Source organism: Curtobacterium sp. C2H10 (assembly GCF_025407985.1).
In the GTDB taxonomy this organism is placed as follows: domain Bacteria; phylum Actinomycetota; class Actinomycetes; order Actinomycetales; family Microbacteriaceae; genus Curtobacterium.
In genome coordinates this window covers 1-57,300 of the sequence record NZ_JABXGF010000018.1, presented here as the reverse complement: position 1 = coordinate 57,300, position 57,300 = coordinate 1, and the positions used below count along the sequence as shown (strand labels likewise).

At 70.9% G+C, this 57,300-nt stretch carries 51 protein-coding genes; 24 read left to right on the top strand and 27 right to left on the bottom strand.

Annotated features, from left to right (window positions below; genetic code table 11):
- Both HWD93_RS09045 and HWD93_RS09040 read right to left on the bottom strand, forming a co-directional pair.
- The coding region (locus HWD93_RS09045) for a hypothetical protein (RefSeq protein ID WP_261646626.1) at positions 1–2,351 on the bottom strand (2,351 nt) is incomplete at its 3' end.
- Positions 2,352–2,419: 68 nt separating this feature from the next.
- On the bottom strand, positions 2,420–3,622 hold the full coding sequence (locus HWD93_RS09040) for a class I SAM-dependent methyltransferase (protein WP_261646625.1): 1,203 nt from the start codon (positions 3,620–3,622) through the stop codon (positions 2,420–2,422).
- A gap of 163 nt (positions 3,623–3,785) precedes the next feature.
- Between HWD93_RS09040 and groES the strand changes: the two genes are divergently transcribed.
- A complete protein-coding gene (gene groES, locus HWD93_RS09035) occupies positions 3,786–4,082 on the top strand; it encodes a co-chaperone GroES (protein ID WP_017885484.1) in 297 nt (98 codons plus the stop codon).
- A gap of 132 nt (positions 4,083–4,214) precedes the next feature.
- Positions 4,215–5,177 carry an EamA family transporter RarD gene (gene rarD, locus HWD93_RS09030; RefSeq protein WP_261646624.1) on the top strand — a complete coding sequence of 321 codons (963 nt, stop codon included), beginning with the start codon at positions 4,215–4,217 and terminating at the stop codon, positions 5,175–5,177.
- Positions 5,178–5,402: 225 nt separating this feature from the next.
- On the opposite strand, the gene HWD93_RS09025 is transcribed toward rarD, so the two are convergent.
- The 3 genes from HWD93_RS09025 to guaB form a co-directional block, all read right to left on the bottom strand.
- On the bottom strand, positions 5,403–6,737 hold the full coding sequence (locus tag HWD93_RS09025; RefSeq protein ID WP_071294794.1) for an ABC transporter substrate-binding protein: 1,335 nt from the start codon (positions 6,735–6,737) through the stop codon (positions 5,403–5,405).
- A gap of 233 nt (positions 6,738–6,970) precedes the next feature.
- Positions 6,971–7,354: a VOC family protein gene (locus tag HWD93_RS09020; RefSeq protein ID WP_261646623.1), complete on the bottom strand. Its 384-nt coding sequence runs from the start codon at positions 7,352–7,354 to the stop codon at positions 6,971–6,973.
- Between the two features lie 78 nt (positions 7,355–7,432).
- Positions 7,433–8,935 (bottom strand): IMP dehydrogenase, encoded by a 1,503-nt coding sequence (gene guaB / locus HWD93_RS09015; RefSeq protein WP_070417711.1) that lies wholly within the window; start codon positions 8,933–8,935, stop codon positions 7,433–7,435.
- A gap of 355 nt (positions 8,936–9,290) precedes the next feature.
- Here guaB and HWD93_RS09010 point away from each other — a divergent pair, with 355 nt between their 5' ends.
- The 7 genes from HWD93_RS09010 to HWD93_RS08980 all read left to right on the top strand — a co-directional run bounded on the left by HWD93_RS09010 (position 9,291) and on the right by HWD93_RS08980 (position 16,850).
- The gene (locus tag HWD93_RS09010; protein ID WP_261646622.1) at positions 9,291–10,643 is read left to right on the top strand and encodes a branched-chain amino acid ABC transporter permease; all 1,353 of its coding nucleotides are present in this window, start codon (positions 9,291–9,293) and stop codon (positions 10,641–10,643) included.
- An 11-nt stretch (positions 10,644–10,654) separates the two neighbouring features.
- A complete protein-coding gene (locus HWD93_RS09005) occupies positions 10,655–11,641 on the top strand; it encodes a branched-chain amino acid ABC transporter permease (RefSeq protein ID WP_070417713.1) in 987 nt (328 codons plus the stop codon).
- Positions 11,634–12,521, top strand: coding sequence for an ABC transporter ATP-binding protein (locus tag HWD93_RS09000; protein WP_070417714.1), 888 nt, complete (start codon positions 11,634–11,636; stop codon positions 12,519–12,521). The genes HWD93_RS09005 and HWD93_RS09000 overlap by 8 nt, the downstream gene beginning before the upstream one ends.
- Positions 12,518–13,339: an ABC transporter ATP-binding protein gene (locus HWD93_RS08995; protein WP_070417715.1), complete on the top strand. Its 822-nt coding sequence runs from the start codon at positions 12,518–12,520 to the stop codon at positions 13,337–13,339. The genes HWD93_RS09000 and HWD93_RS08995 overlap by 4 nt, the downstream gene beginning before the upstream one ends.
- Positions 13,340–13,526: 187 nt before the next feature.
- Entirely contained in the window at positions 13,527–13,712 is a 186-nt protein-coding gene (locus HWD93_RS08990; protein WP_139199221.1) for a hypothetical protein, read from the top strand.
- A gap of 66 nt (positions 13,713–13,778) precedes the next feature.
- Positions 13,779–14,900 carry a GuaB3 family IMP dehydrogenase-related protein gene (locus HWD93_RS08985; RefSeq protein WP_071294790.1) on the top strand — a complete coding sequence of 374 codons (1,122 nt, stop codon included), beginning with the start codon at positions 13,779–13,781 and terminating at the stop codon, positions 14,898–14,900.
- A 60-nt stretch (positions 14,901–14,960) separates the two neighbouring features.
- Positions 14,961–16,850 (top strand): glycerol-3-phosphate dehydrogenase/oxidase, encoded by a 1,890-nt coding sequence (locus HWD93_RS08980; protein WP_261646621.1) that lies wholly within the window; start codon positions 14,961–14,963, stop codon positions 16,848–16,850.
- A 54-nt stretch (positions 16,851–16,904) separates the two neighbouring features.
- On the opposite strand, the gene HWD93_RS08975 is transcribed toward HWD93_RS08980, so the two are convergent.
- A complete protein-coding gene (locus HWD93_RS08975) occupies positions 16,905–17,417 on the bottom strand; it encodes a hypothetical protein (RefSeq protein WP_261646620.1) in 513 nt (170 codons plus the stop codon).
- Between the two features lie 99 nt (positions 17,418–17,516).
- Between HWD93_RS08975 and HWD93_RS08970 the strand changes: the two genes are divergently transcribed.
- From HWD93_RS08970 to guaA, 5 genes are read left to right on the top strand one after another with little or no spacing between them, the layout of a single operon-like run.
- Positions 17,517–18,047 carry a cation:proton antiporter regulatory subunit gene (locus HWD93_RS08970; RefSeq protein WP_022906983.1) on the top strand — a complete coding sequence of 177 codons (531 nt, stop codon included), beginning with the start codon at positions 17,517–17,519 and terminating at the stop codon, positions 18,045–18,047.
- Positions 18,048–18,050: 3 nt separating this feature from the next.
- Positions 18,051–19,493: a cation:proton antiporter gene (locus tag HWD93_RS08965; protein WP_071294787.1), complete on the top strand. Its 1,443-nt coding sequence runs from the start codon at positions 18,051–18,053 to the stop codon at positions 19,491–19,493.
- 5 nt (positions 19,494–19,498) lie between these two features.
- Positions 19,499–20,278 carry an SURF1 family cytochrome oxidase biogenesis protein gene (locus HWD93_RS08960; RefSeq protein WP_071294786.1) on the top strand — a complete coding sequence of 260 codons (780 nt, stop codon included), beginning with the start codon at positions 19,499–19,501 and terminating at the stop codon, positions 20,276–20,278.
- 10 nt (positions 20,279–20,288) lie between these two features.
- Complete coding sequence (locus HWD93_RS08955) at positions 20,289–20,735, top strand: DUF3817 domain-containing protein (RefSeq protein WP_070417720.1); 447 nt, start codon at positions 20,289–20,291, stop codon at positions 20,733–20,735.
- The gene (guaA, locus tag HWD93_RS08950) at positions 20,732–22,312 is read left to right on the top strand and encodes a glutamine-hydrolyzing GMP synthase (protein ID WP_071294785.1); all 1,581 of its coding nucleotides are present in this window, start codon (positions 20,732–20,734) and stop codon (positions 22,310–22,312) included. The genes HWD93_RS08955 and guaA overlap by 4 nt, the downstream gene beginning before the upstream one ends.
- 310 nt (positions 22,313–22,622) lie before the next feature.
- Here guaA and HWD93_RS08945 read toward each other — a convergent pair whose 3' ends face one another.
- Entirely contained in the window at positions 22,623–23,486 is an 864-nt protein-coding gene (locus HWD93_RS08945; RefSeq protein WP_261646619.1) for a Bax inhibitor-1/YccA family protein, read from the bottom strand.
- Between the two features lie 209 nt (positions 23,487–23,695).
- The gene (locus HWD93_RS08940) at positions 23,696–24,208 is read right to left on the bottom strand and encodes a hypothetical protein (RefSeq protein WP_071302131.1); all 513 of its coding nucleotides are present in this window, start codon (positions 24,206–24,208) and stop codon (positions 23,696–23,698) included.
- A gap of 59 nt (positions 24,209–24,267) precedes the next feature.
- On the opposite strand from HWD93_RS08940, the gene HWD93_RS08935 reads away from it, so the two are divergent.
- The 5 genes from HWD93_RS08935 (at position 24,268) to HWD93_RS08915 (ending at position 33,089) form a co-directional block, all read left to right on the top strand.
- Positions 24,268–25,278 (top strand): glycerophosphodiester phosphodiesterase family protein, encoded by a 1,011-nt coding sequence (locus HWD93_RS08935; protein WP_071294783.1) that lies wholly within the window; start codon positions 24,268–24,270, stop codon positions 25,276–25,278.
- Between the two features lie 12 nt (positions 25,279–25,290).
- The gene (locus HWD93_RS08930) at positions 25,291–27,756 is read left to right on the top strand and encodes an ATP-dependent helicase (protein ID WP_070417725.1); all 2,466 of its coding nucleotides are present in this window, start codon (positions 25,291–25,293) and stop codon (positions 27,754–27,756) included.
- Positions 27,757–27,850: 94 nt separating this feature from the next.
- Complete coding sequence (locus HWD93_RS08925; RefSeq protein ID WP_261646618.1) at positions 27,851–29,320, top strand: aspartate aminotransferase family protein; 1,470 nt, start codon at positions 27,851–27,853, stop codon at positions 29,318–29,320.
- Positions 29,317–30,735, top strand: coding sequence for a lysine N(6)-hydroxylase/L-ornithine N(5)-oxygenase family protein (locus tag HWD93_RS08920; RefSeq protein ID WP_261646617.1), 1,419 nt, complete (start codon positions 29,317–29,319; stop codon positions 30,733–30,735). Before HWD93_RS08925 ends, HWD93_RS08920 begins: the two co-directional genes overlap by 4 nt.
- Positions 30,732–33,089, top strand: coding sequence for a GNAT family N-acetyltransferase (locus HWD93_RS08915; protein ID WP_261646616.1), 2,358 nt, complete (start codon positions 30,732–30,734; stop codon positions 33,087–33,089). The genes HWD93_RS08920 and HWD93_RS08915 overlap by 4 nt, the downstream gene beginning before the upstream one ends.
- A 143-nt stretch (positions 33,090–33,232) precedes the next feature.
- On the opposite strand, the gene HWD93_RS08910 is transcribed toward HWD93_RS08915, so the two are convergent.
- The 8 genes from HWD93_RS08910 to HWD93_RS08875 form a co-directional block, all read right to left on the bottom strand.
- Positions 33,233–33,871, bottom strand: coding sequence for a pyridoxal 5'-phosphate synthase (locus tag HWD93_RS08910; RefSeq protein WP_071294778.1), 639 nt, complete (start codon positions 33,869–33,871; stop codon positions 33,233–33,235).
- Positions 33,872–33,889: 18 nt separating this feature from the next.
- Positions 33,890–34,591, bottom strand: coding sequence for an NUDIX domain-containing protein (locus HWD93_RS08905; protein WP_261646615.1), 702 nt, complete (start codon positions 34,589–34,591; stop codon positions 33,890–33,892).
- A complete protein-coding gene (locus tag HWD93_RS08900; protein ID WP_261646614.1) occupies positions 34,588–36,180 on the bottom strand; it encodes a nicotinate phosphoribosyltransferase in 1,593 nt (530 codons plus the stop codon). The genes HWD93_RS08905 and HWD93_RS08900 overlap by 4 nt, the downstream gene beginning before the upstream one ends.
- Positions 36,177–37,007, bottom strand: coding sequence for a phosphoribosyltransferase family protein (locus tag HWD93_RS08895; RefSeq protein WP_070417730.1), 831 nt, complete (start codon positions 37,005–37,007; stop codon positions 36,177–36,179). The genes HWD93_RS08900 and HWD93_RS08895 overlap by 4 nt, the downstream gene beginning before the upstream one ends.
- 50 nt (positions 37,008–37,057) lie before the next feature.
- Positions 37,058–41,428 carry an FtsK/SpoIIIE domain-containing protein gene (locus HWD93_RS08890; protein ID WP_261646613.1) on the bottom strand — a complete coding sequence of 1,457 codons (4,371 nt, stop codon included), beginning with the start codon at positions 41,426–41,428 and terminating at the stop codon, positions 37,058–37,060.
- 208 nt (positions 41,429–41,636) lie between these two features.
- Entirely contained in the window at positions 41,637–42,191 is a 555-nt protein-coding gene (locus HWD93_RS08885; protein WP_261646612.1) for a hypothetical protein, read from the bottom strand.
- On the bottom strand, positions 42,188–42,778 hold the full coding sequence (locus HWD93_RS08880) for a hypothetical protein (protein ID WP_092385219.1): 591 nt from the start codon (positions 42,776–42,778) through the stop codon (positions 42,188–42,190). Before HWD93_RS08880 ends, HWD93_RS08885 begins: the two co-directional genes overlap by 4 nt.
- Positions 42,775–43,743 (bottom strand): hypothetical protein, encoded by a 969-nt coding sequence (locus HWD93_RS08875; RefSeq protein WP_261646611.1) that lies wholly within the window; start codon positions 43,741–43,743, stop codon positions 42,775–42,777. Before HWD93_RS08875 ends, HWD93_RS08880 begins: the two co-directional genes overlap by 4 nt.
- A 193-nt stretch (positions 43,744–43,936) precedes the next feature.
- On the opposite strand from HWD93_RS08875, the gene HWD93_RS08870 reads away from it, so the two are divergent.
- The gene (locus HWD93_RS08870) at positions 43,937–44,176 is read left to right on the top strand and encodes a hypothetical protein (RefSeq protein WP_139199219.1); all 240 of its coding nucleotides are present in this window, start codon (positions 43,937–43,939) and stop codon (positions 44,174–44,176) included.
- A gap of 67 nt (positions 44,177–44,243) precedes the next feature.
- Here the strand turns inward: HWD93_RS08870 and HWD93_RS08865 are convergent, their stop codons facing one another.
- The 7 genes from HWD93_RS08865 to HWD93_RS08835 all read right to left on the bottom strand — a co-directional run bounded on the left by HWD93_RS08865 (position 44,244) and on the right by HWD93_RS08835 (position 49,365).
- A complete protein-coding gene (locus HWD93_RS08865; protein ID WP_092385215.1) occupies positions 44,244–44,819 on the bottom strand; it encodes a hypothetical protein in 576 nt (191 codons plus the stop codon).
- Complete coding sequence (locus HWD93_RS08860) at positions 44,816–46,297, bottom strand: hypothetical protein (protein ID WP_261646610.1); 1,482 nt, start codon at positions 46,295–46,297, stop codon at positions 44,816–44,818. Before HWD93_RS08860 ends, HWD93_RS08865 begins: the two co-directional genes overlap by 4 nt.
- Positions 46,290–46,763, bottom strand: a complete 474-nt coding sequence (locus tag HWD93_RS08855) for a hypothetical protein (RefSeq protein ID WP_261646609.1) — start codon at positions 46,761–46,763, stop codon at positions 46,290–46,292. Before HWD93_RS08855 ends, HWD93_RS08860 begins: the two co-directional genes overlap by 8 nt.
- Positions 46,760–47,371 (bottom strand): hypothetical protein, encoded by a 612-nt coding sequence (locus HWD93_RS08850; protein WP_261646608.1) that lies wholly within the window; start codon positions 47,369–47,371, stop codon positions 46,760–46,762. Before HWD93_RS08850 ends, HWD93_RS08855 begins: the two co-directional genes overlap by 4 nt.
- Before the next feature lie 17 nt (positions 47,372–47,388).
- Entirely contained in the window at positions 47,389–48,672 is a 1,284-nt protein-coding gene (locus tag HWD93_RS08845; RefSeq protein ID WP_261646607.1) for a WXG100 family type VII secretion target, read from the bottom strand.
- On the bottom strand, positions 48,672–48,965 hold the full coding sequence (locus HWD93_RS08840) for a hypothetical protein (RefSeq protein WP_071294767.1): 294 nt from the start codon (positions 48,963–48,965) through the stop codon (positions 48,672–48,674). Before HWD93_RS08840 ends, HWD93_RS08845 begins: the two co-directional genes overlap by 1 nt.
- 106 nt (positions 48,966–49,071) lie before the next feature.
- Entirely contained in the window at positions 49,072–49,365 is a 294-nt protein-coding gene (locus HWD93_RS08835; protein ID WP_070417742.1) for a WXG100 family type VII secretion target, read from the bottom strand.
- Positions 49,366–49,435: 70 nt separating this feature from the next.
- On the opposite strand from HWD93_RS08835, the gene HWD93_RS08830 reads away from it, so the two are divergent.
- Positions 49,436–49,993: an FHA domain-containing protein gene (locus HWD93_RS08830; protein WP_261646606.1), complete on the top strand. Its 558-nt coding sequence runs from the start codon at positions 49,436–49,438 to the stop codon at positions 49,991–49,993.
- Here HWD93_RS08830 and HWD93_RS08825 read toward each other — a convergent pair.
- The 4 genes from HWD93_RS08825 to HWD93_RS08810 form a co-directional block, all read right to left on the bottom strand.
- Entirely contained in the window at positions 49,966–50,757 is a 792-nt protein-coding gene (locus HWD93_RS08825; RefSeq protein WP_261646605.1) for an oxygenase MpaB family protein, read from the bottom strand. The genes HWD93_RS08830 and HWD93_RS08825 overlap by 28 nt on opposite strands.
- Before the next feature lie 56 nt (positions 50,758–50,813).
- The gene (locus tag HWD93_RS08820) at positions 50,814–51,221 is read right to left on the bottom strand and encodes a hypothetical protein (protein WP_261646604.1); all 408 of its coding nucleotides are present in this window, start codon (positions 51,219–51,221) and stop codon (positions 50,814–50,816) included.
- Between the two features lie 40 nt (positions 51,222–51,261).
- The gene (locus tag HWD93_RS08815) at positions 51,262–51,555 is read right to left on the bottom strand and encodes a hypothetical protein (RefSeq protein WP_070417745.1); all 294 of its coding nucleotides are present in this window, start codon (positions 51,553–51,555) and stop codon (positions 51,262–51,264) included.
- Between the two features lie 196 nt (positions 51,556–51,751).
- Positions 51,752–53,383 (bottom strand): RecQ family ATP-dependent DNA helicase, encoded by a 1,632-nt coding sequence (locus HWD93_RS08810; RefSeq protein WP_261646603.1) that lies wholly within the window; start codon positions 53,381–53,383, stop codon positions 51,752–51,754.
- A 252-nt stretch (positions 53,384–53,635) separates the two neighbouring features.
- Between HWD93_RS08810 and sucC the strand changes: the two genes are divergently transcribed.
- The 3 genes from sucC to HWD93_RS08795 all read left to right on the top strand — a co-directional run.
- Complete coding sequence (gene sucC / locus HWD93_RS08805) at positions 53,636–54,805, top strand: ADP-forming succinate--CoA ligase subunit beta (RefSeq protein WP_261646602.1); 1,170 nt, start codon at positions 53,636–53,638, stop codon at positions 54,803–54,805.
- 11 nt (positions 54,806–54,816) lie between these two features.
- Positions 54,817–55,704: a succinate--CoA ligase subunit alpha gene (gene sucD, locus HWD93_RS08800; protein ID WP_261646601.1), complete on the top strand. Its 888-nt coding sequence runs from the start codon at positions 54,817–54,819 to the stop codon at positions 55,702–55,704.
- A 136-nt stretch (positions 55,705–55,840) separates the two neighbouring features.
- Positions 55,841–57,300 (top strand): DUF6350 family protein (locus HWD93_RS08795; protein WP_261646600.1); only part of this gene is annotated, 1,460 nt, incomplete at its 3' end.

Sequence of the window (57,300 nt, the reverse complement as noted above, 5' to 3'; positions counted from 1 at the left end):
TGGACGGTCTTGCCGGGGGTGTTCTTGCCGGTGACGGTGATCTTCTGTCCCTTGGTGTACTCGGTGGGGGACGTGAGCCGGAGCGCGGGCTCGGTCGCACCGTCCCGCGCCGTGAACTCGTGGGTCGTCTTGTCCTCGTCACCGAACAGCTGGTGGATCGTGATCCGGTAGGACTCCCCGGGGAGCTTGCGCGTGGTGTGATCGAACGCTCCGTTGGCGTCGGCGCGGACGAACTCCTGGGCCCCGTCGTCCACTCGAACGCTCAACGACGTGTACGGGGACGCCGTGCCGACGAGGCGAGCGCCCTCGCCCTTGAAGAACGTCTTGTCGGAGGTCAGGCGCGTCGGAACGTACTCCACGCCTTCCTGCAGTGATCGGAACTCGTGCACGGTCGCTGCGTCGGCGTCCTGCTGCACGGTCACGGACAGCTTCGGGTCTCCGTCCGACAACGCCACCGATCGCTTCGAGGTGAACGAGAACTGTCCGGTCGGGGACGCGACGACCGCTCCGCCCAGCGGGATGTTGATCACCGCGTCCTGAGCCGAGATCCTCACCGTCGCGCCGGGGCGTGCGGTCCCCTCGACACGGAGCGGTGTGCCGCTCAGGTACTGCTTCGGCGACGTCACGCGCACGTCGGTCTCGGTGGCGTCGGTGAGCGTGCGCTCGACGGTGCGGGCGGTCGACCCGGAACCCGTGTGGACCCGGATCTGGAGCCCACCCGTGACGGTGACGCCCTTCGGGCTGGTGATCCTCCAGTCACCGTCGGCGTCCGCGCGTCCGTCCAAGAAGTTGCGGGGACCGAACTCCACGCCGACGAACGCGTGGGGTTCGGCGGTGCCGGAAACGGTCACAAGGTGACCCGGCGCGTAGTCGGTGGTGTCGACGGTGAGGTGACGTTCACTGGTGTCGACGGTGAGGGCGCGTTCGATGGTGCGTGTGCTGCTGCCGGTGCCGCTGCTGACGGTGAGGGTGATGCCCTCGGTTTCGGTGACGTTCTTCAGGCTCGTGATGCTCCACTTGCCGTCGTCGTCTGCGCGGCCGGTCTCCGAGTTGTTGACGCGTCCGAAGCTGACGGCGATGAACGCGCGCGGTTCGGCGGTGCCGGTGGCGGTGACGAGGTCCCCGACGCGGTACTTCGTGGTGTCGACCGTCAGGTGGCGTTCGCTGGTGTCGACGGTGAGGGCGCGTTCGATGGTGCGTGTGGAGTCGCCGGTACCGGTGCTGACGGTGAGGGTGATGCCGTCGGTCTCGGTGACGGACTTCGGGCTCGTGATGCTCCACTTGCCGTCGTCGTCGGCGCGTGCGGTGTCGGAGTTGTTGACGCGTCCGAAGCTGACGGCGATGAACGCTCGGGGTTCGGCCGTGCCGGTGGCGGTGACGAGGTCCCCGACGCGGTACTTCGTGGTGTCGACCGTGAGCGGCCGTTCGCTGGTGTCTCGGGCGAGGGTGTGCTCGATCGTACGCAGGCTGGCGCCGGCGCCGGTGCTGACCTGGAGGGTGAGCCCGTCGGTCGCCGTGGCCGCGTACATGCTGGTGATGCGCCAGTTGCCGTCGTCGTCGGCGCGGCTGTCGACCGTGTCGTTGGAGCGGAACCGGACGTGGACGAACGCTCCGGGTTCGGCGGTGCCGCTGACGGTGACAAGGTCATCGACGCGGTACTTGTCCGTGTCGACCGTCAGGTGGCGCTCACTGGTGTCGACGGTGAGCGTGCGCTCGATGGTGCGCGCGGTCTCGCCGATACCGGTGCTGACCTCGAGGGAGAGTCCATTGGTGGCGGTGGCCGGCCGCAGACTGGTGATGCTCCAGTTGCCACGGTCGTCGGCACGGCCGGTCTCGGAGTCCTTGCCGCCAAAGACGACCGCGATGAGCGCGCGCGGCGATGCGGTGCCCTTCACGGTGACGAGGTCGCCCACGCGGTAACTGGTGGTGTCGACCGTGAGCGGCCGTTCGCTGGTGTCGTGGGCAAGGGTACGGGTCACGGTCTCGGCGTCGTTCCCGGTCCCGGCGGTCACAGTGATCGAGAGACCGGCCGTGCTCAGCACGGCGCGCTCGCTGGTGATGGTCCAGCGGCCGTCGGCGGCGGCACTCTTCCGGACGAGGTCTCGATCGCCGAACAGGACACCGACGCGCGCACCCGGCGCTGCGGTACCCGTCACGGTGACGGTGTCGCCGGCACGGTAGGTGGTGGTGTCGACGGTGAGTGCGGCGCGGGGCGCATCCGAGACCGCCAGTACGGTGGCGGGTGCGACGGCGACTGCAGGGACCGACAGCGCGAGTGGCGCGAGGAGCGCCAGACCGGACGTGCCGACGACGAGGAGGCACCGGGACATGGGTGAGGGGGAGTGCTTCATGCTGAACCTTTCGGAGCGGACAGCATTCAGGATGTCACATATCGAAAAGTCGCTACTGAGTGCGATGCCTACCCGGCCACGTCTCCCAGCCGCTCGCACAGGATCGCGGCGTGCCGTCCCTCCAGACGGGTGAGCACGAGCGTGACGCGCCCCCGTCCGCGCAACCGCAACCGCTTCCGGAACTGCGCCGGGTCCACGTCGACCCCGCGCTTCTTGATCTCGACGGTCCCGATGTCGTCCGCCGCGAGTCGCGCGGCGAGCTGCTTCACGTCGAGCGGCATCGTGTCGAGCACCCGGAAGCCCTGCGCGAACGGTGTCGTGACGGCCCGGTCCGAGGTGACGTACGCGATGCCGTCGGACAGCATCCGGCCGTCGAACGACCGGGCGAGGTCGCCGATGAGCCGCGCACGGATGACCGCTCCGTCGGGCTCGTACAGGTACGCGCCGAGCGCGCCGACCTCGACGTCCGCGGCGTCGGCGTCGCCCGTGAGCTCGGCGATCCCGTGCGCCCCGATGACGGTCGCGGCACGGCGGACACCGGGACGGGCGAGGAGGCCGAACCAGAGGGCGAGCTCGACGACCTCGCGGTCCACGGAGGTCCACTGCGCCTCGGCGGGGTCCGGGATGAGGTCGCGGTCGACGCCCGGCCCGAGCTTCACACCCGTCGGGGTCGTCGTGGCGGCGGCGAACACGGTGTCGAGCGACGGGGACCAGTCGTCCGGGTCGGCGAGGCGCTTCGTGTTCGCGTGGCCGGAGGTCCGGCGCGCCGGGTCCATCCAGACCCCGTCGACGCGGGACAGGTCGAACGAAGCGGCGTCGCCGAGCTCCACCCGTGCGGAGTCCCAGAGCGACAGGTTGTGCGTCGCGACGGCCGCGGTGGCCTCGTCACGGTCGACGGCGGTGACCTCGAGGTCGAGCGCCGCCATCGCCATCGCGTCCCCGCCGATGCCGCACCCGAGGTCGGCGACCCGGGTGAGCCCAGCGGCGGCGAAGCGTCCGGCGTGCTGGGCGGCGACCTGCAGCCGGGTCGCCTGCTCGAGGCCGGCCTCGGTGAAGAGCATGCGGGAGGCGAAGTCCCCGAACTTCCCACGGGCCTTCTGCCGGAGCCTCGCCTGCGTCAGGACCGCCGCGACGAGGCCCGGATCGTGTCCTTCGGAGCGCAGTCGTGAGACGACCCGGACGATCTCACCACCGTCGGACACGGCCGGGGTACGGTCGAGCAGGGCTATCCCCTCGGGGGTCAGCAACTGGGCGAGATCGGCGGCTTCCACCCGACGATCCTCCCAGGTCGCCGAGAGCCCGGTCGGACGTTGGCACTCGGATTGACCGAGTGCCAACGACGCCCTAGAGTTGGGGCGGTTGGCACTCTCCTGTGCGTAGTGCCAACACGGTTTTCATCTGTACCGAGTCAGTACCGAGAAAGAAGAGGTCACCGTGGCCGTCAGCATCAAGCCGCTCGAGGATCGCATCGTCATCCGCCAGGTCGAGGCGGAGCAGACCACCGCTTCCGGTCTGGTCATCCCGGACACCGCGAAGGAGAAGCCCCAGGAGGGCGAGGTCGTCGCCGTGGGCCCGGGTCGTATCGACGACAACGGCAACCGCGTCCCGCTGGACGTCGCCGTGGGTGACAAGGTCATCTACTCGAAGTACGGCGGCACCGAGGTCAAGTACTCGGGCGAGGACCTCCTCGTCCTCTCGGCGCGCGATGTCCTCGCGGTCATCGTGCACTGAGTCCAGTACACATCGAGAACGCCCCGTTCGGCTCCAGCCGGGCGGGGCGTTCTCGCGTTCCGCGCCGGGTCGGCGGGTCCAGGAGGCGCGGCTCGACCCCGCACCGTCGGTGCCCGTTCCTAGGATGGTTCCGTGAGTGAACCGTCCCCGGCGCGCCCGGCCCGCAGCGAGGCATCCGTCGGCGTCGTGCAGGCGATCATCGCGTACGGGCTGTGGGGACTCATGCCGCTGCTCTTCGCGGCGATGGCCCCCGCCGACGCGTTCGAGATCGTCGCCTGGCGGATCGTCTTCGGGCTGGTGTTCTGCGCGATCGCGATCGCCGTCACTCGCTCCTGGCTCCGGACCCGCACCCTGATGGCCCAGCGTCGGGTGATGCTCGTGATGGGCCTCGCGGCCGTGCTCATCCTGGTGAACTGGACCGTGTACGTCGCGGCGACGACCACGGGCCACACGGTCGAGGCGGCGCTCGGGTACTTCATCAACCCGCTCGTGACGATCGCGCTCGGTGTCGTGGTGCTCCGCGAACGCCTGCGTCCGCTGCAGTGGACCGCCGTCGGCATCAGCATCGTGGCCGTCGTCGTGATCGCGGTGGGCTACGGACAGATGCCGTGGATCTCCCTCGTGCTGGCGTTCTCGTTCGGCCTGTACGGGCTCGTGAAGAAGCGGGTCGGTGGCACGGTGGACGCCCTGAGCGGCCTGACGATCGAGACCGTGTGGCTGCTGCCGATCGCCGTGGTCGCCCTCGTGGTGCTCGGCACGACCGGCCTCGGCGGCGGGGTGACGTTCACGAGCGAGGGCTGGGTGCACGTCCTCGTGACGGTGCTGACCGGGCCCGCGACGGCCGTGCCGCTGCTGCTGTTCGCGTCGTCCGCCCGTCGGGTGAGCCTGTCGACGCTCGGGCTGACGCAGTACCTCGCGCCGGTGATGCAGCTGCTCGTCGGGGTGGTCGTGCAGCACGAGCCGATGTCGGGTGCCCGGTGGTTCGGCTTCGGGATCGTGTGGCTCGCCCTGGTCATCCTGACGGCCGACTCGTTCCTGGCCGCTCGGGCATCGCGGCGCCGGGCGGTGGCGCCCACCGCGGCCGAGCCGGTCTGACGGGGCCGAGCCGCGCCTCCAGGGCCCGTGTCCTGTCCGCCTGCCGGCCTGCCTGCCGGCCCGCCCGTCGGGCCCCGAGTCTCGGCCCGGCGGACAGTTTCGCGCCGTGTCCGCCACGGAACTGTCCGCGCAGCCGAGTCTCGGCCGGCCGGCGGCGGCGCCACCACCGCACGCGACAGCGCCTCGCGGCCGGGCCGCGAGGCGCTGTCGATCCGGTGCTGCCGACTACTTCTTGACCGAGCCCTGGATCGCGCTCTGGTAGACGGGCTTGTTGTCGCCGTCGAACTTGTAGATGCCGATGTAGGCGCTCGACGGGTCGTTGTTGTCGTCGAACGGACCGATGCCCGACGGACCCGTGTAGTGGATGTCCTCACCCTTGTCGAGCAGGGCGACGCAGTCCTTGAACGTCGAGCACTCCGTGCCGCCGTCGGCACCGGACACCGCGGCCATGTTGGCCTGGATGGTGCCGGAGTCCGTGCCCTTGCCCTTCACCGCGGCCAGGGCGGCGAGGACGGTGGCGTCGTACGACTCAGCCGCGTACGAGTAGTCGGCGAGGTCCTTGCCCGACGACTTCTTGTAGTAGGCGGAGAGCTGGGCCTTGAACTCGTCCTTCGGCGAGGCACCGGGGATGGTGCCCTGCGCGCCGGTGAGCGTGCCCTTGTCGAAGTCCTTCGAGTAGTCGGCGGTGTTGCCGTCGGACATGTAGATCTTCGACATGTCGGCGTCCTGCGACTTCAGCTCCGGGATGATCGACTTCGTCTCGTCGAAGGCCAGGACCACGATGGCGTCCGGCTTCGTGGCGAGTGCCGCGGTCACCTCGGAGGAGAAGGTCGTCTGGCCGGGCGGGAACTCCTGGCCCTTGCCCTTGCCGCCGTAGACGACGGATCCGCCCGAGTCCTCGATCGCCTTCTGCACGGTGTTGCGGAGGCCGGTGCCGTAGGTGTCGTTGAAGACGAGGAACGCGACCTTGGCGTTGCCGTCACCCGTGACGAGCTGGCCGAGCGCCGAACCCTGCACCGAGTCCGGCGGAGCGGTCCGGTAGTAGTACGACGAGTAGCCGGACAGGTCCGAGGCGGTGTTCGCGGGGGAGATCTCCACGATGCAGTTGCTCGTGAGCTGGTCGATGACGTTGAGCGTGACGCTGGAGGACTCGGCGCCGATCGCGACCGGCACCTTCGCGTTCACGAGCTTCGTCGCCGCGGAGCTCGACACCGTCATGTCGTTGCTGTCACCGGAGTCGGTGGCGGGGTCGATGGTGACGTCCTTGTCGAGCACACCGCCGGCCGCGTTGATGTCCTGCACCGCGAGTCCCACACCGGACTCCGCGGGCGGGTTCAGGTAAGCGAGCGAACCGGTGAGCGGGAGGATCGTGCCGATCTTCAGCGCGTCGGTGCCCGGGGTGTCGGGGGCCTTGCAGCTCGCGGCGGGGTCCTTCTTCGCGCCTCCCGACGCGGAGGAGGACGGTGAGGTGCCGCCGCTGGTGGTGGAACAGGCGGCGAGGAGGAGCGCCGCCGCTCCTGCCACTGCCAGTGCCGTGGTGGCACGGGTGGTTCTGATCATCCGTGGAGCCCTTTCTCTGCGCGGAACCTCAGGTCCCGCTGGGGATGTGAGAGAACGTAGGGTCACGGTGTTTCAGCCGCGTGACGGGGCGGTACGCAAAGTGTTTCGTTACCCAGCCGTGACGCGAGGTCTGCGGAAACCCGCGGGTCTCGAGCCCATGGCCCGGGCGCGGTCGACCGGACCCGCGCAGTCCGGACAGGGACGCCGGCCACCCGGGTGGGGACTGGCCGGGGTCAGGCGTCGAGCTCGGCCTGGGACCGGAGGACGCAGAACTCGTTCCCCTCGGGATCGGCGAACACCACCCAGCCGCCGGTCGCCGTGCGTCGGTCGGCCAGTTCGAGCGCGCCGATGCCCCGCAGCCGGACGACTTCTTCGTCGCGGGTCCGGTCGGTCGGCCGCAGGTCGAAGTGGATGCGGTTCTTCACGGCCTTCGCTTCCGGCACCTCGATGAAGAGCACGTGGTGCGACCCGTCGGGAGCGACGATCATGCACTCCTCGTGCCCGGGCGCGTTCGGGTCGTCGGCGACGTCGACGTAGCCGAGGACCTGCTTCCACCACTCGGAGAGCGTGTAGGCGTCACGGCAGTCGATCGAGGTGTGGGACACGGCGCTGACCATGCCGCGACCCTACTGCCGACCGACGACGAACGCCCCCGCTCCGTCCGGGAGCAGGGGCGTTCGAGGATGCTGGTCGGTTCAGCGGCTGTAGTTCGGCGCCTCGACGACCATCTGCACGTCGTGCGGGTGCGACTCCTTGAGCCCGGCCGGGGTGATCCGGACGAACTTGCCGCGGGCCTTGAGCTCCGGGACGGTCCGGCCGCCGACGTAGAACATCGACTGCCGCAGGCCGCCGACGAGCTGGTAGACGACGTTCGCCACCGAGCCGCGGTACGGGACCTGGCCCTCGATGCCCTCCGGCACGAGCTTGTCGTCCGAGGGGACGTCGGCCTGGAAGTAGCGGTCCTTCGAGTACGAGGTCTTCTTGCCGCGGGTCTGCAGGGCGCCGAGGGAGCCCATCCCGCGGTAGGCCTTGAACTGCTTGCCGTTGACGAACACCAGGTCACCGGGCGACTCGTCGGTGCCGGCGAGGAGCGAGCCGAGCATCACGGTGTCGGCACCGGCCACGAGGGCCTTCGCGATGTCGCCCGAGTACTGCAGCCCGCCGTCGGCGATGACCGGCACACCGGCCTCACGCGCGGCGAGGGAGGCCTCGTACACGGCGGTGACCTGCGGGACGCCGACACCAGCGACGACGCGCGTCGTGCAGATCGATCCCGGGCCGACGCCGACCTTGACGGCGTCGACGCCCGCGTCGATGAGCGCCTGGGCGCCCTCGCGCGTGGCGGCCTGCCCGCCGATGACGTCCACCGCGGCGAACGCCGGGTCGGCCTTGAGACGGCGGACCATGTCGAGCACGCCGGCGCTGTGGCCGTTGGCGGTGTCGACGACGAGGACGTCCACGCCGGCCTCGCGCAGCGCGGTCGCGCGCTCCCAGGCGTCGCCGAAGAAGCCGATCGCGGCACCGACCCGCAGGCGTCCGGCGTCGTCCTTCGTGGCGTCCGGGTACTTCTCGCTCTTGTCGAAGTCCTTGACGGTGATGAGACCGCGGAGCTTGCCGTCCTCGTCGACGAGGGGGAGCTTCTCGATCTTGTGCTCGGCGAAGATCGCGACGGCGTCGTCCGGGTCGATGCCGACCGGAGCCGTGATGAGCGGGGCCTTCGTCATGACGTCGCGCACGAGCGTGGTCTGCTGCTCGAACGGCGCCACGAACCGCATGTCGCGGTTGGTGATGATGCCGACGAGGGTGCCGTCACCCTCGACCACCGGCAGGCCGGAGACGCGGAACTGTCCGCAGAGCGCGTCGACCTCGGCCACGGTGGCGTCCGGGCTGGTGGTCACCGGGTTGGTGATCATGCCCGACTCGCTGCGCTTGACCTTGTCGACCGCGGCCGCCTGGTCGGCGATCGACATGTTGCGGTGCAGGATCCCGATGCCGCCCTGTCGGGCCATGGCGATCGCCATGCGGGCCTCGGTCACGGTGTCCATCGCCGCGGAGAGCAGCGGGACGTTGACCGTGATGCGCTTGGTGAGCCGGGACGCGGTCGACGCCTCGCTCGGGATGACGTCGGTGTACCCCGGCAGGAGCATGACGTCGTCGTACGTGAGTCCGATGAATCCGAACGGATCCGGCTGGTCCATGGGTCCCCTTCGTGGGCGAGGTGAAGTGGTCGAGACACCGGGAACGCTGCGGCGGGTTCCGGATAGACCATGGTAACGCGCAGGCGCTCTTCCGCATTCCGCCCCGTGGACACCCGTGAGCAGCCAGGAGGCGCGGTGCGGCCCCGTCCCGGGACCTCCGTCCGACCTTCCTCCACAACGTCACAGTTGCGGCACGAATCACACAGGGAACGTGATGGAAACACGGGTGTCACACAATCCCCCTAGCGTCCTCGTCATCCGAACGAGAGGCTCTTCCGTGGGATCCATCACTCCGCCGGGACCTGCACTGCTGCGCAGGTTCCGCCTCCGCCCTGGACGAAAGCGACCGGTCATCATGGCCGTCCTCGTGCTCGCGTTCCTGGCGACCTTCCTGATCGACTGGGCGGTGACGCTGCCGGCGATCGGCGCCACCTCGGCCCCGACCGCGAGCGCATCGGCGTCCGCGAGCACCGCACCCGCCAGCACCCAGCCGTGCACGGTCAGCCCGACGAACGGCTGCATCCAGGGCACGATCACCGACTCGGACCGCGAACCGGTCCCGGGCGTCGACGTCGACGTCGCCGGGCCGGCTGGCTTCGCGCAGACCGCGACGACGTCCGACGCCGGGCGCTGGTCGGTGAGCGTGACCGAGGCGGGCAGCTACACCGTGAGCGTCGACCAGGACACGCTGCCCAAGGGCCAGTACCTGACGAACGCGGCGGACGCGAAGCGCACCGTGTCGGCGAGCCTCAACGCGAACGTCGGGCAGATCTTCCAGCTGTCCGACCAGCAGGGCGTCGTCACGAACGACGACGCCACGAGCGTCACGCCCCAGCGCGCCTGGCAGCAGTTCGCGTCCGGCATCCGACTCGGGCTCCTCATCGCGCTGGCGTCGGTGGGCCTCTCGCTCATCTACGGCACGACCGGCCTGTCGAGCTTCTCGCACGGTGAGCAGGTCACCCTCGGCGGGTTGCTCGCCTACCTCTTCGCGAACCAGCTCGGGTGGAACATCTGGCTGACGGGGGTGGTGGTCACGCTGCTGTGCGCGGCGACCGGGTACCTGCAGGACGCCGGCATCTGGCGGCCGTTGCGGCGCAAGCGCATCAGCCTGACGCAGCTCATGATCGTGACGATCGGGTTGTCGATCGCCGCGCAGTACGCGTTCCAGTACTTCTTCGGCGCCTCGACCGTCCGCATCCAGCAGGGCAACCCCGAGACGGTCCGGTTCGCCGGGGTCACGCTCACGGTGCAGTCGTACGTGGCGATGGGCATCGCGCTCGTCGTCCTCGTCGCGACCGGTCTGTTCCTCGCGAAGACGCGCTTCGGCCGTGCGACCCGTGCGGTGTCGGACAACCCGGCACTGGCCAGCGCGTCCGGCATCGACGTCGACCGGGTGATCCGGTTCGTGTGGACGCTCGCCGCCGGCCTCGCGGGGCTCTCCGGTGTGATGCTCGGCCTCGTGCTCAACGGCGTGAACTGGCAGACCGGCCTGCAGCTGCTGCTGCTCATGTTCGCCTCGGTCACGCTCGGTGGCCTCGGGACCGCCTACGGCGCACTCGTCGGCTCGATGATCATCGGCGTCGTCGTGGAGCTCACGAACCTCGTGCTGCCCGGTGACTTCAAGTACGCCACCGCCCTCGTGATCCTCATCCTCATCCTGCTGTTCCGGCCGCAGGGCATCTTCGGCCGCGCCGAGCGGATCGGCTAAGGAGCGCCGCCATGGACTACATCCTCAACCTGCTGTCCTCCCTCACCCAGGAAGCACTCGCCCCGACCACGGCGGCGTTCGCGCTCGCCGCGATCGGCCTCAACGTCCACTTCGGACTCACCGGCCTGGTCAACATGGGCCAGGCGGCGTTCCTGCTGCTCGGCGCCTACGGCTTCGCGATCTCGATCACCAACGGACTGCCGTTCGTGATGGCCGTCCTGGTCGCGTTGCTCGTGTCGATCGTGTTCGCGATCATCCTCGGCATCCCGACCCTGCGGCTCCGCGGCGACTACCTGGCGATCGTGACGATCTCCGGCGCCGAGATCATCCGCATGGTGGGACGGTCGAGCCTGCTCACCACGACGACCGGCGGCTCGAACGGCATCACCGGGTCGAGCTACCGCGACCCGTTCAACGCGCTCAGCCCGCTCCCCGACGGCACCACCACGATCCTGTGGTTCACGTACTCGAACAACGGCGTCAACGGCTGGTGGATCCGGATCGCGGCGTGGGGGCTCGTCGCCCTGTTCACGCTCGTGCTGTTCCTGCTCATGCGCAGCCCGTGGGGCCGTGTCGTGAAGGCCATCCGCGAGGACGAGGACGCCGTCCGCTCCCTCGGCAAGAACGTCTACTCGTACAAGATGCAGGCGCTCGTGTTCGGCGGTGCGCTCGGGGCCCTGGCCGGGATCATCTACGTCCTGCCGAGTTCGGTGCAACCGGACGCGATGGGTCGCTCGATGACGTTCTTCATCTGGACGGCGCTCATCCTCGGCGGTGCGGCGACGGTGTTCGGACCGGTGCTCGGCGCCGTGCTCTTCTTCGTCGTCCGACTCGCGATCCGCACCCTCGCCGGTGACTTCATCCCGAACTCGATCATGAACGCCCAGCAGGCCGAGCAGTTCTCCTACGTGCTCGTCGGCGTCGCGCTCATGCTCCTCATCGTGTTCCGTCCACAGGGCCTCCTGGGCAACAAGAAGGAGTTGACGTTCAGTGTCTGAGTCGTACGCCCACCCCAAGAACGACCCGATCCTGGTCGTCGACGACGTCACCCGTCGCTTCGGCGGCATGACCGCGGTCGACGTCGACCACCTCGAGGTCCAGCGCGGCTCGATCACCGCCCTCATCGGCCCGAACGGCGCCGGCAAGACGACGTTCTTCAACCTGCTCACCGGGTTCGACAAGCCGAGCCCCGGCGCGACGACCCGGTTCGACGGCAACACGCTGCAGAAGACCAGCGCCACCCACATCGCGAACAAGGGCATGGTCCGCACGTTCCAGCTCACGAAGGCGCTCAGCCGCCTCACCGTGATGCAGAACATGCTCCTCGGCGCCCGCGACCAGCCCGGCGAGAACTTCTTCGTCGGCCTCGTCCCCGCGCTCTGGCGGAAGCGGGAGCGCGAGATCACGGCGAAGGCCGAGGACCTCCTCGCCCGCTTCAAGCTCGACACGAAGGCCGACGACTACGCGGGTTCGCTGTCCGGCGGGCAGCGCAAGCTCCTCGAGATGGCCCGGGCGCTCATGTCCGACCCGACGATGATCATGCTCGACGAGCCGATGGCCGGCGTGAACCCGGCGCTGACCCAGTCGCTACTCGGGCACATCCAGTCCCTGCGCGACGACGGCATGACCGTGCTCTTCGTCGAGCACGACATGCACATGGTCCGGCACATCTCGGACTGGGTCGTCGTGATGGCCGAGGGCAAGGTCGTCGCCGAGGGGCCGGCCGACACGGTGATGGACGACCGTGCGGTCATCGACGCGTACCTCGGTGCGCACCACGACACCGACCTCGGTGACGACTCGCTCCTCAACGAGGAGACCTACGAGGAACTCGCCGAGGAAGTAGCGGAAGAAGACGAGCAGGAGGCGACCCGATGACCGACGCAAGCGAGCCCACGAACGCGAGCAGCGCCTCCAGTCCGTCGCCGGCGACCGCCGCCCCGGCGGCCACGCTGGAACGCGAGCCCGTGCTCAGCGCGAAGAACCTCGTCGCCGGCTACCTGCCGGGGGTGAACATCCTGAACGGCTGCGACCTCGACTGCTACCCGGGCGAGCTCATCGGCATCATCGGGCCGAACGGCGCCGGCAAGTCGACGCTCCTCAAGGCCCTGTTCGGCCTCGTGTCCATCCGCGAGGGCTCCGTCACCCTGCAGGGCGAGGACATCACCAACCTCAAGGCGAACAAGCTCGTGCAGGCCGGCGTGGGCTTCGTCCCGCAGACGAACAACGTCTTCCCCTCGCTCTCGATCGAGGAGAACCTGCAGATGGGCCTGTACCTGCGACCCCGGAAGTTCGCCGAGCGGCTCGAGGTCATCTACGACCTGTTCCCCGTCCTCGGCCAGCGGAAGGGCCAGCGCGCCGGATCGCTGTCCGGCGGTGAGCGGCAGTCCGTCGCGATGGCCCGGGCACTCATGATGGACCCGAAGGTGCTGCTGCTCGACGAACCCTCCGCGGGGCTGTCGCCGGTGCGCCAGGACGAGACGTTCATCCGCACACGCCGGATCAACAAGGCCGGTGTGTCGATCGTCATGGTGGAGCAGAACGCGCGACGCTGTCTGCAGATCTGCGATCGTGGGTACGTGCTCGACCAGGGGAAGAACGCGTACTCGGGCACCGGGAAGGAGCTCGCCGACGACCCGAAGGTCATCGAGCTGTACCTGGGGACGCTCGCCAAGGACGTCGACTCCGCGCGCTGAGCGAGCGGTGTCGACCGTGGGTGCCGCTGTGGGGGCGGTACCCGCACCGAGTGGGGTCGTGCGTGGACGCTCAGCGCCGCACGGCCCCGCTCCTCATGCGGACCGGTACGCGGCCCACGTCGCCGGGACGGCGCGTCGTCGGCCAGGAGGCGCGACCCGCCCCCGCCGGGTCGCTATCGTCGGTCGCGTGCGGACTCCCGGCCCCCTCGTGCTCGACGCCCTCGTGTGGCTGGTGTTCGCCGTGCTCTTCGTCGGGGCGGCGCTGCTCGTGAAGGTCGCCGCGGCCCTGGTCGGCGTGCTGGTGGTGCTGGCGCTGCTGCTCGGGCTCGTCCTGCGGACGCTCCGCAGGCGCCGCGCACGCCGGACGCGCTGACCTCCGCCGCGCGCCCTGCCCGTCGCGCCCGTGTCACCCGGGGGACACGACCGCTAGGCTTGCCGGGTGAGTGAAGTCGAGATCGGTGCTGGCAAGCGCGGACGTCGGGCGTACGCGTTCGACGACATCGCGGTGGTCCCCTCGCGGCGCACGCGTGACCCGCGTGACGTGAGCGTGCAGTGGTCGATCGACGCGTTCACGTTCGAGTCGCCGATCCTCTCGGCCCCGATGGACTCGGTCGCCTCGCCCGCGACGGTCATCCAGATGGGCCGGCTCGGCATGCTCGGCGTCCTCGACCTCGAAGGCCTCTGGACCCGCTACGAGGACCCGACGCCCTACTTCGACGAGATCAAGGCGCTCACCGACGGCAACGTCACGAAGCGCATGCAGGAGATCTACTCCGAGCCGGTCAAGGCCGAGCTGATCACCGCGCGCCTGGCCGAGATCCGCGCCGCCGGCGTCCCGGTCGCCGGGTCGCTCAGCCCCCAGCGCACGCAGGAGTTCTCGCAGACCGTCGTCGACGCCGGTGTCGACCTGTTCGTCATCCGCGGCACGACGGTCTCGGCCGAGCACGTCTCGCAGAACACCGAGCCGCTCAACCTCAAGAAGTTCATCTACGAGCTCGACGTCCCGGTGATCGTGGGCGGCGCCTCGACCTACACGGCGGCACTGCACCTCATGCGCACCGGTGCCGCTGGCGTGCTCGTCGGCTTCGGCGGCGGCGCGGCATCGACCACGCGGGCCGCCCTCGGCATCCACGCCCCGATGGCCACGGCCGTCGCGGACATCGCGGGCGCTCGCCGTGACTACATGGACGAGTCCGGTGGCCGCTACGTGCACGTCATCGCCGACGGCGGGCTCGACACCGCCGGCGACGTCGTCAAGGCCATCGCGATGGGCGCCGACGCCGTGATGCTCGGCACCGCGCTGGCCCGCGCGACCGAGGCCCCCGGCGGTGGGTTCCACTGGGGTGCCGAGGCGCACCACCCGGAGCTGCCGCGCGGCCGCCGGGTCGAGGTCGGCACGATCGCCCCGCTCGAGAACGTCCTGAACGGCCCCACCCCGACGTGGGACGGCCGCGCGAACATCGTCGGCGCCCTGCGTCGATCGATGGCCACCACCGGATACTCCGACGTCAAGGAGTTCCAGCGAGTAGAAGTGGTCGTGGCGCCGTACCACCGGAACTGACGGTGGCACCCGCATTCCGGCGCGGGTGACGCCCGGCGTCACCGTGACACGGAGGCGACGATGGCGAAGACCAGCACGAGCACGTCCAGCGCGACCCGGCCCGCCCGGCCCGACACCGCCGCCCCGGGGGTGGGGTTCGACCCGTCGGCGAAGCTCGGCCCCGATGAACGCGCGGCCGCCATCGAGACCCTGAAGACCAAGGAGCTCGACGTCCTGGTCGTCGGCGGTGGCATCGTCGGTGGCGGCAGCGCACTCGACGCCGTCACCCGTGGCCTCAGCGTCGGCATCGTCGAGGCCCGCGACTGGGGCTCGGGGACCTCGAGCCGCTCGTCGAAGCTCGTCCACGGCGGCATCCGCTACCTCGAGCAGCTGAACTTCGCGCTCGTCCGCGAGGCACTGATCGAACGCGGCCTCCTGCTGCAGCGCATCGCCCCGCACCTCGTGAAGCCCGTCCGCTTCCTCTACCCGCTCAACCACCGCGTGTGGGAGCGCTTCTACATCGGCATCGGCATGGCGATGTACGACGTCTTCAGCTGGTCCGGTGGTCGGCCGCCGGGGGTGCCGCACCACCGGCACCTCAGCCGGAGCCAGGTCCTCAAGAACATGCCCGGCCTCAAGAAGGACGCCTTCGTCGGCGGCATGACGTACTACGACGCCCAGGTCGACGACGCGCGCTACGTGGCCTCGCTCGTCCGCACCGCTGCGTCGTACGGGGCACACGCCGCGAGCCGCGTCCGCATCGAGGGCTTCATCAAGGTCGGGGAGCGGGTCGTGGGCGCGCACGCGCACGACATCCAGACGGGCGAGAAGTTCGACATCCGGGCGAAGCAGGTCGTCAACGCGACGGGCGTCTGGACCGACGACACCCAGGCGATGGTCGGCACCCGCGGGCAGTTCAAGGTGCGGGCGTCGAAGGGCGTGCACCTGGTCATCCCGCGCGACCGCTTCCAGTCGAACACGGGCATGATCCTCCGCACCGAGAAGAGCGTGCTCTTCGTGATCCCGTGGGGCCGGCACTGGCTGGTCGGCACGACGGACACCGACTGGTACCTCGACAAGGCGCACCCGGCGGCGACCGCGGCGGACATCGACTACATCCTCGAGCACGTGAACAAGGTCCTCGCGGTCCCCCTCACGCGTGAGGACGTCGAGGGCGTGTACGCCGGACTCCGGCCGCTGCTCGCGGGGGAGTCGGACCAGACGTCGAAGCTCAGCCGCGAGCACGTCGTCGCGCACACGGTCCCCGGGCTCGTGGTCGTCGCCGGCGGCAAGTGGACCACGTACCGCGTGATGGGCAAGGACGCCATCGACGAGGCCGTCGCGGCGATGGACGGGAAGATCCCGGGCTCGACCACCGAGGACATCCCACTGCTCGGTGCCGAGGGCTACCCCGCCGCCTGGAACCGACGCGGCCGCACGGCGCGGAGCTTCGGCGTGCACAAGGTCCGCATCGAGCACCTGCTCAACCGCTACGGCACGCTCGCGACCGAGGTGCTCCGGCTCGTGAAGCAGGACCCGTCCCTCGCCGAGCCGCTCCCCGGTGCCGACGACTACATCGGCGCCGAGGTCGTCTACGCGGCCTCGCACGAGGGCGCCCTGCACCTCGAGGACGTCCTCGCCCGCCGCACCCGCATCTCGATCGAGGCGTGGGACCGCGGTGAGTCGGCGGCCCCCGTCGCCGCGAAGCTCATGGCGGACGTGCTCGGCTGGGACCAGGAGACCACCGAGAACGAGGTCTCGAACTACCTCAAGCGCGTCGCCGCGGAACGCGAGTCGCAGCTGCAGCCCGACGACGCCTCGGCGGACCGCGTGCGGCTCGAGGCGCCGGACATCGCGTTCGGCTTCGACGAGGACGACGTGGTGGTCGGCGGTGGCCGGTCGAGCGGCGCGGAGGGCGCCAAGGCGTCCGACGAGCAGGTGGTCGGCGAGAAGACGAGCGAGCCCGAGTAGGACGCGCCCCGTGTCTCCTGGCTCTCGACTGCCTGGAGGCGCGGGTCGGCTCCGTCAGGCAGCGCGCGACCGGTGCGTGGTCCGGCGAGCACTGATCGCCTGGCCGATCACGAGGACGAACGGGATCGCGGCCAGCGCGATCGCGCTGGTGACGAGGAGGACACCGGCCCAGGCGGTGTGCGCTCCACCGCCGACGCCGTACGCGTCGGCGACGTCCATGCCGAGCCAGAAGCCGCTCCACCAGCTCATCGGACCGCCGAGCGCGACCACCCCGAGCAGGACCGCGGCGGTGACGTACGGCCGTGCACGGGTGACGACGAGCGAGGTGCCGAGGCCGATCGCCAGGGCGACGCCGACGACGGCGATCCCGACGACGACGGCGATGTCGGTGCCGACCGCGAAGCCCTGGCGCTCGAGTTCCGCGTGGATCGCGCCGAGCGCGGCGCCCGGCACCGCGGCGAGCGGATCGAGCACGAGTGCCTGGACGGCGAGCAGTGCGGCGTAGAGTGCCACCACCGCGATCCCGGTGCCGGCCACCAGCCGGTTGGTCCTGTCCTGCTCGTCCACAGCGTTCCCCCTGTCGTCCCCGTCCACCGGACTGTAGCGGAACGGAATGGACGGACCATCGCGGTGGTTATCATCGGGGTACTCGAAAAGGGAGCCATCATGGTCGACGTCCATCGCGTCAAACTCCCCGGAGTCGGCGTGCTGCACAGCTTCTACACCGACGACGGTGGCAAGTGCGGTGTCATCACGCACCGGTCGGGTCACTCCGACCTCATCTCCTTCGCCGACGTCTCGGACGGCGCCGACAAATCGGAGAAGGTGTCGCTGCGCCTCAGTGAGGACGAGGCGCACACGCTCGCCGAGCTCCTCGGCGGCACGCGCATCACCGAGGGTCTCGACAAGCTCGACGAGATCCCGGGCCTCAGCATCGACTGGTTCTCGGTCGACTACGACGACGCCATCGCCGGCAAGCCCCTCGGCGACCTGCACGACTCGGGCTTCATCGGCCTGACCGTCGTGGCGGTCGTCCGTGGTGACAGCGCCAACCCGGCCCCGTCGTCCGACTTCGTCGTGTTCCCGGGCGACACCATCGTCGTCGCCGGTGCACCCGAGAAGGTCGCGAAGGCGTTCTCGTTCTACCGCAGCGGAGAGCTTGCGGCCGCTGCGGCCGAGGCCCCGCCGAGGAGCTAGCCCGTGCACCTGGGTGGTGAGCTCCTCACCATCGGCATCCTCTTCATCATCGCCTACGTCCTCGGACGACTCGGCAAGACGATCGGGCTGCCCGCGATCCCGATCTACATGGTCGTGGGGCTCATCGCGAGTCCCCACACCCCGTGGATCGGGCTGAACGTCGAGTCGCACACGATCGAGCTGATCGCGACGTTCGGGCTCATCCTGCTGCTGTTCAACCTCGGGTTGGAGTTCGACCAGGAAGAGTTCTACGGCAACGCCGGCAAGCTCCTGGTGTCCGGTGGCACGTACGTCGCCATCAACATGGGCGTCGGGTTCGCCTTCGGGTTCTCGCTCGGGTGGGGCACCCGCGAAGCCCTCATCATCGCCGGCATGACGGCGACCTCGTCGAGCGCGATCGTGACGAAGCTCCTCATCGAGCTCCGTCGCCTGGCGAACGACGAGACCCCGATGATCCTCGGCGTCACCGTGATCGAGGACGTCTTCATCGCGATCTACCTCGCGATCGTCTCGGTGGTCCTCTCCGGCGACACGAACGTGTGGGGTGTCGTCGGCAAGCTCGCGCTCGCGTTCGGGTTCCTCGTCGTGATGTTCACGCTGGCCCGGTTCGCCGGCAAGTGGGTGTCCCGGATCTTCGCGACCCGTGACGACGAGCTGTTCACCGTGCTGTTCTTCGGCCTCGCGGTCATGTTCGGCGGCATCGGCGACCTGCTCGGTGTCACGGACGCGATCGGGGCGTTCGTGATCGGCCTGCTCTGCGGCGCCACGCGCTACCGCGACCGCATCGAGCAGCTCGCCCTGCCGATGCGCGACGTGTTCGCGGCGTTCTTCTTCGTGAACTTCGGGCTCGGGCTCGACCTGTCGACCTTCGGCGAGGTGCTCTGGCCGGTGCTCGGTGCGATCGGCATGACCGTCGCGCTGAACGCCATCGCGGGACAGCTCGTCGCGCGCATGAACGGCTTCAACATCCAGCAGGGGATCAACACCGCCGTCATCCTGGTGAACCGCGGCGAGTTCGCGCTGATCCTCGCGACGCTCTCGGCCGCTGCCGGGCTCGAAGCCCGCATCACCGCCTTCGCGGGTCTGTACGTCCTCGTCATGGCGATCCTCGGGCCGTTGCTCGCGGTCAACTCGGACCGCATCGGTCGCCTCGTGATCCGCCCGGCCCGTCTGGCACGCCTGCGGACGCGTCTCGGCGGCCGTCGAGCGGTCGCAGCGGCTGCCGCGGCCGAGGCGGCAGAGGCCGAGTCGGACGCCGCCGCTGCCGCTCGTCGGGCGGAGCGGGACCGCCAGTTCGCCGAGGAGTTCGCCCTGGTGGAGGCCGCTGGCAGCCAAGAGCGGGAGAATGAGTCTCCGGAGACGGTGTCCGAGCCCCGGACGTCGTCGGTCGAGACCCCCGCCGAGCGCCCCGAGCGCCCGGTCCGCCAGCGCGATCCGGAGTACTGATACAGATGTGGGCCGTAGCCCGACGACCGAGGTGGATCGCGCTGCTGTTGCTGGCGCTCGTGCTCGCGGCGGTGTTCGCCGGGCTGGGCAAGTGGCAGCTCGAGCGGAGCATCGCCAACGGCACCCCCCTCCCCGCGACGACCGAGAACCGGAAGAGCCTCGACGCCGTGACCGGGCCGATGCAGCCCGCGACCGAGAAGATGGCCGGGCAGAAGGTGACGGTCACGGGGACGTTCGTCGCCGGTGACACCACCGTCCTGACCGGCCGGACCGGTGGCGGGACGTACCAGACCGTCGGACACCTGGTGGACGACACGAGCGGGGCGAGCCTCCCGGTGGTGATCGGGTGGTCCGACCAGCGGTCCGCCGCCGTCGCCGGTGGTGACCGTCTGGCGGACGGCACGCGGCTCACGGTCGAGGGGCGCTACTACCCGGCCGAGTCGCCCGACCAGGACACCTACGACAAGGGCGAGTACTCGGCGGTCGCGCCGGCCCGGTTCGTGAACACGTGGAAGGCGTTCGACGACCGGATGTACCTCGGGTACGTCGTCGCCGACGGCACCACGGCGAAGGCGGCCGACCTCGGCACGATCGCCGACCGGGCGCCCTCGCGCGAGGTCCAGTTCGACTGGCTCAACCTGTTCTACGCGATCGAGTGGGTCGTGTTCGCCGGGTTCGCCGTCTTCCTCTGGTACCGGTTCGTGAAGGACGCCTGGGAGCGTGAGGAAGAAGAGCGGCGTGAGGCCGCACTCAGCGTCGACGGTGCCCTCGTCGACCGACGGTAGGATGGCCGATATGGCTCTGACCGTCCGTACCCGCGACATCCCGAAGATCCCGGGCGCGGTGAAGTGGTACCGCGTCTCGGCGTACATCACCGGCGTGCTGCTGCTCGCCCTGGTGGTCGAGATGGTCATCAAGTACACGCCGCTGCACCTCGAGATGCAGCTCGGCGGCGGTGCGTTCTTCGTGCCGGAGGGCACGGCGGGCAAGGAGCCCGGCACCTTCAACCTGTCGATCGGCATCCTCATCGCCCACGGCTGGCTGTACGTGCTCTACCTCTTCACCGACTTCCGTCTGTGGAGCATCATGCGCTGGAAGCCGATCCGCTTCCTGCTCATCGCCCTCGGGGGCATCATCCCGTTCATGTCGTTCGTGGTCGAGCACCGCATGCAGAAGATCGCCATGGACACCTACCACGAGCTGACCGCTGCCCAGCAGCGTGAGAAGGAGGCCGCTCGGTGAGCGAGACCGAACAGCGTCCCGTCCTCGTCGTCGACTTCGGTGCCCAGTACGCGCAGCTCATCGCGCGTCGGGTCCGTGAAGCGAACGTCTACAGCGAGATCGTCCCGCACTCGATCACGGCGGACGAGGTCCGTGCGAAGGACCCCGCGGCCATCGTGCTGTCCGGCGGCCCGTCGTCCGTGTACGAGACCGGTGCGCCCGCGCTCGACGGCGACATCCTCGACCTCGGCGTCCCCGTGCTCGGCATCTGCTACGGCTTCCAGGCCATGGCGACCGCGCTCGGTGGCGAGGTGGCGAACACCGGGCTGCGCGAGTACGGCGCGACCGACGTCACGCTCTCGCCCGGCACGAGCACACTCCTCGGCGACCAGCCGGAGTCGCAGGTGACCTGGATGTCCCACGGCGACTCCGTGGCGAAGGCACCCGAGGGCTTTGAGGTCCTCGCGTCCAGCGCCTCGACCCCCGTCGCCGCGTTCGCCTCCGACGAGCGCAAGCTCTACGGCGTGCAGTGGCACCCCGAGGTCAAGCACTCGGTGTACGGCCAGGCCGTGCTCGAGAACTTCCTGCACCGTGCCGCCGGGCTCCCCGGTGACTGGAACTCCGCGAACGTGATCGAGGAGCAGGTCGAACGCATCCGCGCACAGGTCGGTGCCGCCCGGGTCATCGCCGGACTCTCCGGTGGCGTCGACTCCGCCGTCGCCGCGGCGCTCGTGCATAAGGCCGTCGGCGACCAGCTCACCTGCGTCTTCGTCGACCACGGGCTCCTCCGCGCCGACGAGCGCAAGCAGGTGGAAGAGGACTACGTCGCCTCCACCGGTGTGCGGCTCATCACGATCGACGCCGAGCAGCAGTTCCTCGACGCCCTCGCCGGCGTGAGCGACCCGGAGCAGAAGCGCAAGATCATCGGGCGCGAGTTCATCCGCACGTTCGAGGCCGCGGCCGAGGCGCTGGTGCTCGAGGCCCAGGCTTCCGACTCTGATGCCGAGGTCAAGTTCCTCGTGCAGGGCACGCTCTACCCGGACGTCGTCGAGTCCGGCGGTGGCTCGGGAACGGCGAACATCAAGTCGCACCACAACGTCGGCGGTCTCCCCGACGACATGACGTTCGAGCTCGTCGAGCCGCTCCGCACCCTGTTCAAGGACGAGGTCCGCGCCGTCGGTCGCGAGCTCGGACTGCCCGAGGTCATCGTCGGTCGCCAGCCGTTCCCCGGCCCGGGGCTCGGCATCCGCATCGTCGGCGAGGTCACGAAGGACCGTCTCGAGCTGCTCCGCGCGGCCGACAAGATCGCCCGCGAAGAGCTCACCGCGGCCGGCCTCGACGAGGAGATCTGGCAGTGCCCGGTCGTCCTGCTCGCCGATGTCCGTTCCGTGGGCGTCCAGGGCGACGGTCGCACGTACGGCCACCCCATCGTGCTCCGTCCGGTCTCGTCGGAAGACGCCATGACCGCCGACTGGACGCGCCTGCCGTACGACACCCTCGCGAAGATCTCGAACCGCATCACGAACGAGGTGCCCGACGTGAACCGGGTCGTGCTCGACGTCACGTCGAAGCCGCCGGGGACGATCGAGTGGGAGTAGTCCTCCCGCGCTGACGGCCCGGCACGCGTCCTGCGTGCCGGGCCGTCCCGCGTCCGGAGGCCGGTCGGCGAGGTCGTGCGTGCGGCGAGGTCGTGCGTGCGGCGAAGTCGCACGATCTGCCGCTCGCGGCGAGGTCGTGCGGCACGTTGTGCGACCTCGGCGATGCACGGGCGGCACGTTGTGCGACCTCGGCGATGCACGTGCGGCATGTCATGCGATCTCGGCGTGGGAGGGTCGTCGGCCGCCCCTGACCCGGGAACGACGAAGGGCCCCGGCGTGTTCGCCGGGGCCCTTCGGGTCGTCCCGAGTACTAGTTGCGCTGGCTGCTCGCCACGATGGCGAGGATGCGCAGGATCTCGAGGTACAGCCACACGATCGTGACGATGAGCCCGAACGCCGCCGTCCACGCGTAGATCCGGGGAGCGCCACGACGGACGCCGGTCTGGATCTGGTCGAAGTCGAGGATCAGCGAGTACGCCGCCATGACCACGACGAGGATGCCGATGATCACGCCGAGCGGGATGCCGAAGATCTCGAACCCGAGGGCACCGAACGCGGTCTGCGTCACGCCGGTCCACATGAGGACCAGGTTGATGAGCGAGAACACCAGGTACCCGACCATCGCGACGAGGAAGAAGCGCGTGGCCTTCGGCGTCGCGCGGACCTTGCCGGAGGCGAACAGCGCGAGCGTCACGGCGAAGACACCGAGCGTGCCGAACACGGCCTGCACGACGATGCCGCCGAACGCGTTCTGGTAGTAGTGCGAGATGCCACCGACGAACAGGCCCTGGGCGAAGGAGTACGCCAGGACGAGCCCGGGCGACGGCTGCTTCTTGAACATGTTGACGAGCGCCAGCACGAACCCGGCGACGGCGCCGATGATCCAGACGATCATCGGTGCGTTCCAGCCGGCCACGGCACCCACGACGAGCACGCCGAACGCGAGCAGCGTCTTGACGATGGTGTCCTCGTACGACATGCGGTCCGTGTCGACCGTGCTGGCCGCCGGGCGGTCGTACATGTACTGCAGCTGCTCGGGGGTCATCCCGCCCTGTGCCTGCTGCGGGGTCTGTCCCCAGCCGGCCTGCTGCTGACCAGCGCCGCGCCCACCCCAGGTGTTGGGCCCCTGGTTGTTGAAGGCGGGGGACTGGTCGAAACCGGGCTTGAAGGCCATGGTGTCCTCTTCCTTGGAGATTCGAGTCCTCTCAGCCTAGGTGGGCTCGGTCGCGGAAGGCTGAGGATTCGCGGCGAGCGGAAGCGGCCCCGTGGGGACCCGACGAGCGCAGCCTACGGTCGTGCGCTGCGTGCGCGCCCCGAACCGGCCCGGAGCCCGCCGACCGCTCACGGCGAGGGTCGGAACGGACCGGCACCGCGCCTCCTGGATCAGCAGTGCGCGCGCAGCGCGACCTCGGTACCGGTGGTCTCCGACCACAGCCGCGCGCCCTGCGTGTACGCGACCCGCACCGGACCCACCGAGCCGCCGTCGCGCGCATCGCGGCGGACGTGCACGACGAGGTCGGCGGCATCGCCCGCGGCGACCGACGCGCCGAGCGCCGGTTCCGGCTCGCCCCAGTGTGCGGGGACCGGCCACTCGTCCGTCCCGTACCGGACCGGGTCCGTCGCACCGTGCGGGTACCGGACCACGAACGCGTCGACGATGCGCACGCCGTCCCCCGGTGCGGACACCGCGCTGACGACGATCGGGTCGCCCGTCGGGTGGTCGAGCATCGCGATGCCGACGGTGGCGTCCGTGCGACCCTCCATGCAGACCTCGCCCCCGCCCTCGGCGAGGTGCAGGGGTGCCGATCCGGAGGCCGGCACGACCCACGCCGCGACGCCGACCAGCACCGTCGCCGCGGCGACGCTGCTCCGCTTCCACCCCCGGTCGAGCCCCATGCCGTGAACCTACCGGCCCGGGGACGCCGCGCGCCGGATGTGGCCGTAGTGTCGGGGCCATGACCCTGGTGATCGCCCACCGCGGCGCGTCCGGCTACCGTCCCGAGCACTCGCGGAGCGCGTACGAGCTCGCGATCGAACTCGGTGCCGACGCGATCGAGCCGGACCTCGTGCCCACGAAGGACGGCGTGCTGGTGCTGCGGCACGAGAACGAGGTGTCCGGCACGACCGACGTCGCAGACCACCCCGAGTTCCGGCACCTGCGCACGACGAAGACGGTCGACGGGCAGAAGACGACGGGCTGGTTCACCGAGGACTTCACGTGGGCCGAGCTGCGGACGCTGCGGACCCGCGAGCGCCTCCCCGCCCTGCGACCGGGGTCGGCGGAGCACGACGGCGAGGAGCCGGTCCTCCGCCTCGAGGACCTGCTCGCGATCCTCGACGCGGCTCCCCGGCCGGTCGGACTCGTCGCGGAGGTCAAGCACGCCGACTTCTTCGACCGCGCCGGCTTCCCGATGGGGCAGCTCCTCGACGGGGTCCTCGCCGAGACCGGGTGGCGCGGGGACGAGCGCCTCACCGTCGAGAGCTTCGAGAAGGGGGTGCTGCGGGACCTCCGTGAGCGCGGGACCGGCGGGCGGCTCGTCTACCTCCAGGAGGCGCGGGGCAGCGCGGCGGATGAGGTCGCGTCCCACGGGTCGCTGGCTCCCACCTACGCGGCCGAGCGATCCGACGACGCGCTCACGGCGTTCGCGACGGAGTTCCACGGCATCAGCGTCGACCTGGGGACGCTGATGGCCGGGGTGGACAGCGTCGCGCTCGAGGATCCGGCACCCGTGCGGAGCGCCGTCGTCGACCGCGCGCACGAGGCCGGGCTCGCCGTGTACACGTGGACGCTGCGGCCGGAGAACCGCTTCCTGCCGGCGCCGTTGCGTCGTGGCGGCGAGGTCGCGGCGTTCGGCGACTGGGAGCGGTGGTTCACCTCGGTCGTCCGCACCGGCGTCGACGGGGTGTTCGCCGACCACACCGACCTGGCCGTGCTCGCCCGCTCGGCTGTCGGAGGCCCGGCCTAGACTGTCCCGGACATGACGATCGTGCTCGACCCCTTCGACTCGACGCCCGGCCGTGCTGACGGTTCCGGCGCCGGTGACCGCGCCTACGACGACCCCTTCACCGCGGGTCTGAACCCCCAGCAGAAGGAAGCCGTCGAGTACCGCGGCGAGTCCCTGCTCATCGTGGCGGGTGCGGGCTCCGGCAAGACGAGCGTGCTGACCCGCCGCATCGCGCTGCTGCTCGCCAACCGAGAAGCCTGGCCGTCGCAGATCCTGGCGATCACCTTCACGAACAAGGCCGCGGCCGAGATGCGCGAGCGCGTGCGGGCGCTGGTCGGGCAGGCGTCCGAGGGGATGTGGATCTCCACCTTCCACTCGGCGTGCGTGCGGATCCTCCGGCGCGAGGCCGAGCGCTTCGGGTTCGCGCAGTCGTTCACGATCTACGACTCCGCCGACTCGAAGGCCCTGCTCAAGCGGATCATCAAGGAGCTCGAGGCGGACTCGCTCGGGCTGACCGTCGGCGCTGCGGCCTCGAAGATCTCGAAGCTCAAGAACGAGCTGCAGGACATCGACTCCTACGCCCGGAACATCAACGCGAACGACCCGCAAGAAGTCATGTTCACCGAGGTCTTCCGGCGGTACACGAACGAGCTGCGCCGGGCGAACGCGTTCGACTTCGACGACCTCATCGGCCAGACGGTGTTCCTCTTCCGCGCCTTCCCCGAGGTCGCCGCGCTCTACCAGCGCCGGTTCCGGTTCATCCTCGTCGACGAGTACCAGGACACCAACCACGCGCAGTACGCCCTCATCCGCGAGCTCACGCGGCCGGTCCCCGTCGAGCAGGTGGACAAGCTCGAGGACGCCGGGCAGCACGTCGCCCGCATGCGCGAGGCCGACGGGTCGATCGCCCCGGCGTCGCTGACCGTCGTCGGCGACTCCGACCAGTCCATCTACGCCTTCCGCGGGGCGGACATCCGCAACATCGTCGAGTTCGAGCGGGACTTCCCGAACTCGAAGGTCGTCCTGCTCGAGCAGAACTACCGGTCGACGCAGAACATCCTCGACGCCGCGAACGCCGTCATCGCGAACAACTTCGACCGGCAGGCGAAGAACCTGTTCACGGACGTCGGCGCCGGCGACAAGATCGTCGGGTTCACGGGCTACACCGGGCACGACGAGGCCCAGTTCGTCGCCGACGAGATCCAGCGCCTGCACGAGGACGGCATGTCCTACCGCGACATGGCCGTCTTCTACCGGACGAACTCGCAGACCCGTGCGCTGGAGGAGATCTTCATCCGGGCGGCGATCCCGTACCGGGTCCTCGGCGGCACGAAGTTCTACGAGCGCGCCGAGATCAAGGACGCCATGGCGTACCTGATCACCGTCGCCAACCCGGCCGACCCGATGGCACTCCGACGGGTCCTCAACGTCCCGAAGCGCGGCATCGGCGCGGTCACCGAGACCACCCTGCAGCGCTACGCCGACGAGCACGAGACGACGATGCGGGACGCCCTCCGGCACGCCGACGAACTCGGGTTCGGGCCGAAGGTGCGCAACGCGATCACGGCGTTCGCCGCCCTGCTCGACGACGTCTCGTCCCGCGCCGGTACCCAGCCGGTCGTGGACACCCTCACACAGCTGCTCGACGGCTCGGGGCTGCTCGAGAACCTCCGGAAGTCGCCCGACGCGCAGGACGCCGCCCGTGCGGACAACATCGACGAGCTCGTCGCGGTGACGCGGGAGTTCCAGAAGAACAACCCCGAGGGCACGCTGTCCGACTTCCTGACCGAGGTCTCCCTCGTCGCCGCGGCGGACGAGCTCGACGACTCGTCGGGAACGGTGTCGCTCATGACCCTGCACACGGCGAAGGGGCTCGAGTACGACGCGGTGTTCCTCACCGGCGTCGAGGAAGACCTGCTGCCGCACCGGATGTCGGCGAACGAGCCGGGTGGCCCGTCCGAGGAACGCCGGCTCTTCTACGTGGGGATCACCCGCGCCAAGAAGTCCCTCTTCCTGTCGCTCGCGATGACCCGCGCGCAGTTCGGTGACGTCAACGTGGCGATGCCGTCCCGCTTCCTGCAGGAGATCCCCGAGGGGCTCATCGAGTGGAAGCAGTCTCCCGGCATGGCGAACAGCCGCGGCGGGACCGAACCCCGGGCCCTCAACGCCCGACGGGGCGGCGGGATCGGCGGCTCGGGCGGCGGCGCCGGCGGCGGGTACCGCGGCGGTGGCGGCTGGGGCGGTGGCTCGTACGACCGGGCGGCCGCAGCGCAGAAGACCCGTCCGAAGACCGAGTGGGCGAACCGCGTGTCCGGGCAGGTCCGCGACAACGGCGACATGGAGCTCGTGGCCGGCGACCGCATCAAGCACGTCGACTTCGGCGAGGGGACGGTCTCGGCCGTGACCGGCATCGGCGCCAAGCGCATCGCCGAGATCGCGTTCGACTCCGCGGGCCGCAAGAAGCTCCTCATCAAGATCGCGCCGATCGAGAAGCTCTGAGGCGCTGAGCCCCTGACGCCGACGCGCCCGGCCATGTCGGGAGCGCGCTGCCGCGCGTGACAATCGCGGCGAGGTGAGGTTAGCCTTACCTAACGTGACAGCCCTCATCGAATTGTTGACCTCTGCCAACGCCGAGCGCTACCGGACCACCGTCACCACGACGGTCGACCGGCTCGCGGACCGCATCTCCGACGTCGACCGACCGACGACCGACACCGCCGCGGACGAACTCCGGGCCCGCGTCGCCGCCGTCGACCTCGACGCGGAACCCCTCGGGACGGACCGGGCGCTCGCCGAGCTCGACGACCTGTTCGTCCGCGAGGCCGTCTGGTTCCACGACCCGGCGTACCTCGCCCACCTCAACTGCCCGGTCGCGCTGCCCGCGGTCGCGGCGGAGTCGGTGCTCGCCGCCGTGAACACCTCGGTGGACACCTGGGACCAGTCGCGGATCGGGACCGACATCGAGCGGCACGTGGTGGCGTGGCTCGCGGGGCGCATCGGGTTCGCGGGCGGTGACGGGGTGTTCACCTCGGGCGGGTCCCAGTCGAACCTGCAGGCGCTGCTGCTGGCGCGAGAGGCAGCAACAGCAGCGGCAGCCGCGACGGCAGCGACGGCCTCGACTGCCCCGGTGCTCACCGTCTTCGCCACCGCCGAGTCCCACTTCAGCGTCCGCAAGTCCGCCCGGCTCCTCGGCCTCCCCGACGACGCCGTCGTCGACGTCCCCACCGACCGGGCCGGCCGGATGCGTCCCGCGGCCCTCGCCGAGGCGATCGCGGCCGCCCGCACGGCCGGCCGCACCCCGATGGCCGTCGTCGCCACGGCGGGCACCACCGACCGCGGCGTGATCGACCCGCTCGAGCCGATCGCCGACGTGTGCGACCTCGAGGACGTCTGGCTCCACGTCGACGCCGCGTACGGCTGCGGCCTGCTCGTGTCCCCGACCCGTCGGCACCTGCTCGACGGGATCGAGCGTGCGCGGAGCGTGACCGCCGACCTGCACAAGTCGTTCTTCCAGCCGGTGTCGTCGAGCGCCCTGGTCGTCCGCGACCCCGCCGACCTCCGCCGCACGGCCTGGTACGCGGACTACCTCAACCCCGAGGACGCCGCCGAGCCGAACCAGGTCGACAAGTCCCTGCAGACCACCAGGCGGTTCGACGCGTTGAAGCTCTGGGCGACTCTCCGTGCGACCGGCGCCGAGGCCGTCGGGCGGGCGTTCGACGCAGTGATCGACCTCGCGGTGGCGACGCACGCGATCGTCGATGAGCACCCGGACCTCGTGCTCGTCGCGCCGACGCAGCTCAGCACCGTGCTGTTCCGGTGGCAGCCCGCCGGCGTGACCGACGCGGACGCCGACGCACTGGTGGCTCCGATCCGGGCGGCCCTCCTCGCCGAGGGGCGGGTGCTCATCGCGAAGACCGTGATCGACGGGCGCCCCTGCAACAAGCTGACGCTGCTCAACCCGGAGACGACCCCGGCGCAGATGCGCGCCTCGCTCGACCACGTCGCCGCGACGGCAGCGCGCGTCCGCGCGGCCACCTCCGCCCCGGAAGGAGCAACGCGATGACCACCGCCGACGACCTCCGGACCGCCGACAGGACCGCCGACGAGACCGCCGACCGCCCCGTCCACGACCTGATCGGCATCGGCATCGGGCCGTTCAACCTCGGCCTCGCCTGCCTCACCGACCCGCTCGACGACCTCGACGCGGTGTTCCTCGACGCCGCCGACGGCTTCGCCTGGCACCACGGCATGATGCTCGACGACGCCACGATCCAGGTGCCGTTCATGGCGGACCTCGTGACGATGGCGGACCCGACCTCGCCGTTCTCGTTCCTGGCGTGGCTCAAGGAGACCGGTCGGCTCTACCCGTTCTACATCCGCGAGGACTTCCACCCCCTCCGCAGCGAGTACGACGCGTACTGCCGGTGGGCCGCCGACCGGCTCGACACCCTCCGCTGGGGTCGCCGGGTCACGGCCGTCGAGCACGACGTGACGACCGACCTGTTCACGGTGCACGCCGAGACCGATCGGGGTCCCGAGACGTACCGCGCACGCCACGTCGTCGTCGGCATCGGCACGGAGCCGTCCGTCCCCGCACCCCTTCGGGGCATCGACGGGCCGGCGATCCACTCCGCCGAGTTCCTGCCGAACCGTGACGCCCTGCGCCGTGCCGGGTCGATCGCGGTGATCGGCAGTGGCCAGTCCGCCGCCGAGGTCTACCGCGAGCTGCTCGAGGACGTCCGGCGGGACGGCTACCGCCTCGACTGGATCACCCGCTCGCCGCGGTTCTTCCCGATGGAGGACACCAAGCTCACGCTCGAGATGACGAGCCCGGAGTACACGGACCACTTCCACGCCCTGCCCGAGGACGTCCGCGACCACCTCGGTCGCGAGCAGCGCGGGCTGTACAAGGGCATCAGCGCGGACCTCGTCGACGCGCTCTACGACCAGCTGTACCGGCTCAGCGCGCCGGGACCGGTCCCGACGACGCTCCGCACCGAGACGAGCGTGGTCGACGCCGTCTGGCTGGCGGACCGGGGGACGTACCGGCTGACCCTCCGGCACGAGCAGCTCGGCGAGACGTACGAGCACGAGGTCGAGCGGCTGGTCCTGGCGACCGGGTACCGACCGCGGTCCGCGGCGTTCCTCGCACCGGTCGAGCACCTCGTCGCCCGCGACTCCCGGGGGCGCCTGGCGGTCGCACGCGACCACCACGTCGACCGACTCGGCGGCCGCATCTGGGTGCAGAACGCCGAGGAGCACACGCACGGCCTCACCGCACCCGACCTCGGCATGGGGGCGTGGCGGAACGCGTCGATCATCCGCTCCGTCACGGGTCGGCCCGTGTACGGCCTGGAGGCGCGGATCGCCTTCCAGGAGTTCGGCCTGCCCGCCTCCGCCCGCTCCACGGCACGTGGCAGCACCGCGGACGGCGCGCCGCCCCGGCACGCGACCGAGCGCGCGGAGGTCTCCGCATGACCGTCGACGCGACCACCCTGCCCGACGTGACCGAGGTCGGCGGGGCCGAGCCGCGCCTCCTGGCCGTCGAACCCGTGGACCCGGGTCGTGACGCCGCCCTCGTGCAGTCGTGGCTCGCGCACCCCGCGTCGTCGTGGTGGGGCATGGGACACCTCGACGTCGACGCGGTGCGGACGTACCTCGCGGGCGTGCAGGCGGATCCCGCGCAGGCCGCGTGGCTCGGCCGTCGTGACGGCGTCCCGGTGTTCCTCGCGGAGACGTACGACCCGGCACGGGTCCTGCTCACCGACGTGTTCGCCGCCGAACCCGGCGACGTCGGCATGCACCTGCTCGTCGCGCCGCCGCCCGCCGACGGACGGGTGCACGGACTGACGAGCGCCGTCATGCGCACCGTCGTCGAGCACTGCCGCGACGTCCTCGGAGCACGCCGCGTCGTCGTCGAGCCCGACGTCCGGAACACCGCCGTGCACGCGAAGAACGCCGAGGTCGGGTTCCGCGTGCTGCGCGAGGTCGACGTCGACGGCAAGCGCGCCCTGTTGTCCGTGCTCGACACCGACCGGATCGGGCTGCCCGAGGGCGACGGGCCCGCGGCGCACCTCCAGCCGGAGCACCTCGAACCGGCCCAGCGGCACCTCGTGGCGAAGGCGATCGCCGAGTTCACGCACGAGCGCCTCGTGGAACCGCAGCCGGACGGCGACGCCTGGCGGCTCGACGCGGGGGAGTCGACCTACCGGTTCCGCGCGCGTCGGCACGTGCTCGAGCACTGGTCGATCGACGAGGCGTCGCTGACCCGCACCCGCGCCGGTGCGGCGGCCCCGCTCAGCGCGCAGGACCTCGTCCTCGAGCTGCGCGACGTGCTCGGGATCCCCGACGCGCTGCTCGGCACGTACCTCGAGGAGATCGCCTCCACCCTCGCCAGCGCCGCCGCGAAGCACCGTCGCGGTGGGCCATCAGCAGCGCAGCTCGCACGGGGGCGCACGGAGGGGGCCGACCGCGTCGTCGCGTCGTTCCAGGACGTCGAGTCGGCGATGACCGAGGGGCACCCGGCGTTCGTGGCGGCGAACGGGCGGATCGGGTTCGGGCTGGACGAGTACCGCGCCTACGCCCCCGAGGCCGGCGGTCGGTTCCGCTACCGCTGGCTCGCCGCACGCCGGGCCTGCACGCACCTCGCGCTCGCCGCGGACCGCACCGAGCGCGACCACTGGGCGGCCGAGCTCGACCCGGAGACCACCGCCGGGTTCCGGGCCGTGCTGGTGTCCCGGGGACTCGACCCCGAGGACTACGTCTGGATCCCCGTGCACCCGTGGCAGTGGCAGCACCGGATCGCCGTCACGTTCGCGCCGGACCTCGGGCGGCAGGACCTGGTCGACCTCGGCGAGGGGCCGGACGAGTACCAGCCGCAGCAGTCGATCCGGACGGCGTTCGACCGCTCCCACCCGGAGCGCTCGTACGTCAAGACGGCGCTCGCCGTGCAGAACATGGGGTTCCTGCGGGGGATGTCGCCCGCGTACATGCGGAACACCCCGGCCGTGAACGACTGGGTCGCGGCGCTCGTGTCCGCGGACGAGACGCTGGCCGGCGCCGGGTTCTCGGTGCTCCGGGAGCACGCGGCGATCGGGTACACCGGGGACGCCTACCACCGGGTCGACGTGTCCTCACCGCAGCGGAAGATGCTCGCGGCGCTGTGGCGGGAGAGCCCGCTGCCGCGGGTGACGGACGGCGAGCGACTGCTGACGATGGCCGCGCTGCTGCACCGGGACGCCTCGGGCGACGCCGTCGTGTCGGCGCTGATCGAGGCATCGGGGCTGCCGGCCGACGAGTGGGTGCGGCGCTGGCTCGACGCGTACCTGCTGCCCGTGGTGCACTGCCTGACCGTGCACGACCTGGTGTTCATGCCGCACGGCGAGAACCTCGTGCTCGTCGTCCGTGACGGGGTCGTGGTGCGCGCGGTGATGAAGGACATCGGCGAAGAGGTCGCGGTGCTCGGGCGGCACGCGGACCGCCCGGTGCCCGCCGACATCGAGCGCATCGTGCACCCGGTGGACGACGACGAAGCGGCGCTCGCCGTGTTCACCGACGTGTTCGACGGGGTGCTGCGCTTCGTCGCGGCGATCCTCGACGACGACGGGGTCCTGCCGGAGTCGCGGTTCTGGCAGGTGGTGGGGGAGTGCGTCGACGCGCACGCCGCGGCCCACCCGGAGCGCCGGCGGCCGTTGGACCTGCGGGTGCCGGCGTTCGAGCACTCGTGCCTCAACCGGCTGCAGCTGCGGAACACGCTGTCGATGGTGGACCTGGCGGACCAGTCGTCGTCGCTCATCCGGGCGGGGGCGATGCCGAACCCGATCGCGCGGTAGCGCGGGCGGCGCGCCGCGCGGCGCGACGCGGGGCGGCTCGCGTTCGCACAACCAAAGTGCGCTCGAGCCACGGGATTGCGTGGTTCGAGCGCACTTTGGTTGTGCGGCCGGCAGGCCAGCGGCCGCGCGCCGCCCGCGCCGCGCTACGGCTGCAGCCGCGCCGCCGACCACGCACCGTCGGCGAGCACGTACTGCAACCGCCGGTGCATCCGGTCGCGGCTGCCGTGCCAGAACTCGACGCGGTCCGGCTCGAGTCGCCACGCCACCCAGCCCTCCGGGCGGGGCACGTCGTCCTCGGACTCGTCGAGCAGCGCGTTCGCGTCGTCGATGAGGTCCTGCAGCGTCCGGGGCTCGAGCACCGAGGACTGGTCGGCGATCGCGGTGGCGGCGCGGGACTTCGGCGACCGGTCGGCGAACAGCGCGTCGGACTCGGCGTCGGAGAGCTGCACGGCCCGGCCCTCGAACCGCAGCTGCTGCATGGTCTCCCGCCAGTACACCTGGAGCGCGGCGAACGGGTTGTCGTCGAGCTGCCGGCCCGTCGGGCTGAGCGTCGAGGTCCCGAACACGAGCCCGCGGTCGTCGAGCCGCTTCACGTCCACGGTCCGCGCCGAGACCCGGCCGTCGGACCCCGCGGTGGCGAGCGTCATCGACATCGGCTCGGACACGTCGCCGTCCCGCGCCTCGTCGATCCAGGTGCGGGCGACGTCGAACGGTGATGCTGGCGGGTCGGTGTACTCCGGGAACGCGAACGAGGTGTCACCGGACAGCGGAGCGGAGGGCATGCCCCCACCCAACCGCGATCAGCCCGCCCACGTCCAGGTTGCCGGGGGACGGCCGCCGCGGACCGCGGCCGTGGCCGACGCGTCGGCGCGGACGAGCGCCGGGTTGGTCCGCAGCGCCCGGTTCGTGTTGCCCGGGTCCGGCTGCACGCCCGTCAGCGCGGTCTGCAGCGCGGAGGCATCGGAGGTGGTGAACACCTCGCCGAGCAACGCGCGCGTGAGCGGCAGGTCGCGCCAGATCCGGGTACGGACGTGGTCGAGGGCGGCTCGGATGATCGCGTCGTGGTCGAACGGGAGGCGCGGGTCGTCTTCCCCGGGCACGCGCCAGACCGCGGGTCCGGCGGCCGAGGGCGGGGCCACCACAGCGGCCGCCGCGGCCGGCGTCGGGGTCGTCACCGCCGGTGCCAGGACGGCCAGGAAGGCGACGCTGATCGCGGCGCTCCGCGGGTCGCGGTCGGGTCCGTCGAACGCGCCGACCTGCGCGAGGTGCCGGACCGTCGCCGCGTCGATCCCGGTCTTGGTGCGCAGTGCGCGTCGTGCACCGTCGGCGAGGAGTTCCGCAGCATCCAGGAGCACGCCGGGGAGCGCCTCCTGGCCCGCGTACGGCGCGTACTGCCGACGCGCGGTGGCGACCCGCAACCAGCCGCTCGTCGTGAACGACATCGGGACGACGTCGATCGCGATGAGCGGCTGGTCGCGGGCCGCCGAGGTGGCGTCGGTCACGCCGTCGCCCGACGGGCCGCGCGGTCGGTGCGCTCGGTGCGCTCGCGGCGGAGGGTCTCCCGCACATCCGCGAACGACTGCAGGACCCGGAACCGGCCGTCGACCCACACGGGCTGGAGCAGGCTCGTCGCCTCGTCCTCGGCGGTGGCCTGGTCGGTCTGGCGGATCTCGCCGGTCGCGTCGCGGTGCAGGGCGATCCGGCCCTTCGCGCTCTTCTTGCCGCTGCCCGTCTTCGGGTCCTTCTGGATGTCGACGGGCTCGCCGTCCACCAGCGCCCAGGTGGCCTTGACTGCGCTGCCGAGGTTGTCGCGGGTCATGTACTGGTACGTGTACGAGCCGATGCCGAGCACGATGTTGTCGCTCGCGTAGCCCTTGGCGGCGAGTCGCTCGTAGATGCGGCGGGCACGGTCGAGGGTGATGCTGTCGCCGTAGATCACGCCGATGTGCTGGTCGAGGACCTTGAAGCCCTGGTCGTTCACGGTGTGCCCGAAGATCTCGTCGAGGAGTTCGACGACGCCCTTCTCCTCGTGGCTGCGACCCGGGTCGGTCAGCGCCGCGGTGTCGACCCCGTGCACGGTGCCGGTGACGATGTCCACCGGGTCGCCCGAGTCCGGGCGGATGACGAGCTTGCCGTCGCGACCCGTGATCCGGTCCTTCAGCTGCGGGAGCGTCTCGGTGATCACCTTGAAGAGGTCGAACCCGTCGCTCACGGCCGACACGATGCCCGTCGGGTACACGTCGAGGATCTGCTCGAAGGTCGCCAGCTCGCCCTCGGCGCCGCGCACGCACATCACGCTGTGCTCGGTGGCCGGGACGCTCGCGGCCACCCAGCCGTTGTCACCCGGGTAGTAGCGGTCGATGAAGTCGAGCGACGGCATCGAGTCGGTGCCGAGGAACGAGAGGAGGTGCCCGGCGCCACCGGCCGCGGCCGACTCGATGCTCGACTGTCCCCGGAAGGAGAAGTCGTGCGCGGCGAAGTCGATGCTGGCCGGGTCGGCGCCGGTGCGGGCGGCCCAGTCCTCCATGAGGTCGCGGTACTCGAGTGCCTTCGTCGCGACGGTCGACGGGTGCCAGATCGAGGCCGACAGGGCTGTCTCGATGTAGTTCGGCAGCCAGAAGAACTCGTCGACGGTGTTCTCGACGGTGAGGGTCGCGACACCGATCGGGGCGAGGGTGCCCTCGGGGAGCGCGCGGATCTCGAGCGGGAGGTACCCGAGGCGGTGGAGTGCCCGGACGTGGTCGGTGCCGATGTGGTTCGGGCCGAAGTACCCCTGCAGTGCCTGCTCGAACAGGCCGGCGACCTCGTCCTCGTCCGCGGCGAAGAACGGCGCCCACGCCTCGACGAGGGAACGCTGGATGAACGCCTGCAGGCCGAACACCACGGCGTGCGTCGACTCGGGCATGTGTGCGTTCGAACGGTTCGTCCAGTTGATGAGGATCCGGGTGGTGCCGCCCGGGTAGACCTGTCGGTGCGAGTGCTTGTAGCCGTCGACGGCGAGGAGCGGGGCGATCGGGCTCGGGCCGGTGAGGCGGGGCGCGATGCCGGTGGTGCCGTCGGTGCCGGTCGTGGTGGTGTCGGTCTGCGTCATCGGATCTGCTCCGTCAGGTAGGGGGTGAGTTCGATCGTGCGCAGGCCCTCGATGGCGTTCTGCGCGGGGTAGGAGTCCGTCGTGACGATCTCCCCGAAGTGCTCGGCGAGCTGCGGGGCCCGGCCGGAGAAGACGCCGTGCGAGACCCAGAGGCCGAGGCGGTCCTTCGTCAGCCCCGTCGCGGTCGCGAGGCCCATGAACGTGCCGCCGCCGTCGCAGATGTCGTCGACGACGAGCAGGCGACCGGTGTCCGGCAGCGGCTCGCACGTGAAGCCGTCGAGCTTGCCGGTGTCCGGGTTGCGGTGCTTCTCGGCGCGGAACACCGGCAGCCCGCAGGCGTCGGCGACGGCGGAGGCCCGCGCGACCGCGCCCTTGTCGGGGGCGATGATCCCGCTGTAGTCCGAGCCGGCGACGACCTGGTCGCGGACGACGGTCTCGCTCGTGACCACGGTCAGGCGCTCCACCAGGTCGACGATCACCGGCGAGTGCGGGTCGAACGCGATGACCTGGTCGATCCCGAAGCCGTTGATGACGTCCGCGTAGACCTTCGCGCCGAAGGGGAGGCCGCGGTCCTGCCGGGCGCCGGGCAGGTACGGGACGAGAGCGACGGACCGGGATCCGCGCTGCCGGACGGCGTCCGCCCACATGCCGAGCATGAGGAGGTCGTCGCCGTTCGTGCCGCGCAGGGTCGCGATCTCGATGAGGTCCCCCGCGTCGGCGTCGTGTGCGACCTTGACGTGTGCTTCACCGGCGGGGAACCGCATGGTGGAGAACGTCGGTGTCGCCTGGGTGCCCCGGGTGGTCCGGGTGCTGAGTTCGACTGCCATGACCCGACCGTACCACGGTATTTGTCAGTGTGACAAGAACCGGGGTGCGATCAGGGGACCGGAACCTGCACCGACACCAGTTCGCCGTCGCCGAGGTGCACCAGCGCGGAGCCGACCTGCACCCGTTCGACGATGCTGCTGCGCGGCAGGCGCATGCCGAGCAGGTCGCCCTCGGTGATCGCCTGCGGGCTGAGGAGCGCCCCCGACCGACGTCGCTTCATGTCCACCTGCCAGCCCGTGAACCCGACGCCGAACTCGGCCGTCAACCCCGCCGCGACGATGGCCTGCCCGTTGTCCGCCGCGCTCTTCACGAAGCCCTGCAGCCAGCTCTTCGCGGGTGCGTCCTTGACGAGCTCGGCATCGTCGATGACGAGGACCCGGCGGGCGGGTTGCCCGTCGAACAGCGGCGCGAGGTCAGCCTCGGTGACGTCGACGCCCTCGTGCGCGCCGAGGACGCCGGGCTCGGACGCGAGGGCGCGCAGGGGCGACTGCCGCGGGGTGACGAGCACGATCTCGCCCCCCTCGCGCAGCACCGACCGTGCGATCGACAGCAGGACGGAGCTCCGACCGGACTTCGCGGGACCGCCCACGACGAACGAGCCCGCGGCCGCGAGGTCCGGCCCGATGGCGGTGAGGTCGTCCCCGCCGATGCCGACGAGGCCGAACAGGCCGGCGTCGTCGTCGCGCATCTCCCACGCCCGGTCGAACGGCACCGGCCCGGACAGCTGGTCGACGCGGAACGGCCGACGGGCACGCTCGACCGCGCGGTCGCGCTCGGTCGCGAAGGTCGCGAGCGCGGTGATCGCTGCGGCCTGCGACTGGCCGGTGCCGGCGGCGGCGAGCAGGGCGATCTGCGTCTCGGTGGCGGACTCCGACGCGAACGCCCGTCCGTCCGGGACCTGCTCGGGCAGCTTGCGGGGGTTGAGCGACGCGAGGCCGTAGTCACCGCGGTCGGAGAGCCGGAGGACGAGCTTGTCCTCCACCAGGGTCGCCATCCGACTCGACAGGAGCTGACGGTCCCCGGTGACGACCAGGTGGATGCCGACGCTCGCCCCTTCGCGCAGGAGGGTCATCACCTGGTCGGTCGGTGCACCGTGGTCGAGTTCGCCGAGTGAGCCGACGAACCCTTCCCACCGGTCGAGCATGAACACGATGTGGGGGAGCCGGTCGGCGGGCACGACCGCCGCCGCGCGCTGCTCGACGATGCTCGCGAACCCGCCGTCGGCGAGGACCTGCTGCCGGCGGGCGAGCTCCTGGGTGAGCTTCGTGAGGAGACGCTGCGCGCGTTCGGTCTGCACGCGCTGCACGACGGCGCCGGCGTGTGGGAGGGCCTGGATCGGCAGCAGCGCACCGTTGCCGCAGTCGAGCGCGTACACGTGGACGTCGGCTGCCGAGGTGTTCCGGGCGACCGCGGCGGCGATCGTGCGGAGCACCTGCGACCGACCGCTCCGCGGAGCACCGACCACGTAGAGGTGTCCGTCCGAGTCGAGGTCGAGGCTCCGGACGCGCTGCGCCTGCTCGGCCGGGAAGTCCTGCAGCGCGAAGGGCAGCGGGCCGACCCGGGCATCGGTCGTGCTGCTGTCGTCGAGCTCCCACGCCCGGTCGTTCAGGTCGGTGAAGAGCAGCGTCTCCGGCAGGGCGTCGAGCCACGGACGGTAGGGAGCCGGTCCACCGAGCTCCGTCGCCGCCTCGGCCACCGCGCCGACCAGTTCCTGCAGGTCGGTGCGTTCCTCTGCCTGCAGCTCCTTCGACTTCGGTGGAGCCGGCGGGGTGGTGCCGAGCGACGACCACGAGACGGCTCCGGCCCAGACCTGCTTGCGTCCGGTCGACAGCCCCGGACGCCGGCCGCCCACCCGACCGGCCTGGAACGGCAGCAGCGCGCCGGCCCCGAGCCGGATGTACCCGCGGCCGGGCGTGCTCTTCTGGATCTGCGCCGCGTCACCGGCGTCGATGACGTCGGTGCTCTCGCTCGAGTCCGTGACCCGGAGCGCGATCCGGAGGTTGGTGTTGGCGCGGATGTCGTTCGACACGACACCCGTCGGACGCTGCGTGGCGAGGATGAGGTGGATGCCGAGTGACCGTCCCCGCTGTGCGATGTTGACCAGGCCGGTGACGAAGTCCGGGAGCTCGCGCACGAGACTCGCGAACTCGTCGATCACGATGAGCAGGCGCGGCATCGGCGGCAGCGGCTCGCCGCGGACGAGGCGGTCGACGTAGTCCTCGATGTCCTTCGCGGCGGCGTCGGCCAGCAGGTGCTCGCGGCGACGGAGCTCGGCACCGAGCGACTCGAGGGCGCGTTCCACCAGGTGCGTGTCGAGGTCCGTCACCATGCCGACGGTGTGCGGCAGCGGCGCGAAGTCGCGGAACGCCGCGCCGCCCTTGTAGTCGATGAGGACGAAGTTCATGCCCTCCGGGGTGTTCGTCGCCGCCAGGGACGCGACGATCGTCTGCAGGAGTTCGGACTTGCCCGACCCGGTCGTGCCGGCGACCAGGCCGTGCGGGCCGTCCTTGCGGAGGTCGAACGCGAACGGGCCGTCGAGGCTCTCGCCCACGACCACCTCGGTGGTGCGCGCACGCACGTTCCACTTGCCCGTGATCGCCCGCGCCGTCGGCGGTTCCAGCAGCATCACGTCGAGCAGCCGCGACGACGACGGCAGCCCACCGGCATCGCTCTCGTCGTCGGCGTCGACCATCGGCGCCACCGCCCGGGCGACGGTCTCGAACCAGCCGTCCGGGATGCGGTCCGGTCGGACGTCGGTGACCGTCGCCTGACGCTGGGCGGCGACACGGATGCGCTCCGGACCCACCGTGACGACGACCGAGCACTCCTCGGGCAGCAGGCGTGCCTCTTCCTCGATGCAGATCGCCCGGACACCGACCGCTGGGCCCTCCTTGAGGATGCGGATCAGGCCCGGCAGTGCGCGCAGCCGTCGAGCGCCGTCGAGCACCACGACCACGTCGGGACCGGGGATCCCCCGCACGTTCGACTCGCGCATCGCCCGCTGCCGTGCGTCGATGAGCTGCCCGATCTCGGCGACCCGCGCGCCCAGCGTCTCGGCGTCGTTGCCGATCGCGATGACGGCGTCCTGCCCGAAGCCCGGTCGCGCCTGCGGCACCCATCGCAGCCAGGCCCACTCGTCGGCGGACTGCGCGTCGGTGAGCACCACGAACTGGGTGTCCCGCGGGCTCTGCAGCACCGCGAGCTGCGCCACGAGCCACGACGTGAGGTGCCTGGTGTGCTCGTCGCGCCCGGCGACACCGACCACGCCGTGCTCGCCGAGGTCGACCACGACCGGCACGTCCTCGGCCAGCTTGTCGACCGCCCGCCGGTGCTCCAGCGCTGCCGGGTCCTCGAGCACGACGCCGGACGGCACGTCCGCCGTGCCGACGCGCAGCGTGAGGTAGTCGGGGTCGGTCCGCCGACGCTCCCACAGCCGGGCGCGACGGCGCAGGGCGATGTCGAGCACCGTCGCCGGGTCGGGCGCGCTGGTGCGTGACTCGCGCTGGTACCGGACCACTGCCTCCAGGGCGTCCGCCTCGACCGCCTTCTTCGTCTCCTCGTACTCGGCCACCCGCTGCCGGTGCGTCTTCTTGCCGTTGCGGCGGTCCCACCAGGCGTTGCCGAACATGATGATCGGCGACATGAGGCCGAAGGCCAGGTACGCGACGTTGTGGAAGATCGAGATCATCACGGCCGCCATGCCGAGCGGCGCGAGCGCCGCGATGATCGGGATGGAACGGCGCGACTGCTGCCCCGGCGCCGCCGGCAGCTTGAAGACCGTCGGCGTCTCCTCCGGCAGCAGGCGCGGCGGCCGGGTGTAGTCGAGCGTCCCGCCACCTGGTGTCAGCGTGATCGCCGCCCGGTCGGCGTCCGGGACCGCGACCGACAGCAGCGTGTCGCCGATCGTGACGACGCTGCCGGGCTCGACGGGCGTCTCCTCGTCGAGCTCCGTGCCGTCGACGAGGACGCGCGAGCCGCGCGTCGGGATGATCGAGAACCGCCGGTTGAGGTCGAGGCGCAGGATCGCCGCGTACTCCGGGGCGGTGCGGTCCGGCAGGTGCACCGTGGCGTCCGGAGCGGAACCGACGTGCGCGATGCCCGCGTCGAGCACCACGACCGTGCCGGCACCGGGCCCGCCCACGATGCGGACGCTCGGCAGGTCTGCCGGCAGCGGGAGGACCGGCGCGGGGGCGCCGAAGGTCAGGCGGGACCCCTCGAGCAGGACACCGTCACCGAGCCGCGCGTGCGGGGTCGTCGGGACGGCGTCGACCGCGACCTCGACGATGGACTCGGCGCTCAGGCCGAAGCGACGGGCGACGATCTCGACGACCTCGCCGAGGACGGTGTCCTCGTCGCACTCGACCACGAAGTCCGCGGTGGCGTCGGTCGGCAGGTGGGTCGCGGTGAACGTCAGGCGCACGCGGCACCTGCCACGTCGTGGGTCCTGGTCGTCGCGGAGCACCCCGTCGAGGCCCCCCGCAGCGTCGTGCTGCCGCTCATGGGTCGATTCTCGCAGGTTCCTGCGACGTGCAGGCCGGGTTGCGCCCGGCTTGTGGATGGGCGGTCGGACTGGAGGCGCGGTGTGGGGGAACGGGTCGGCTCACCTGCGACGCGTCCAGCCCCAGCGCTCACCTCGCGTTGTGGATGCGTCGGACGAACGCCTCCAGGGACGCCTCAGCGGCAGCGAAGGCCGCAGCGTGATCGCCGAGACCGGTGACCGTGATGGTCAGGGTGCCGGATCGGAAACGCCAGCAGCGCGCGACCACGGCTCCCGTCGGATCGACGAACGGCCACGTCTCCCCTGTCTGCTCCCACACCGTCTGGGCGCCGGCGCGGAGGCCCTCGAAGGGTGGGATGCCGGTACCGCCCAGTCTGTCCCCGGTCGCGGTGACGGAGACGGTCGTCGTGTCCGTCGGGGATGTGATTTGCGGGCGGAAGAACGCGAACCGGAGGTCGGGCGCGCTCATCCTGCAGTGCTGCTCGAGCGACCCAGCGGTCAAGATGACCTCCACGGTCTTGAACGGTCGCACGTACCAGGGGAAGAGCCGGTAGGTAGTCGAGTTCGCCCAGCGCTTCGGCTTGCCCCGGACATCCTCCGGCAGCGGGACGACCAACCAGTCCGCGCCGGCGAGGCCCTCGAGGTCGGGGAGGCCGACGGGCGTCGGGTCCGCGGCGCCGCTCATGACGTCTCCCGGAGTTCGAGGCTGAGCGCGAGCCGGTCCACGTGCGGCAGCGCGAGATCGACGTTGCTCTCGTGCGCGATCACCGATGTGAGCACGGCCGTGCGGGAGAGCGATTCGTCGGAGAACGGCTGCACCCATCGGACCGAGGTCTTGACGGATCGTCTCCGGAGGAACCTGCTCGGTTCCGAAGTGTGTCTGAGCAGGATCCGTGTGGCGGTACCCAGCGCGGTGCGTGTCGTCGTGATCTCGGGGTCAGCAGTGAGCGATCCATCGCGGCGCTCCGCCCAGGAGTCGTCGATCACGAAGTCGGCCGCTCCGTCTCCGACGAGGTAGTGCACCGCGGTGTGCGCGATGACGTGCACTGACGGTCTGTTCGTGGTGAGGACGGCGAAGTCCGGCGCCTCGAACGTGTCGCGGTACCGAGCAAGGTCGCTGAACTCGCGCACGAGGCGGGCACGGTCCCTCGACGACACGGCCGTCTCCGCGAAGCTCACCGCGCGAGTGGCAGCGGCCGTCCCGACTTCATCCGGCGCCCCGGGCTCGATGAACGTCCAGGCGTCGATCGGCCGGAAGTGCAGGTTCTTCATGATTCCTCTCCTCGTGATGCGCCGCTGAGCCACCACCGGTGGAGCGCCAGTGGGCCGCTCCCGTTGATCAGTGCTCGACGCCGGTACACCACCCAAGCGAGACCGGGGAGGGCCATCGCGAGCAAGACGGCTGCGACGACGAGGTCCCAGCGCTGGGCCGGAACGGTCCAGAGCAGGGTCAGCAGCGAAGCCAGCACGACGATCGTCAGCGCTGCGGACCGTCCGCTCATCCGGTTGGGCTTGTCGACCGTGACTCTCGTCGGGTCGCCGACGCGCACAGACGTCTCCGTCCAGCCCAGCCAGCAGGTGAGGCAGACGTTCGTCGCAGCGAGCGCGAGGCACAGTGCACCGGCCCAGGGCAGTCCCGCGGCGAACGACGTCGCAGAACCCAGGACCGGCAACATGGTTGCGACGAGGACCGGCGTCACCCGTGCGACCCCGGGCTCGTTGCAGGACGACAGTGATCCCTTCGCGATGTCCAGGCTGGATCGGGTGTCGAGGCGCTGCGCCGGAGAAGACCGCACGTCCGGTTGATGCGCCGTCAGGATGCCGGATGCGTTGAAGAACGCCGTCAGCTGGTCGGGTCCGTCCGGGTACCAGGTCGCTGCATCCAGTTCTGCGCGAACGGTACCGGAGCCGTCGACCAGCAGAGCAGTGCGACGAGCGTGGTCGGTGAACACCACACGGCTGACCGCCATCGGGGACAGCGTCGAACTGGGAGTCTCCAGACGGCGCCACATGCCCTGGCCGTCCGTGAGCTCCAGCTGCTGACCACCGTTGACCGACAGCGATGCCATACTCGTGAACCAAGCTGGTCCGTGTGGTCGGATCGCGTCAGTCGGTTCCCTCGTGATCCGTCGCCTGCCGATGATCACCGAGAAGGCAGCGACGACGACAGCGATCGATGCCGCGATCTGTGGGAGGCTCCACAACTCCCAGAGCAGGCGATGCGCCGTCGCTGCCACGACGAGGGCGGAGGCGACGGAGAGCGGGATGAGCGCACCACCCCCGAGGACCGCCACGCGCACGAGGAGCTCGGCACGGGTGAAGAACGCCGGTGGCCGAGGAAGGATGACCGTGGGACGTGGGGTTCCGTTGAGCGTTGCCGATGCTCCGTACCGCTGGATCAGCAACGCGAGACCGCTCGAATCGAGTGCGGTGGACAAGAGCGTCGGGCTCGACGCCATGATCCACCAGTCGTCGATCGGCACGATGAACTCGCGTCCGTGCTCGTCGCGGATCGCGACGGCTCCGTTGCCGGGACTCGCGACGATCGAGCGCGGGACGTCCGACCAGTCGAGGGCCCAAGCGGCCACGATCCGCCCGGTGAGCGCGAGGTGGCCCGTCGACCGCACGCCGTACAAGCGGTCGTCCACGACAGCGAGTGACTCCAGCTGACCCCGCGCGGCGCGTCGGTCGCTCAGCACGGCCGCGTGGGCGACCGTCTCCGCCCCGTCGATGACGCTCACCCCCAGTCGATGCGCAGGTCGCGGAGGAGCTCATCGAGCATGGGCCGAGCGAGGGCGCTGTCGTTCTCGTCCGGGACGAAGAAGGACACGACCACCGTGAGCTCGTTCAAGCCGTCGACGATGGGGATGATCGCACGAACGACCTGCATCACCGGCCGCCCCCGGCCGCCGGTGCTGCGTTCCCGCATCTCCACGAGCGTTGCACGGCCGACGGGCAGGTCGAGTGTCCCGACACTGGCGTCGCCGATGCCGGACGCCCGCGGTGCACGAGCGTCGTCGATGAAGGTGTCCGCGCGGTCGACACCGGCGACGGTGTGCACGACCGTGTACGCGATCGCTCGGACCGTCGGCGCCGTGGTCGAGAGCACGAAGCAGGTCTCCGCCTTCGCCGCGGTCTGGAAGGCGGCGATGTCACGCACGACCGTTCGGAGCACCGTGCGTTCTCGACGCTTCGGCCGCTGCTTCGCCTGCGCAAGCGCATGCTCCACCGCTGCGTCGGTGACCTCGTCGACCTCACCCTCGTCGTCGAGCAGCGTCCACGCGCGGTTGTAGTTCCACAGCAGGCGAGTCATTCGTCTCCTCTCGGGGCTCCGATCACGATCCACCGTCCGAGCCCGACCGGTGCCTTTCCCCGCTCTGCGCGACGGCGACGGAACGTCAGCCACGAGACCAGTGGGACGGCGAGCACCAGGAGCAGGATGCTGGTCGCAGAGAAGATGTTGCCCTGCTCGAAGTACCAGACGGCGACAGCTGCTCCGATGAGCGGGATGCCCACAGCGACGAGGTGGCGTCGGGTGAGCGCTGGCTGGTCCGGACGTCCGTGCTGTTCCGGACGGATGCGAGCGACGGGGAGGCGCGAACTCGATTCGACGACGAAGACCGCGGCGACCGTTGCGACCGCGATGGCGGCGAACAGCGCCGTGACGATCGTCGCGGTGTCCCCGGGGCCCGCCGACCGAGCCCCGGCGAGCACGACCGTCGTGAAGGCCGACGATGCGAGGAACGGGTACGCGGGTACGGCGCCCAGGACGTTCGGCAGCATCAGCGACGACGGGCCGACGCGGCTGCTGCGCATCTCGTCAAGCGCGAGCGCGGGCTGGTTGCGCAGATCGTCGGATGCGACGGTAAGGACACCGAGACGCTGCAGGAACTCTCGGAGGACGAGTGCCTCGTCCGGCGACGGCGCCCACAGACGCAGCGGCAACTGCGCGCGGACGGTGTCCGTTCCGTCGATGAGCAGCACTCGAGGGTCCTCGTCGTGGACGAACGCCGCGCGCACCACGGCATCCGGCCCGAGATGCCGATCCGGTGTTGCCAACCGTTGCGCGATGCCCTGCCCGTCGACGAGGACGAGACCCTGGTCGTCCGCGCTGATCGACGCCGCGTTGCGGAACCAGGAGGGGCCGGCCACGGGCCGGAGTGCCGGCGCGTCGGCGCTCCTGGGCCGACGCCTGCGCCCTGCGGCGACGACCAGCACCACCAATGCGTTGGCGGCGGCTGCACCGGCCGAGATCCATCCGAAGGCCGGGGCGTCGGGGGTGCGGGTCATCGCCAGCACGATCGGGCCGAATGCATCCGTCAGGAATGCGCCGAGTCCGAGCAGGATGACGACGACCAGGATCTTCTGAATCCTGCGGCGTCGCCGCTCATCCGTGGGTGTCAGGACGTGGGCCGAGGCGAAGTGGCCGGGCGGTGGATCATCGGTGCCGAAACGATCGAGCAACGCGGAGAGACCGCTCGAGCGGAGTGCGAGTTCCTTCGGCACGATGGAGACGGGAGCCATCCACCAATCGTCGATCGGAACGAGGTAGAGGCTGCCGCTCACGTCCTCGATCAGCACGGCGCCGTTGCTGGCTGTGGGCGCGAGGTGCCTCGGGAGGACGTCGCCGTTCAGGAACCAGGCGCGGGCGACGGTGTCCGTCGTCGTTCGTTCACCGCCCTGGTCGAGGACGACGAGCCGATCTCGCTCGTCGATGACGAGCCGCATGGCACTGGTCGCAGCGGCCGCCCGGTCGCTCGACGCGGCAGGGCGGGCAAGGGTTTCAAGCATCGATGACGATCTTCGCAGCGAGGGCGTCGATGCGTGCGATCAACAGCTCGGCGAGCGCGGGTTCGGCGCTGCTCGATGAGAGGACGACGAGCTCGTCACCCACGACCCAGGACCACGATGCTTGGACCACGACGAAGGCTGCGCCGTCCGGCCGTTCCAGCGCGAGGCGTTGGACCAGTCGCAGCGTGTCGCCGCTGCTCGTGGGGAGCATCGATTCCTCGATCGGCCCGATCGGATCAGACGCACGGAGGCCAGCCCGGGCGACCCCGGCGGGACGGCCGTCGAGCGGGGCCGTGCGGACGGCGACCCAGCCGACCTCGCGCGAGTCCTCGAGGACCGTCCAGGCTGCTGCTGCATCCGTTTCGTTGAGGAGTCTGATGATCGTCGGCGCACTCGAGGGATCACGACGATGCGCTTCGAGGTCGAGTGGACGGAGCGTGTCGGTCGGTGGCCAGGTGAACTTCATCGCCCGCCGTCCCAGGCGAAGCCGGTCATCAGGATGTCGAAGTGTGCAACGCGCTCGTCCACGAACGGATCGCCCGCGCACTGGAACGAGATCAGCGCGAAGGAGCCGTGCTCCTGCGGCACCGGCAGGAGGTAGTCCACGCGAGTCGTCCTCGCTGGCCCGCCTGATCCCGATACAGCGAGGAACGCCGCGGCGATGTCACCGGGGAGCGACGACGGCAGCGATCCTCCTCCGTCGATCTCTCCTTCGGACCGCGCCCGGAGTGCTTCCCCCACGGGCAACTCCGTGAGCGTCGTCGATGCACCGAGCACCGGAGCGACCGCAGGGAGTTCGAGATCGGCGATCGTCGGTCCGAGGTAGACCACACCGACCGTGAACAACATGTTCATCGGCACTCCGCCGAACTGGCCGTCGAAGAAGTACAGGTCCGTCGTCCCCGCGTTCGCCATCGTGCCGAAGGCGGAGCGGATGTCGTCGCGCGCGCGGCGCCGTGCCTCCACAGCCGTCGGGTCGTCCCCACCCCGGAGGACCAGGTGACGATCGGCGAACGCTCGCGAAGCGCGCTTCGGATCGCCGTCGACCGGGTACCGGTACCACCCGTCGGGCAAGAGGACTCGGTACTGTGTCACAGGGAACCGACGTGGATCTCGCTCTTCGACTTCCAGTACCCGTTCCAGTCCGTGGCGGCGGAGACGACGTTCACCACGGGTTCCGGCAGATCCGGGAGACCGGGAAGTCCGGAGCCGGCGACGACACCGTTGGCCAGCGCTGCGCGCGTCGCTGCCTCGCGTGCGAGGGCGGAATCCGGCGCAAGCTTGAGGACCTGAGCGGTCTCCATCAGACCGCCGGTCACGTACGTGTCGAGCAACGCCGTGAGGGGCTTCCGTCCGACCGCTTCTGCCTCCCGGATGCCGGCATCGCCACCCCGGAGGAACGCACTCAGCTCGCCGCCCACTCCGGCGTTCGCGTTTCGCGCCGCAGCGGCAGCCGATGCTGCACGTGTCTCTCCCACTGCGCCCCGCAGCAGCCCCATCGCGGAGCCGGCGTACTTGGCGGCACCGAACCCGACCCCGGCCAGTGCGAAGCCGAGGGCGTCCTTGCCGACGTCCCCCGCGCTCGCGTCACCCGCCACCGCCTGCGTTGCCGTGATCAGCAGCTTCGCGCCGGCCACAGCGAGCCCGATGGCGGCGATCACCGGGAGCGCCACGGGGAAGAAGATGGCCGCGACCACGGTGACGACCAGAAGGACGGCGCCGACGGCGTCGAGCGCATCCTTGATGACGTTGAGCACGCCGCGCGCCCCGTGGATGGCCTGCTTCACGTGGTCGAACCAGCCGTCCTTCAGCCCGTCGTCCGCGCCCTGTCGGATGCGATCGGCGACCCGACTGGCCAGCTCCCCGTACTCGCCCTCTTCGCCGAAGGGACCGGCGAGCCGGTGGATGATCGCCTTCGCCGCGTCGATGTCACCCTGCGCCGAACTCAGCGCCCGGTCCTGCGCGTCGACCTGGTCCTGGTGTTCCGGACTGTCGGCCTCGGCCGTGATGGTCTGGTTCGCCGCAGCGCGGTGCGCGTCCCGCGCGTCCTGCGCCTGCAGCAGGGCTGCGTCGGCCTCGCGCTGGAGCCCCTCGAGCCCGTCCGCCCACTGGTCGAGCGCGGCGGCGAGCTCGGTGTAGCGGCCCTTGGCCTTCTCGATGGCGCCGGCGAGGTCTCCGGCGGAGTCGCGGAACTTCGTCCCCGACTCGCTCTCCCAGCCCTCGCCGTCCTTCAGGCTGTTGAGGCGGTTGACCTGCTCGGTGATGGCCTGCTCGATCGAACGGGCACCGGAGGCGGACTGCCGGATCTCGGCCGGGTCGCCGGGCACCGGGTCGAGCTGCATGTCGACGGCGCTCCAGTCGCTGGGCCGTGCCATCAGCTGTCCTTCCCGAGGATCTTGTTCGCGAGCTCGACCTCGGTCTGGGTGAAGCCGTCGTGCGCGCTCTCGGCCATCTCGGCCACGGCCTTGATCGACTCCTGGAGGCGCCCGCGCCGGATGTCCCAGTTGCCGGCGAAGTCGTCGATCGCACTGCCGACCGTCATCGAGCCGATGCCGGTCTTGTAGTCGGATGCGGCAGAGGCGATGTGTTGGAAGTCGCCGTGCAGCCTCGAGAGGTCGGATGCGAGATTCCCGATCAGGTCGAGATCGAGCTTGATGGTGCCGGCCACGGTTCCCCCGGTGGATTCCTACTGTTGCTGGTCGTTCGACGCCGCCCCTGCGGCGAGAGCGGTGGCCGGCACCCCCAGGCGCCGGCCACCGTCGTGCTGGTCCTGACTAGCCGATGCTCGAAGCGAGCTGCTCGTCCGTCGACTCGAGCGTGTTCGCCGCGCTCTCGAGGAACCCGGCCATGCCGTCGATCGCCTGGATCGTCTGCGTCGCGCCGGAGTTGAACTCCGAGTACGTCGCGTCGAACGCCTTGGACGACTTGTCGGTGACGTAGCCCGACGACACGAGGTTGTCGATCTGGCTCTTGAGCTGGCTCAGCTGGTCCTCGATGGACTTCTGGCCGTTGCGCAGCTGCGAAGCCTGGTTGCGGAGATCGTCGTAGGTGACGTTGACGTTTGCCATGTGCATACCCTCCCGATGCGGTATTTGATGTACCGGGAGCCCCCCGGCGGTTCGACGATACTTGATTCCGTTGCATCTCGCACCAGGTGGGGACAAGAACCAGAACGAGGGGTACACCGTGGCACGACGTCGCAAGGACGAGGGGACACCGGAGCGTCCGGTCGTCACCCACGCCGAGGTCGAGCGCGATCGACAGGCCGGTCACCTGTCGCGGGCGTGGGTGCTGCCGAGCGCACCGGTGTCCGACCGCGAGCCGGACGCCGTGGTGCACACCGACCAGCAGCTCCCCACGATCGGTGTGGTGCCGCGGCTCGTGCTCGAGGTCGCACCGGGCAACGTGGTGCCGCTCGACCAACCGGTGGTCCTGGGGCGCAAGGTCCAGACGGCGCCCGGACGGCGTGCGGTGCTGCTCGACGACCCGGGTCGTTCGGTGTCGCGCGAGCACGCGGCGATCCGGCCGACGGGCGACGGTGGACTCGTGGTCGAGGACCTCGGCTCCGCGAACGGCACGGTGGTGGTCCGGGCGTCCGGGGCGCAGGAGCCGAGCGTCGGTGGCGCGCAGGTCGTGGCCCGACCCGGTGACGTGGTGATGGTCGGCGACTACGCCGTCCGGGTCCTCGCCGGCTGACCCCCGGCCGCGTGCCGCCGCATCGCCCGCAGGAGCAGCGGCCCCGGCAGCCGCAGCAGCCACCCGGGCAGGATCGCCCGGGCGACCCGCAAGCGGCGCACGGTCCGCCGGAAGCGCCGCTGTTCGCGCGGCCCCCACGCGAAGCCGTACTGCGACCGGAGGGCGTCCGGGAGCATCCCGACGGTGACGACCCGCACGAGCGGCATCGCCGCCCGCACCCACAGCGGCGCGAACCGGGGGTGCAGCAGGTCGCGCACGACGCCGCGGGCGTCGTCGGTGACGCGGAGCCCGGCGAGCGTGCGGGTCCAGTAGCGGTCGAAGTCCGCCACCGTCGCCGGCCAACGGTCCGCGGGCACGCGCAGCGCCGTGCCGATCGGGGCGTAGGCGTCGAGCACGCGTTCGGCCAGCACGGGTCCCGCTGGCGTACCGAACAGCTCGTGGGCGCGCATCGCGGAGTCGTACAGGGTCGCGGCCACCCAGAGCTGCCGGTCCACGTCGTCGGCTCCGGCGACCGGCCGGTGGGCGCGGTCCACGAAACCGGCCGCGACGGCAGCGTCGGCGTCGGTCCCGACCACCACCGCGTACACGAACATGAGGGTGTGGGCGAGCCGTTGCTGCGGCCGTCGAGCGAAGTCCGAGTGCCGCCGGACCCCCGCGGCGACCACGGGATCGGCGATCTGGAGCAGGATGGCCCGGCCTCCGGCGGCCACGGGCGTGCTGTCGGCGAGGAACCGACGCAGGTCGCGTTCCGGGACCCCGCCCACGGACGGACTGGAGGGACGGCGCGGGCCCGGCCCCGTTCCTCCCGTCCGGCGACCGCTCACGGTCGTGGCCCGCGCCGTCCGGCGCGGAGGCGGGGGAGCACGTCGATCACGATGGCGGCGGCGAGCGCGAGCGTCCCGCCCACCAGGGCGGCGACGAGGAACGCCGCGCTCCCGACCTGCCCCGTGGCGGCGGCGACCAGGACTGCGACCAGCCAGATCGCCGGGAGCGGCCAGAGGTGGCTCGGCGATCCGGCGAGCACCGCGAGCAGCACCCCGCCGACGACCAGCGGCACCCAGAGCACGTTCGTGCCGCACGGTGGTCCGTACGTGCCCGGACCGCAGTCGGTCACACCGGACCGGACTCCCGTGTGTGCTGCGGCCGCGACGAGCAGGAGCGATGCGAGGGCCAGCAGCCGAGCCACGGCGGGCATGCTGCGGACACTGTCCTGGACGCGACGGAGCACGGCCCGATCGTACTGGGCCGTGCTCCGTGGGGGCCGTCGGTCAGAGGGGCTTCGTGCCGAGGTCGTTCCCGAGGTCAGGACGGTCCTCGTCGTCGTCGTGCTCCCACAGGTCGGGGGAACCCTCGCGCGGCGAGCCACCGGTCGGCCCGTCGTCGGTACCGTCACCGGGCTGCGGCTCGACGGTCTCGCCGGCGACGGCGTCGTTCGTGACGGTCTCGAGGGACTCCTCGGACTCGTCCACCTCGTACGGGCCGACGTGCTCGCGGTCGACGTCGTCGTCGCGACGCTGCTGGGCCTCGAAGTCGTCGACGGGGCTGATGCCGGGATCGCTCATGGTGGTTCCTTTCCGTTGCGGGCTTCCTGCCTACCCGTCAGGCCTCGACGGGCGTCCGGTTTCGTGTCGTGTTCACCCGGGGGACACCTGCCGGTCACGCCGCCAGGGCAGCATCGCGGGTGCTCGGGGGAGTGGAGCGCGGTCGCCGACGGGTGGTCGAGCGACCGCGCCTTCCCCGCCCGGGCGATCCGGCGGGTCAGAGCCGTTCGAGCAGGTCGTGCCGCTCGATGTCGGCCAGCGCGAGCGTGCGGTAGCCGGCGGACTCGAAGAACACCGTGATGCGGTCCTCCTCCGTGCTCATCACGACACCGGTGCCCCACTCGGCGTGCTCGACCCGGGCGTCCGGCGGCCAGGCCGTGTCGTTGGCGCCGTCGGCGACGTGTGCGGCGGCGTCGTAGGCCGTCCCCGACGAACAGGTGTCGCAGTTCCCGCACGGTTCCGGCAGCTCGTCCCCGAAGTAGCCGAGCAGGAACTGCCTCCGGCAGCCGGTCGTCTCGGCGAGCTGGCGCATCATCGCGATCCGGGACTCCTCGACCCGCTCCCGCTCGGCGGCGCGGTCCGCGGCGGCACGGGCCGCACGGCCGGCGTCCCGAGGACCGTCCGGCACCCGGGCGATCCCGTCCACGTCCTCGCGCAGGGCCCGGGCGTCGAGCAGGGCGTTGAGCGCGCGACCCGCGGTCCGGCCGGAGAGGCCCGAGGCCTCCTCGACCGCCGAACGGGGCGACGAGCCGGTGGCCGGGACGGCGTCGAACACGGCGCGGACGGAGGCGGGCCGCGGTGCCCCGGACGCGAAGAACGTGCGCAGGCCGAAGTCCTCGGCGCGGTAGTGCAGGGTGGCGCCGGCGGGTTCGGCGTCCCGTCCGGCACGCCCGATCTCCTGGTAGTAGGCGTCGATCGACTCGGGCACGTCGGCGTGCACGACGTACCGGACGTCCGGCTTGTCGATGCCCATGCCGAACGCGCTGGTCGCCACCACGACGTCGACGTCGCCGTCCAGGAACCCGGTGTGCACGGCCTCCCGCTCGCGGATCGGCATGCCGGCGTGGTAGGGCCGGGCCCGACGACCCCGGGCGGCGAGCGCGTCCGCGTACTCCGTGGTCGCCGCACGGGTCGCGACGTAGACCACGGTGGCGCCGTCGAGCTCGGCCACCTGCTCGACCACGGCCGCGCGCTTCTCGGCGTCCTCGGCGTGCCGGACGACCTCGAGCCGGATGCCGGGCCGGTCGAAGCCCGACGCGAGCACGAACGGGTCGCGCATGCCGAGCCGTTCGACGATGTCGTCCCGCACCGGAGCGGAGCCGGTCGCGGTCAGTGCGAGCACGGGCGGACGGCCGAGACGCTCCGCGACCTCGCCGAGCGCCAGGTAGTCCGGCCGGAAGTCGTGGCCCCAGGACGAGATGCAGTGGGCCTCGTCGACGGCGAGCAGCACGACGCCGGCGTCGCGGAGTCGCTCGAGCACGTCGTCCTTCGCGAGCTGTTCGGGCGCCAGGAACACGTATCCGACCGCACCGGCGGCGACGGCGTCCCAGGCCTCGGCGACGGCGCGGGCCTTCCTCGTGGCGTTCATCGCGACGGCACGGGGAGCGCCCTCGTGGTGCTCGAGTCCGACGACCTGGTCCTCCTGCAGCGCGACGAGGGGCGAGACCACGACGACGACGCCGTCCAGCTCGAGGCCGGCGACCTGGTAGATCGCGGACTTCCCCGATCCGGTCGGCATCACGGCGAGCGCGTCACGCCCGTCGAGCACGGCGTCGATGACGGATTCCTGGTCGGGACGGAGGCGCCAGCCGAACACGTCGGCGGCGCGGGTACGGAGCGCGTCGTTCACCGTTCCACACTGCCGGGCGGACGCTGGGGGACCGTTCGACGGGTGCGCCCAGCGGATCGGGCGGGGCGGAGGTGATCCGCGCCTCCCGACCGACGGGTGCGCGGGCGACGTGACGGGCGCGCACCGCGCGTCCACCTGCCGGCGCTAGGCTGGCTCCCGGCCGTTGTCTCGACATCGAGCGACCCTCGATGGTGAGTGTGGCGACCGGGTAACCGATGCCGATCGCACGGAACGTGCGGGAAGAAGAACAGCGTGGATCTTTTCGAGTACCAGGCCAGGGACCTCTTCGAGTCCTACGGCGTCCCCGTGTTGCAGGGGATCATCGCCGACACCCCGGACGAGGCGAGGGCGGCGGCCGAGAAGATCGGCGGAGTCGTCGTCGTCAAGGCGCAGGTGAAGGTCGGCGGTCGCGGCAAGGCCGGCGGCGTCAAGGTCGCCAAGACCCCGGACGAGGCCTTCGAGCACGCCCAGGCGATCCTCGGCCTCGACATCAAGGGCCACACCGTCAAGCGGGTCATGATCGCCCAGGGTGCGGACATCGCCGAGGAGTTCTACTTCTCGGTGCTGCTCGACCGGGCGAACCGCTCGTACCTCTCGCTCACGAGCGTCGAGGGCGGCATGGAGATCGAGCAGCTCGCCGTCGAGAAGCCCGAGGCCCTCGCCCGCGTCGAGGTGGACCCCCTGACGGGCATCGACGCCGCAGCCGGTCGTGCGATCGCCGAGCAGGCCGGGTTCCCGGCGGAGCTCGTGGACCAGGTCGCCGACGTCTTCGTCAAGCTCTACGACGTCTACAAGGGCGAGGACGCGACCCTCGTCGAGGTGAACCCGCTCGTCCGCACGGGCGACGGCCAGATCCTCGCGCTCGACGGCAAGGTCTCGCTCGACGAGAACGCCGACTTCCGGCACGAGGGCCACAAGGCGCTCGAGGACACCGCGAGCGAGGACCCGCTCGAGGCCAAGGCGAAGGCCCACGGTCTCAACTACGTCAAGCTCGACGGCCAGGTCGGCGTGATCGGCAACGGTGCGGGACTCGTCATGTCGACGCTCGACGTCGTCGCCTACGCCGGTGAGCGCCACGGCGGCGTGAAGCCCGCCAACTTCCTCGACATCGGCGGCGGCGCCTCGGCCGAGGTCATGGCCAACGGCCTCGACGTCATCCTCGGCGACCCCCAGGTGAAGAGCGTCTTCGTGAACGTCTTCGGCGGCATCACCGCCTGCGACGCCGTCGCGAACGGCATCGTCGCCGCGCTCGGCATCCTCGGCGACGCAGCCACCAAGCCGCTCGTCGTGCGCCTCGACGGCAACAACGTGGAAGAGGGTCGTCGGATCCTGGCGGAGGCAGCGCACCCGCTCGTCACCGTCGCCGCGACCATGGACGACGCGGCCGAGCAGGCCGCCGAACTCGCCGCCGCAGCGGCCTGAAGGGACTGACCATGTCGATCTTCCTCAACAAGGACTCCAAGGTCATCGTCCAGGGCATCACCGGCGGCGAGGGCACCAAGCACACCGCGCTCATGCTCAAGGCCGGCACGCAGGTCGTCGGTGGCGTCAACGCCCGCAAGGCCGGCACCACCGTGACCCACGGCGACGTCGAGCTGCCGGTGTTCGGCTCGGTGCGCGAGGCCATCGACACCACCGGTGCCGACGTCTCCATCGTCTTCGTGCCGCCGGCGTTCGCGAAGGACGCCGTGGTGGAGGCCATCGACGCCGAGATCCCGCTCGTGGTCGTCATCACCGAGGGCATCCCCGTGCAGGACTCCGCGGAGTTCTGGGCGCACGCCAAGGCCCTCGGTGGCAAGACCCGCATCATCGGCCCGAACTGCCCCGGCATCATCACCCCCGGGGAGTCGCTCGTCGGCATCACCCCGGCGACGATCACCGGCAAGGGCCCGATCGGTCTCGTCTCGAAGTCGGGCACGCTGACCTACCAGATGATGTACGAGCTGCGTGACCTGGGCTTCTCGACCGCCATCGGCATCGGCGGCGATCCGGTCATCGGCACCACGCACATCGACGCGCTCGCCGCGTTCGAGGCCGACCCCGAGACCGAGGCGATCGTCATGATCGGCGAGATCGGCGGCGACGCCGAGGAGCGTGCGGCCGACTACATCAAGGCGCACGTCACCAAGCCGGTCGTCGGCTACGTCGCGGGCTTCACCGCGCCGGAGGGCAAGACGATGGGCCATGCCGGTGCGATCGTGTCCGGCTCCGCCGGGACGGCCGAGGCGAAGAAGCAGGCGCTCGAGGCCGCTGGCGTCAAGGTCGGCAAGACGCCGTCGGAGACCGCGGCGCTGCTGCGCGAGGTGGTCGCGAGCAAGTAGCGCTCGCGGGTCCGGACGGACGGGAGGCGCGGTGCCGGCTGGCACCGCGCCTCCCGTCCGCTCCGGTGCCGGACGTTCTCCACAGCAGCCGCGCGGCTGCCGCGGGTTGCGCGGCGGAGCACGTATCCTCGCTGCGATGAACCGCCTGGGAACCGCAGTGCTCGCCGCGATCGAGGCGGTCGTGACGGTCGGCGTCGGCATCGGGATCGCCCTCGTGCCGCTGACGCTCCTGTGGGGCTTCGAGTACGGACTCCAGGTCGACTGGGACGTGTTCTGGAAGGCCACGGGGAGCGTGTGGCTCGTCGGGCACGGGGTCGACGTGTCGTTCGTGCTCGGCTCGGCGCTCGCGAGGTCGTCCGGGGTGAGCGGCGCCACCGACCCGATCCACGTGACGCTCGCGGCGCTCGGGTTCGCCCTCGTGACCGCCTGGCTCGCCGGACGTGCCGGGCGCCGGTTCGCCGAGACCGAGCACCGCACGACCGGGCTCCTCGTCGGCACCGGCGTCGTCGCCGTCCTCGGGCTCCTCGTCGCACTGTCCTCCCGGTCCGCTGCGACCGTGCCGACGCTCTGGCAGGCGATCGTCCTCCCGGCGCTCTGGTTCGGGATCCCAGCCCTCGTCACGAGCGAGGTGTGCCGACGGCGACGGGGGCTCCCGGCCGACCCGGTCACCGGGCGCGTGCTCGACCAGCTCGACCGTGTCCCGACCGCCTGGCGTGCGATCGCGGCGTTCGGCCTCCGTGCCGGCACCGCCGCGACGGCTGCGGTCGTCGCCGTCGCCGGGGTCGTCGTCGCCTTCCTGCTCTTCGCCTCCTTCGCCGAGGTCATCTCCCTCTACGAGCGGTCGCACGCCGGCGTGGTCGGGGGGATCGCCCTGACGGTCGGCCAGCTCGCGTTCCTGCCGGACTTCGTCGGCTGGGCGACGTCGTGGCTCGTCGGGCCCGGCTTCGCGATCGGGACCGGTTCCAGCGTGTCGCCGATCGGCACGACGCTCGGGCCGATCCCCGGCCTGCCGGTGTTCGGCGCGCTCCCGGCGTCCGGGCACGCGTTCGGCCTGGTCTGGGTCCTCGTGCCGGTCGTGGCCGGGTTCGCGTCCGGCGGCCTCCTGCGCCCCCGGCTCGTGCAGGCCCTCGGCAGTGCGAACTCCGCCCTGCACCGGGCGCTCGGCGGCGTTGCTGCGGGCATCGTCGCCGGTGTGCTCACCGGGCTCGTGGCGTGGCTCTCGGCGGGGTCGTTCGGCCCGGGCCGCCTGGCCGACGTCGGTCCGCACGCGCTGGTCGTCGGGGCCTTCGCGGCCCTCGAGGTCGGTGTGCCCGCCGTGGTGGCGCTCGCGGCCGGCAGCGACCTCGTCCGGATGCCGGAGCGCGGGTGGGCCCGGGAACAGTGGCACGAGACGGACGACGACCCTGCCGACGCCGACGCCGAGGCCGCTGCCGACGGCTCGCTGCTCGCCGCACTCGACCGCGCCGGTGCCGGTCGGACCACCGACGTGCACCGCTTCGTGGTCGAGGAGACGCACGGCAGCACCACGGCCGACGCCGCACGCGCGGACGACGCCCTCACCGACGGCGGCCGCGCCGACGGTGCCCACGGCGGCGA

Bases quoted from the DNA above. Each gene is read 5' to 3' on its own strand.
- HWD93_RS08855 (WP_261646609.1), bottom strand. From the start codon at position 46,763: ATGAAGTTCACCTGGCCACCGACCGACACGCTCCGTCCACTCGACCTC.
- HWD93_RS08815 (WP_070417745.1), bottom strand. From the start codon at position 51,555: ATGAGCGATCCCGGCATCAGCCCCGTCGACGACTTCGAGGCCCAGCAG.
- HWD93_RS08910 (WP_071294778.1), bottom strand. From the start codon at position 33,871: ATGCCCTCCGCTCCGCTGTCCGGTGACACCTCGTTCGCGTTCCCGGAG.
- HWD93_RS08935 (WP_071294783.1), top strand. From the start codon at position 24,268: ATGACCCTGGTGATCGCCCACCGCGGCGCGTCCGGCTACCGTCCCGAG.
- HWD93_RS08835 (WP_070417742.1), bottom strand. From the start codon at position 49,365: ATGGCAAACGTCAACGTCACCTACGACGATCTCCGCAACCAGGCTTCG.
- HWD93_RS08865 (WP_092385215.1), bottom strand. From the start codon at position 44,819: ATGACTCGCCTGCTGTGGAACTACAACCGCGCGTGGACGCTGCTCGAC.
- HWD93_RS08845 (WP_261646607.1), bottom strand. From the start codon at position 48,672: ATGGCACGGCCCAGCGACTGGAGCGCCGTCGACATGCAGCTCGACCCG.
- HWD93_RS08945 (WP_261646619.1), bottom strand. From the start codon at position 23,486: ATGGCCTTCAAGCCCGGTTTCGACCAGTCCCCCGCCTTCAACAACCAG.
- HWD93_RS08900 (WP_261646614.1), bottom strand. From the start codon at position 36,180: ATGACGCAGACCGACACCACCACGACCGGCACCGACGGCACCACCGGC.
- HWD93_RS08895 (WP_070417730.1), bottom strand. From the start codon at position 37,007: ATGGCAGTCGAACTCAGCACCCGGACCACCCGGGGCACCCAGGCGACA.
- HWD93_RS08960 (WP_071294786.1), top strand. From the start codon at position 19,499: ATGTGGGCCGTAGCCCGACGACCGAGGTGGATCGCGCTGCTGTTGCTG.
- guaB (WP_070417711.1), bottom strand. From the start codon at position 8,935: ATGGACCAGCCGGATCCGTTCGGATTCATCGGACTCACGTACGACGAC.
- HWD93_RS08955 (WP_070417720.1), top strand. From the start codon at position 20,289: ATGGCTCTGACCGTCCGTACCCGCGACATCCCGAAGATCCCGGGCGCG.
- HWD93_RS08860 (WP_261646610.1), bottom strand. From the start codon at position 46,297: ATGCTTGAAACCCTTGCCCGCCCTGCCGCGTCGAGCGACCGGGCGGCC.
- HWD93_RS08995 (WP_070417715.1), top strand. From the start codon at position 12,518: ATGACCGACGCAAGCGAGCCCACGAACGCGAGCAGCGCCTCCAGTCCG.
- HWD93_RS08930 (WP_070417725.1), top strand. From the start codon at position 25,291: ATGACGATCGTGCTCGACCCCTTCGACTCGACGCCCGGCCGTGCTGAC.
- HWD93_RS08920 (WP_261646617.1), top strand. From the start codon at position 29,317: ATGACCACCGCCGACGACCTCCGGACCGCCGACAGGACCGCCGACGAG.
- HWD93_RS09025 (WP_071294794.1), bottom strand. From the start codon at position 6,737: ATGATCAGAACCACCCGTGCCACCACGGCACTGGCAGTGGCAGGAGCG.
- HWD93_RS09005 (WP_070417713.1), top strand. From the start codon at position 10,655: ATGGACTACATCCTCAACCTGCTGTCCTCCCTCACCCAGGAAGCACTC.
- HWD93_RS09010 (WP_261646622.1), top strand. From the start codon at position 9,291: ATGGCCGTCCTCGTGCTCGCGTTCCTGGCGACCTTCCTGATCGACTGG.
- HWD93_RS08940 (WP_071302131.1), bottom strand. From the start codon at position 24,208: ATGGGGCTCGACCGGGGGTGGAAGCGGAGCAGCGTCGCCGCGGCGACG.
- sucD (WP_261646601.1), top strand. From the start codon at position 54,817: ATGTCGATCTTCCTCAACAAGGACTCCAAGGTCATCGTCCAGGGCATC.
- HWD93_RS08980 (WP_261646621.1), top strand. From the start codon at position 14,961: ATGGCGAAGACCAGCACGAGCACGTCCAGCGCGACCCGGCCCGCCCGG.
- HWD93_RS08885 (WP_261646612.1), bottom strand. From the start codon at position 42,191: ATGAGCGGCGCCGCGGACCCGACGCCCGTCGGCCTCCCCGACCTCGAG.
- HWD93_RS08880 (WP_092385219.1), bottom strand. From the start codon at position 42,778: ATGAAGAACCTGCACTTCCGGCCGATCGACGCCTGGACGTTCATCGAG.
- HWD93_RS09020 (WP_261646623.1), bottom strand. From the start codon at position 7,354: ATGGTCAGCGCCGTGTCCCACACCTCGATCGACTGCCGTGACGCCTAC.
- HWD93_RS08915 (WP_261646616.1), top strand. From the start codon at position 30,732: ATGACCGTCGACGCGACCACCCTGCCCGACGTGACCGAGGTCGGCGGG.
- HWD93_RS08970 (WP_022906983.1), top strand. From the start codon at position 17,517: ATGGTCGACGTCCATCGCGTCAAACTCCCCGGAGTCGGCGTGCTGCAC.